At 69.5% G+C, this 54,071-nt stretch carries 45 protein-coding genes; 27 read left to right on the top strand and 18 right to left on the bottom strand.

Going from position 1 to position 54,071, the window contains the following annotated elements:
• Positions 1–225: 225 nt before the first annotated feature.
• Positions 226–1,752, bottom strand: a complete 1,527-nt coding sequence (locus ACZ4WS_RS28110) for a S8 family serine peptidase (protein ID WP_467984605.1) — start codon at positions 1,750–1,752, stop codon at positions 226–228.
• Positions 1,753–2,134: 382 nt separating this feature from the next.
• Here ACZ4WS_RS28110 and ACZ4WS_RS28105 point away from each other — a divergent pair, with 382 nt between their 5' ends.
• The 3 genes from ACZ4WS_RS28105 (at position 2,135) to moaA (ending at position 5,266) form a co-directional block, all read left to right on the top strand.
• The gene (locus tag ACZ4WS_RS28105; protein WP_467984603.1) at positions 2,135–2,491 is read left to right on the top strand and encodes a DUF485 domain-containing protein; all 357 of its coding nucleotides are present in this window, start codon (positions 2,135–2,137) and stop codon (positions 2,489–2,491) included.
• Entirely contained in the window at positions 2,488–4,107 is a 1,620-nt protein-coding gene (locus tag ACZ4WS_RS28100; RefSeq protein WP_467984601.1) for a solute symporter family protein, read from the top strand. The genes ACZ4WS_RS28105 and ACZ4WS_RS28100 overlap by 4 nt, the downstream gene beginning before the upstream one ends.
• Positions 4,108–4,276: 169 nt before the next feature.
• Positions 4,277–5,266 carry a GTP 3',8-cyclase MoaA gene (gene moaA, locus ACZ4WS_RS28095; RefSeq protein ID WP_467984599.1) on the top strand — a complete coding sequence of 330 codons (990 nt, stop codon included), beginning with the start codon at positions 4,277–4,279 and terminating at the stop codon, positions 5,264–5,266.
• A 38-nt stretch (positions 5,267–5,304) separates the two neighbouring features.
• On the opposite strand, the gene ACZ4WS_RS28090 is transcribed toward moaA, so the two are convergent.
• Positions 5,305–5,532 carry a hypothetical protein gene (locus tag ACZ4WS_RS28090; RefSeq protein ID WP_467984989.1) on the bottom strand — a complete coding sequence of 76 codons (228 nt, stop codon included), beginning with the start codon at positions 5,530–5,532 and terminating at the stop codon, positions 5,305–5,307.
• A gap of 232 nt (positions 5,533–5,764) precedes the next feature.
• Positions 5,765–6,163: a DUF3099 domain-containing protein gene (locus ACZ4WS_RS28085; RefSeq protein WP_467984597.1), complete on the bottom strand. Its 399-nt coding sequence runs from the start codon at positions 6,161–6,163 to the stop codon at positions 5,765–5,767.
• Between the two features lie 245 nt (positions 6,164–6,408).
• On the opposite strand from ACZ4WS_RS28085, the gene ACZ4WS_RS28080 reads away from it, so the two are divergent.
• Entirely contained in the window at positions 6,409–6,684 is a 276-nt protein-coding gene (locus tag ACZ4WS_RS28080; protein WP_467984596.1) for a GlsB/YeaQ/YmgE family stress response membrane protein, read from the top strand.
• Positions 6,685–6,794: 110 nt separating this feature from the next.
• On the opposite strand, the gene tyrS is transcribed toward ACZ4WS_RS28080, so the two are convergent.
• The 3 genes from tyrS to ACZ4WS_RS28065 are packed head-to-tail and all read right to left on the bottom strand — an operon-like array spanning position 6,795 to position 11,022.
• The gene (tyrS, locus tag ACZ4WS_RS28075; protein ID WP_467984594.1) at positions 6,795–8,063 is read right to left on the bottom strand and encodes a tyrosine--tRNA ligase; all 1,269 of its coding nucleotides are present in this window, start codon (positions 8,061–8,063) and stop codon (positions 6,795–6,797) included.
• 44 nt (positions 8,064–8,107) lie between these two features.
• Positions 8,108–9,502 carry a metallopeptidase TldD-related protein gene (locus tag ACZ4WS_RS28070; protein WP_467984592.1) on the bottom strand — a complete coding sequence of 465 codons (1,395 nt, stop codon included), beginning with the start codon at positions 9,500–9,502 and terminating at the stop codon, positions 8,108–8,110.
• Positions 9,499–11,022, bottom strand: a complete 1,524-nt coding sequence (locus ACZ4WS_RS28065; RefSeq protein ID WP_467984590.1) for a TldD/PmbA family protein — start codon at positions 11,020–11,022, stop codon at positions 9,499–9,501. The genes ACZ4WS_RS28070 and ACZ4WS_RS28065 overlap by 4 nt, the downstream gene beginning before the upstream one ends.
• A gap of 426 nt (positions 11,023–11,448) precedes the next feature.
• Between ACZ4WS_RS28065 and ACZ4WS_RS28060 the strand changes: the two genes are divergently transcribed.
• From ACZ4WS_RS28060 to ACZ4WS_RS28050, 3 genes are read left to right on the top strand one after another with little or no spacing between them, the layout of a single operon-like run.
• Positions 11,449–16,488 (top strand): DEAD/DEAH box helicase, encoded by a 5,040-nt coding sequence (locus ACZ4WS_RS28060; protein WP_467984588.1) that lies wholly within the window; start codon positions 11,449–11,451, stop codon positions 16,486–16,488.
• Positions 16,485–19,493 (top strand): helicase-related protein, encoded by a 3,009-nt coding sequence (locus tag ACZ4WS_RS28055; RefSeq protein ID WP_467984587.1) that lies wholly within the window; start codon positions 16,485–16,487, stop codon positions 19,491–19,493. The genes ACZ4WS_RS28060 and ACZ4WS_RS28055 overlap by 4 nt, the downstream gene beginning before the upstream one ends.
• Positions 19,490–24,013 (top strand): Eco57I restriction-modification methylase domain-containing protein, encoded by a 4,524-nt coding sequence (locus tag ACZ4WS_RS28050; protein ID WP_467984586.1) that lies wholly within the window; start codon positions 19,490–19,492, stop codon positions 24,011–24,013. Before ACZ4WS_RS28055 ends, ACZ4WS_RS28050 begins: the two co-directional genes overlap by 4 nt.
• Positions 24,014–24,096: 83 nt before the next feature.
• Here ACZ4WS_RS28050 and ACZ4WS_RS28045 read toward each other — a convergent pair whose 3' ends face one another.
• Both ACZ4WS_RS28045 and ACZ4WS_RS28040 read right to left on the bottom strand, forming a co-directional pair.
• On the bottom strand, positions 24,097–24,318 hold the full coding sequence (locus tag ACZ4WS_RS28045; RefSeq protein ID WP_467984585.1) for a DUF397 domain-containing protein: 222 nt from the start codon (positions 24,316–24,318) through the stop codon (positions 24,097–24,099).
• Complete coding sequence (locus ACZ4WS_RS28040) at positions 24,315–25,181, bottom strand: helix-turn-helix domain-containing protein (protein WP_467984584.1); 867 nt, start codon at positions 25,179–25,181, stop codon at positions 24,315–24,317. Before ACZ4WS_RS28040 ends, ACZ4WS_RS28045 begins: the two co-directional genes overlap by 4 nt.
• Positions 25,182–25,334: 153 nt before the next feature.
• Between ACZ4WS_RS28040 and ACZ4WS_RS28035 the strand changes: the two genes are divergently transcribed.
• From ACZ4WS_RS28035 to ACZ4WS_RS28000, 8 genes are all read left to right on the top strand, one after another.
• On the top strand, positions 25,335–25,820 hold the full coding sequence (locus tag ACZ4WS_RS28035) for an ATP-binding protein (RefSeq protein WP_467984583.1): 486 nt from the start codon (positions 25,335–25,337) through the stop codon (positions 25,818–25,820).
• Between the two features lie 118 nt (positions 25,821–25,938).
• Complete coding sequence (locus ACZ4WS_RS28030; RefSeq protein ID WP_467984582.1) at positions 25,939–28,143, top strand: AAA family ATPase; 2,205 nt, start codon at positions 25,939–25,941, stop codon at positions 28,141–28,143.
• Positions 28,140–29,348, top strand: a complete 1,209-nt coding sequence (locus ACZ4WS_RS28025; protein ID WP_467984581.1) for an McrC family protein — start codon at positions 28,140–28,142, stop codon at positions 29,346–29,348. Before ACZ4WS_RS28030 ends, ACZ4WS_RS28025 begins: the two co-directional genes overlap by 4 nt.
• Positions 29,349–29,435: 87 nt before the next feature.
• The gene (locus tag ACZ4WS_RS28020) at positions 29,436–29,720 is read left to right on the top strand and encodes a type II toxin-antitoxin system Phd/YefM family antitoxin (protein WP_467984580.1); all 285 of its coding nucleotides are present in this window, start codon (positions 29,436–29,438) and stop codon (positions 29,718–29,720) included.
• Positions 29,717–30,112, top strand: a complete 396-nt coding sequence (locus ACZ4WS_RS28015) for a type II toxin-antitoxin system VapC family toxin (RefSeq protein WP_467984579.1) — start codon at positions 29,717–29,719, stop codon at positions 30,110–30,112. Before ACZ4WS_RS28020 ends, ACZ4WS_RS28015 begins: the two co-directional genes overlap by 4 nt.
• A 161-nt stretch (positions 30,113–30,273) precedes the next feature.
• Positions 30,274–30,993, top strand: a complete 720-nt coding sequence (fabG, locus tag ACZ4WS_RS28010; protein ID WP_467984578.1) for a 3-oxoacyl-[acyl-carrier-protein] reductase — start codon at positions 30,274–30,276, stop codon at positions 30,991–30,993.
• 5 nt (positions 30,994–30,998) lie between these two features.
• Positions 30,999–31,766, top strand: coding sequence for an enoyl-ACP reductase FabI (gene fabI / locus ACZ4WS_RS28005; protein WP_467984577.1), 768 nt, complete (start codon positions 30,999–31,001; stop codon positions 31,764–31,766).
• A gap of 159 nt (positions 31,767–31,925) precedes the next feature.
• On the top strand, positions 31,926–32,270 hold the full coding sequence (locus ACZ4WS_RS28000; protein ID WP_467984576.1) for a hypothetical protein: 345 nt from the start codon (positions 31,926–31,928) through the stop codon (positions 32,268–32,270).
• Between the two features lie 12 nt (positions 32,271–32,282).
• On the opposite strand, the gene ACZ4WS_RS27995 is transcribed toward ACZ4WS_RS28000, so the two are convergent.
• Positions 32,283–32,978, bottom strand: coding sequence for a FadR/GntR family transcriptional regulator (locus ACZ4WS_RS27995; protein WP_467984575.1), 696 nt, complete (start codon positions 32,976–32,978; stop codon positions 32,283–32,285).
• 99 nt (positions 32,979–33,077) lie between these two features.
• Between ACZ4WS_RS27995 and ACZ4WS_RS27990 the strand changes: the two genes are divergently transcribed.
• From ACZ4WS_RS27990 to ACZ4WS_RS27975, 4 genes are all read left to right on the top strand, one after another.
• A complete protein-coding gene (locus tag ACZ4WS_RS27990; RefSeq protein WP_467984573.1) occupies positions 33,078–34,493 on the top strand; it encodes a CynX/NimT family MFS transporter in 1,416 nt (471 codons plus the stop codon).
• 65 nt (positions 34,494–34,558) lie between these two features.
• Positions 34,559–34,675, top strand: coding sequence for an SGM_5486 family transporter-associated protein (locus tag ACZ4WS_RS27985; protein ID WP_467984572.1), 117 nt, complete (start codon positions 34,559–34,561; stop codon positions 34,673–34,675).
• Positions 34,676–34,859: 184 nt separating this feature from the next.
• Positions 34,860–35,075, top strand: a complete 216-nt coding sequence (locus ACZ4WS_RS27980) for a hypothetical protein (protein ID WP_467984570.1) — start codon at positions 34,860–34,862, stop codon at positions 35,073–35,075.
• Between the two features lie 99 nt (positions 35,076–35,174).
• Positions 35,175–35,693, top strand: coding sequence for a SixA phosphatase family protein (locus ACZ4WS_RS27975; protein WP_467984568.1), 519 nt, complete (start codon positions 35,175–35,177; stop codon positions 35,691–35,693).
• A 66-nt stretch (positions 35,694–35,759) separates the two neighbouring features.
• On the opposite strand, the gene serB is transcribed toward ACZ4WS_RS27975, so the two are convergent.
• On the bottom strand, positions 35,760–36,971 hold the full coding sequence (serB, locus tag ACZ4WS_RS27970) for a phosphoserine phosphatase SerB (RefSeq protein ID WP_467984566.1): 1,212 nt from the start codon (positions 36,969–36,971) through the stop codon (positions 35,760–35,762).
• Positions 36,972–37,323: 352 nt separating this feature from the next.
• Positions 37,324–39,078, bottom strand: a complete 1,755-nt coding sequence (locus tag ACZ4WS_RS27965) for a streptophobe family protein (RefSeq protein WP_467984565.1) — start codon at positions 39,076–39,078, stop codon at positions 37,324–37,326.
• Between the two features lie 241 nt (positions 39,079–39,319).
• Here ACZ4WS_RS27965 and ACZ4WS_RS27960 point away from each other — a divergent pair, with 241 nt between their 5' ends.
• The gene (locus ACZ4WS_RS27960) at positions 39,320–41,833 is read left to right on the top strand and encodes an ABC transporter ATP-binding protein/permease (protein WP_467984563.1); all 2,514 of its coding nucleotides are present in this window, start codon (positions 39,320–39,322) and stop codon (positions 41,831–41,833) included.
• A gap of 77 nt (positions 41,834–41,910) precedes the next feature.
• On the opposite strand, the gene ACZ4WS_RS27955 is transcribed toward ACZ4WS_RS27960, so the two are convergent.
• The 3 genes from ACZ4WS_RS27955 to ACZ4WS_RS27945 all read right to left on the bottom strand — a co-directional run bounded on the left by ACZ4WS_RS27955 (position 41,911) and on the right by ACZ4WS_RS27945 (position 44,777).
• The gene (locus tag ACZ4WS_RS27955; RefSeq protein ID WP_467984561.1) at positions 41,911–42,651 is read right to left on the bottom strand and encodes a transglycosylase SLT domain-containing protein; all 741 of its coding nucleotides are present in this window, start codon (positions 42,649–42,651) and stop codon (positions 41,911–41,913) included.
• A gap of 297 nt (positions 42,652–42,948) precedes the next feature.
• Positions 42,949–44,085 carry an S-adenosylmethionine:tRNA ribosyltransferase-isomerase gene (locus tag ACZ4WS_RS27950; RefSeq protein ID WP_467984559.1) on the bottom strand — a complete coding sequence of 379 codons (1,137 nt, stop codon included), beginning with the start codon at positions 44,083–44,085 and terminating at the stop codon, positions 42,949–42,951.
• Entirely contained in the window at positions 44,082–44,777 is a 696-nt protein-coding gene (locus tag ACZ4WS_RS27945) for an SDR family NAD(P)-dependent oxidoreductase (protein WP_467984558.1), read from the bottom strand. The genes ACZ4WS_RS27950 and ACZ4WS_RS27945 overlap by 4 nt, the downstream gene beginning before the upstream one ends.
• 188 nt (positions 44,778–44,965) lie before the next feature.
• Here ACZ4WS_RS27945 and ACZ4WS_RS27940 point away from each other — a divergent pair, with 188 nt between their 5' ends.
• From ACZ4WS_RS27940 to ACZ4WS_RS27930, 3 genes are all read left to right on the top strand, one after another.
• Positions 44,966–46,111 (top strand): GAF domain-containing sensor histidine kinase, encoded by a 1,146-nt coding sequence (locus ACZ4WS_RS27940; RefSeq protein WP_467984557.1) that lies wholly within the window; start codon positions 44,966–44,968, stop codon positions 46,109–46,111.
• Positions 46,104–46,745: a response regulator gene (locus ACZ4WS_RS27935; RefSeq protein WP_467984555.1), complete on the top strand. Its 642-nt coding sequence runs from the start codon at positions 46,104–46,106 to the stop codon at positions 46,743–46,745. Before ACZ4WS_RS27940 ends, ACZ4WS_RS27935 begins: the two co-directional genes overlap by 8 nt.
• Before the next feature lie 204 nt (positions 46,746–46,949).
• Complete coding sequence (locus ACZ4WS_RS27930) at positions 46,950–47,195, top strand: chaplin (protein ID WP_467984553.1); 246 nt, start codon at positions 46,950–46,952, stop codon at positions 47,193–47,195.
• Positions 47,196–47,446: 251 nt separating this feature from the next.
• Here the strand turns inward: ACZ4WS_RS27930 and ACZ4WS_RS27925 are convergent, their stop codons facing one another.
• Positions 47,447–48,235 carry a hypothetical protein gene (locus ACZ4WS_RS27925; RefSeq protein WP_467984551.1) on the bottom strand — a complete coding sequence of 263 codons (789 nt, stop codon included), beginning with the start codon at positions 48,233–48,235 and terminating at the stop codon, positions 47,447–47,449.
• A gap of 120 nt (positions 48,236–48,355) precedes the next feature.
• Here ACZ4WS_RS27925 and ACZ4WS_RS27920 point away from each other — a divergent pair, with 120 nt between their 5' ends.
• The 3 genes from ACZ4WS_RS27920 to ACZ4WS_RS27910 all read left to right on the top strand — a co-directional run bounded on the left by ACZ4WS_RS27920 (position 48,356) and on the right by ACZ4WS_RS27910 (position 50,738).
• Positions 48,356–49,147 carry an ABC transporter ATP-binding protein gene (locus ACZ4WS_RS27920; protein WP_467984550.1) on the top strand — a complete coding sequence of 264 codons (792 nt, stop codon included), beginning with the start codon at positions 48,356–48,358 and terminating at the stop codon, positions 49,145–49,147.
• A gap of 86 nt (positions 49,148–49,233) precedes the next feature.
• The gene (locus tag ACZ4WS_RS27915) at positions 49,234–49,668 is read left to right on the top strand and encodes an NfeD family protein (protein ID WP_467984548.1); all 435 of its coding nucleotides are present in this window, start codon (positions 49,234–49,236) and stop codon (positions 49,666–49,668) included.
• 131 nt (positions 49,669–49,799) lie between these two features.
• Positions 49,800–50,738: an SPFH domain-containing protein gene (locus ACZ4WS_RS27910; protein ID WP_467984546.1), complete on the top strand. Its 939-nt coding sequence runs from the start codon at positions 49,800–49,802 to the stop codon at positions 50,736–50,738.
• 58 nt (positions 50,739–50,796) lie between these two features.
• On the opposite strand, the gene ACZ4WS_RS27905 is transcribed toward ACZ4WS_RS27910, so the two are convergent.
• The 3 genes from ACZ4WS_RS27905 to ACZ4WS_RS27895 all read right to left on the bottom strand — a co-directional run bounded on the left by ACZ4WS_RS27905 (position 50,797) and on the right by ACZ4WS_RS27895 (position 52,814).
• Positions 50,797–51,303: an HNH endonuclease gene (locus ACZ4WS_RS27905; RefSeq protein ID WP_467984544.1), complete on the bottom strand. Its 507-nt coding sequence runs from the start codon at positions 51,301–51,303 to the stop codon at positions 50,797–50,799.
• Between the two features lie 150 nt (positions 51,304–51,453).
• Positions 51,454–51,987, bottom strand: a complete 534-nt coding sequence (locus ACZ4WS_RS27900; protein WP_467984542.1) for a YbhB/YbcL family Raf kinase inhibitor-like protein — start codon at positions 51,985–51,987, stop codon at positions 51,454–51,456.
• A gap of 41 nt (positions 51,988–52,028) precedes the next feature.
• The gene (locus ACZ4WS_RS27895) at positions 52,029–52,814 is read right to left on the bottom strand and encodes a sporulation protein (protein WP_467984540.1); all 786 of its coding nucleotides are present in this window, start codon (positions 52,812–52,814) and stop codon (positions 52,029–52,031) included.
• A gap of 167 nt (positions 52,815–52,981) precedes the next feature.
• Here ACZ4WS_RS27895 and ACZ4WS_RS27890 point away from each other — a divergent pair, with 167 nt between their 5' ends.
• Complete coding sequence (locus tag ACZ4WS_RS27890) at positions 52,982–53,623, top strand: DNA-3-methyladenine glycosylase (RefSeq protein ID WP_467984539.1); 642 nt, start codon at positions 52,982–52,984, stop codon at positions 53,621–53,623.
• Positions 53,624–54,071: the final 448 nt, after the last annotated feature.

Raw genomic sequence — 54,071 nt, 5'->3', positions numbered from 1 at the left:
CCTCCCCCCCCCCTCCCCCCTCCCTCCCCCCTCCCCCCCCCCCCCCCCCCCCCACCCCCCCCCCCCCCTCCCCCCCCCCCCCCCCCCCCCCCCCCCCCCCCCCCCCCCCCCCCCCCCCCCCCCCCCCCCCCCCCGGTAGCGCGGGTGAGGCGCTGTCACGTCGCTTGTGGTTCTGGTTCGTTCGCCACACGACTGGGCCGTGCGGGAAATATCAGGTCTCTCCCGTTACTTGACCGCCCGCAGCGCGTTGACGATCCCGGATCCGTAGAAGCCGTTCACGTGCTTGCCGCCCACACAGGTGGCGTCCACGACTCCGTCGCCGTTCCCGTCGTACGGGTCGGTCGGGCAACCGGGGTTGTCCGCCTCGGCCTTGAGCAGCGCCTGGAGCTGAGCCGGGCCGGCCCAGGGGTACTTGGACTTCAGCAGCGCCGCGACAGCGGCGACGTGCGGGGTCGCCATCGAGGTGCCCTGCAGGAAGCCGTACTGGTTGTTCGGCAGGGTGGAGAGGATCCGGCCGTTCTGCGACGGCGTGTCCGGTATCTGGTACTTGTCGCCGCCGGGGGCCGCGACGTCGATCACGCCGTCCCCGTAGCTGGAGAAGTACGACTTGGCGCCCTTGACGCCGGTCGAGCTGACCGTGACGACGCCCGGCAGCTGGGTCGGCACGTCGAAACACGTGTGGGGATCGACCGTGCGGGTGACCGCGGTCGAGTCGTCGGGGCTGGAGGCGTCGACGATCGCGTCCGCGTCGAGGTCGTCGTTCGAGTTGCCCGCCGCCGCGACGTTGAGGGTGCCCTTCTTCTGGGCGTACAGCTGGGCCCGGTTGACGGCGTCGACGATGGCCCGCTGGTCGGGGTCGTCCAGGCAGTTGTACAGCCACGGGTCCACGTAGTAGCTGTTGTTGGTGATCTCGACGCCGTGGTCGGCGGCGAACACGAAGGCGCAGACGACGCTCTCCGGGTAGAACAGCTGGGTGGAGTCCGGCTCGGCCACCGTGATGCCGGCGACCTTCACACCGGGCGCCACGCCCGCGACGCCGACGCCGTTGCGGGCCGCGGCGATCTCCCCCGCGACATGCGTGCCGTGGTAGTGGGCAGCGTCCACGGGACGCCAGGCGCCGTACGTGGTGTCCGGCTTGCCGCCCACACAGTTCGCGGACCGCGAGGCGGAGAAGTTCGGGGCGATGTCCGGGTGGGTGTCGTCGACGCCGACGTCGATCACGGCGACCGTCACGTTCTTGCTGCCCGGGTTGACCTTCGCGGCCTTGTCGGCGCCTATCGCGCGCAGATCCCACTGGTCGGCCTCGAGGGGCTCCTCGCCCGAGGCGGCGCTCTGCGAGACCTTGGCGGCCTCGGCGGCCGACAGCACCTGCGCCGCGCCCTCGTCCGTCGTCCCCGCGGGCGTCAGCGGCGCAGTCCGGGTGGCGCCCGCCGACTGCACACCGCGGACGGCGCGGATCTGCTTGCCGAAGTCCGGGTTGGCGGAATGGACGACGATCACACCGATCTTCTCGTACGCGATGACGACGCTGCCGCCCGCCGCGGTGATCGCCTTCTTCACCGACTCGATCGTGTGATGGTCCGTCTTGGTGTTGACCACATACGCCAGGTTCGGGCCGTCCGCGGTCGTCGCGGCGGACGCGGTGAGTGGTGCGGCGGACGCGGCACCCGGCAGGAAGCCGAGCGAGGCGGTGAGCGAGAGGACGACCGGCACCGCGAGGACGAGCCGGCGTCTGGAACGCAGATGAGCCATGGGATCTCCATATCATCCGGAAAACCGAGCTGCCCGAACACAGGTGGTGCTCGGGCAGGTACATGACGCAGTGGTGCAGGCCGAAGCTATCCCTCGCCCGACCTGGCCAGCAATGACTTCCGGCGATGACTTCCGAAAGAAGTGCGGGGCGTTGAACCGGTCCACGCGTGGCGCCGTGACCTTGAGCAGGGAGCACGAGGACGATCGAGCCCCCTGTTGGATCACGCCCGGGGGCCCTACCATCGCTCCTCGGCTCATGTGATCCACGTCACTGTGAGGTCAAAGAGTCATGTCCGTGCCCAACCCGTCCCCGTCCGCTTCCGCGAGCACCCACTCGCCCCCGTCCACCGTCGCAACCGCACCCGCAACGCGAGGAGACACCGTGGCCACCGACGCACCACCACCCTCGAAGGCGGATCCCCGACTCCCGTCGACCGAGGCGTTCGTCGAGATGCAGGAGAGCGCGGAGTTCGGTGAACTGCGCCGCGCTCACCGCTCCTTCGCCTTCCCGCTGACCGTCGGCTTCATCGCCTGGTACCTGCTCTACGTCCTGCTCTCGAACTACGCGGGCGACTTCATGGGCACCAAGTTGTTCGGCAACATCAATGTCGCCCTGGTGCTCGGTCTCGCGCAGTTCCTCACCACGTTCCTCATCGCCTGGTGGTACGCGCGGCACGCCGCCGCCCAGCTCGACCCCAAGGCCGAGGCGATCAAGTCCCGGATGGAGGGCGGCGCATGAGCCCCGCGATCACCCTGGCCGCCGGTGAGGCCAGCCAGCACCGGCCGCTGATCATCTCCCTCTTCGCGGTGTTCGTCGCCGCGACCCTCGTCATCACCGTCTGGGCGGGCCGCCAGACCAAGAGCGCCGCCGACTTCTACGCCGGCGGCCGCCAGTTCACCGCCTTCCAGAACGGCCTGGCCGTCTCCGGCGACTACATGTCCGCCGCGTCCTTCCTCGGCATCGCGGGCGCGATCGCCCTCTTCGGGTACGACGGATTCCTGTACTCCATCGGCTTCCTCGTCGCCTGGCTGGTCGCCCTGCTGCTCGTCGCCGAACCGCTGCGCAACTCCGGCCGGTACACGATGGGCGACGTCCTCGCGTACCGCCTGCGCCAGCGTCCGGTCCGTACGGCCGCGGGCACCTCCACGATCGTCGTGTCGATCTTCTATCTGCTCGCCCAGATGGCCGGCGCCGGCGTCCTGGTCTCGCTGCTGCTCGGCATCACCAGCGACGGCGGCAAGATCGGCATCGTCGCGCTCGTCGGCGTCCTGATGATCGTGTACGTCACCATCGGCGGCATGAAGGGGACCACCTGGGTACAGATGGTGAAGGCGGTGCTGCTGATCATCGGCGCCCTGCTGCTCACCTTCCTGGTGCTGCTGAAGTTCAACTTCAACATCTCCGACCTGCTCGGCAAGGCGGCCGACAACAGCGGCAAGGGCGCGCCCTTCCTGGAGCCGGGCCTCAAGTACGGCGCCACCTCCACGACCAAGCTCGACTTCATCTCGCTGGGCATCGCCCTGGTCCTGGGCACCGCGGGGCTGCCGCACATCCTGATCCGCTTCTACACCGTGCCCACGGCCAAGACCGCGCGGAAGTCCGTGAACTGGGCGATCGGTCTCATCGGCGCGTTCTACCTGATGACCCTCGCCCTCGGCTTCGGCGCCGCCGCGCTGATCAAACCGGACGAGATCATCGCCTCCAACAAGGCGGGCAACACGGCGGCACCCCTCCTGGCGCTCCATCTGGGAGGCGTCGACTCCGACTGGGGCGCCATCCTGCTCGCCTCCATCTCCGCCGTCGCCTTCGCCACGATCCTCGCGGTCGTCGCCGGTCTGACGCTGGCCTCGTCCTCCTCGTTCGCGCACGACATCTACGCGAACGTCATCAAGAGGGGACAGGCCACGGAGAAACAGGAGGTCAGCGCCGCCCGCTACGCGACGGTGGGCATCGGCGCCGTGTCCATCGTGCTGGGCGCCCTCGCCCGTGACCTGAACGTCGCCGGTCTGGTCGCGCTCGCCTTCGCGGTCGCCGCGTCCGCCAACCTGCCGACGATCCTCTACAGCCTCTTCTGGAAGAGGTTCACCACGCAGGGCGCGCTGTGGTCGATCTATGGCGGTCTGGTCACCGCGGTCGGCCTGGTGCTGTTCTCGCCGGTGGTCTCGGGCAAACCCACGTCGATGTTCCCGGACGTCGACTTCCACTGGTTCGCGCTGGAGAACCCGGGCATCATCTCCATCCCGGTCGGCTTCCTGCTGGGCTGGCTGGGCACGATCCTGTCCAAGGAGGAGCCGGACACCGGCAAGTACGCCGAACTGGAGGTCCGCTCCCTCACGGGCACCGGAGCGCACTGAGCCGGTACGGGAGCGTTCGAAAGACGGCACCGCTCACGGCCGCGTCGTAGATCCCTACGACGCGGCCGCGCCGTACCTCGTGGGATCCGGCCGCTGTCGATGCCAGTCCCGTCCCGTAGGCTCGCTTGTGTCTGGTTATTTGTGATCCGCATCGAGGGAGGGGGCCCACGTGCTCATCGACACCTATGGCCGAGTGGCCACCGACCTGCGCGTCTCGCTGACGGACAGGTGCAATCTCCGGTGTACGTACTGCATGCCCGAAGAGGGCCTGCAGTGGCTGGCCAAGCCCGATCTGCTCACGGACGACGAGATCGTCCGCCTCATCGAGATCGCGGTCACCAGCCTCGGCATCACCGAGGTCCGCTTCACCGGCGGCGAGCCCCTGCTGCGCCCCGGCCTCGTCGGCATCGTCGAGCGGGTCGCCGCCCTTGAGCCGCGCCCCCAGATGTCCCTGACGACCAACGGCATCGGGCTCAAGCGCACCGCCACCGCCCTGAAGGCGGCAGGCCTGGACCGGGTGAACGTCTCGCTGGACACCCTGCGCCCCGAGGCCTTCAAGACCCTCACCCGCCGTGACCGCCACAAGGACGTCATCGCGGGCCTCGAAGCCGCCCGCGACGCGGGCCTGACACCGGTCAAGGTCAATTCGGTCCTGATGCCGGGGCTGAACGAGGACGAGGCCCCGGACCTGCTGGCCTGGGCCGTGGAGCACGACTACGAGCTGCGCTTCATCGAGCAGATGCCCCTGGACGCCCAGCATGGCTGGAAGCGCGAGGGCATGGTCACCGCCGGTGACATCCTCGCCTCACTGCGCACGCGTTTCGAGCTCACCGAAGAGGGCGCCGACGAGCGGGGCTCCGCCCCCGCCGAGCGCTGGCTCGTCGACGGCGGCCCGCACCGCGTCGGCGTGATCGCCTCGGTCACCCGCCCCTTCTGCTCGGCCTGCGACCGTACGCGCCTCACGGCCGACGGTCAGGTCCGCACCTGCCTGTTCGCCACCGAGGAGACCGACCTGCGCGCCGCGCTGCGCTCGGACGCTTCCGACGAGGAGATCGCCCGCATATGGCGGCTCGCGATGTGGGGCAAGAAGGCGGGCTCCGGCCTGGACGACCCGTCGTTCCTCCAGCCGGACCGGCCGATGTCGGCCATCGGCGGCTGACCCAGCCCTAGCGGGACCGCGGCGGCCGACCGCCCAGGTCAGCCCTGCCCTTGCGGGGCCTCCCACTCGTCGAGCTTCACGACGTCCTTGAGGAAGCCGCGTACACCGAGGAACTGGGACAGATGCTCCCGATGCTCCTCGCACGCGAGCCATGTCTTGCGGCGCTCCGGCGTGTGCAGCTTCGGGTTGTTCCAGGCGAGCACCCACATGGCGTCGGCGCGGCAGCCCTTGGCGGAGCACTGCGGAGTGGTGAGTGCGGGGGACATGTCGGGGAGCGGGAAGTTCACGCCTCAACCCTAGACGGCTCCGAAAAGGCGACGCCGAGCAGCCACGGGGGGAGCTGCCCGGCGTCGGTCCGTCGCTCCGACGGGGGATGCGGAGCGCGTACGAAGTATGTCACGGAGGACCCGCTGCCCGGCACTGGAACTACATGATTGATCTGAGCTTTTCTTGAGCTTGGTGCACCGTTGGATTCCGGTTTCCACGGATTCTCCGTGGTCAGGTCGGGGTCACGTCAGGTCGTGCGGCTCGCCCCGCAGGCGCGTCCCGGGGGTCGGCCGCGACGTCTTCCGGGACGGATTCCGTGGAGTCGTCCTGCCGAGGCGGCGCGATCATCGGGCGGGTGGGCGCGGCGACGAAGGTCGAGGGAAGCGACGGCGCGTTCTCGCGGCCCGCGTTGGCGATCACCACGGCGATATAGGGGAGGAGTATTCCGAGGACCAGCGCGACGAGCGCGACGTGCCGCTCCACATTCCACAGTGTGGCGGCGAGGATCACGGCGACCGTGCGGACGGACATCGAGATGACATAGCGGCGCTGCCTGCCGCGTACGTCCTCGTCGAGCCCCTGCCTGGCCCCGGTGATCCGGAAGACCTGGACGTTGCTCTGCTTCCGCATCACGTTCCACCACCCACTTGTGTCGGACGCTCCCCGGTCCGTACCCGGTCCGAACCCCGTCAAGGAAGCAAGCCCGAACAGCCTCCACGTTACGCCGCAGCTGCGTCGCCTTCGAGACCGGGGCATGTCCTGCCCGGCCGGACAATATGCGTCGTACCGCGTATGGCTCCGCCCGACATGCGCCGTATGACGGACAGGCCGAAACTGGGCGTACTGCTCACGTAGAGCCGTACTAGGAGGCAGACATGGGCTGGTTGTGGGCGATCATCGTCGGGTTCGTGCTGGGCCTGCTGGCCAAGGCGATCATTCCGGGCAAGCAGCACAGTCCCCTCTGGCTGACCACCATCTTCGGCATTCTCGGAGCCATCGTCGGCAACGCGATCGCCCGCGGTATCGGTATCGCTGAGACCAGGGGCATCGACTGGGGCCGGCACGCGCTGCAGCTCGTGGCCGCGATCGTCATCGTCTTTTTCGGCGACATGCTCTACATGGCGGTGCGGGGTAACAAGGTGAAGGCCTGACGGCACGGCCGGAAGGCTTGGCGGTACGACGAAGGGGGCGGCCCGTGACGGGCCGCCCCCTCTGTATGTCCAGCTCAAGAACCGCACGGCCCGCTCAGGGCCCATCCGGCTCAGGCGGGCGTGACCTCCACCGCCGCCAGGTTCTTCTTGCCCCGGCGCAGTACCAGCCAGTGCCCGTGCAGCAGATCCTCCTTGACGGGGACCGCGTCCTCGGCGGCGACCTTCACGTTGTTCACGTACGCGCCGCCCTCCTTGACCGTGCGGCGCGCGGCCGACTTGCTGGCCACCAGGCCGACCTCGGCGAAGAGGTCCACCACGGGGCCGAGCTCGGCGACCTGGATGTGCGGCACCTCGGAGAGGGCCGCGGCCAGCGTCTTCTCGTCCAGCTCAGCCAGCTCGCCCTGGCCGAAGAGGGCCTTGGACGCGGCGATCACGGCGGCCGTCTGGTCGGCGCCGTGCACCAGCGTCGTCAGCTCCTCCGCGAGCGCGCGCTGCGCGGCACGGGCCTGGGGGCGCTCCTCGGTCTGCTTCTCCAGCTCTTCGAGTTCCTCGCGGGACTTGAAGGACAGGATCCGCATGTAGGTCGAGATGTCCCGGTCGTCCACGTTCAGCCAGAACTGGTAGAACGCGTACGGCGTGGTCATCTCCGGGTCGAGCCAGATGGCGCCGCCCTCGGTCTTGCCGAACTTGGTGCCGTCCGCCTTGACCATCAGCGGCGTCGCCAAGCAGTGCACCGAGGCGTCCGGCTCCAGGCGGTGGATCAGGTCCAGGCCCGCCGTGAGGTTGCCCCACTGGTCGCTGCCGCCCTGCTGGAGCGTGCAGCCGTACCGGCGGTACAGTTCCAGGAAGTCCATGCCCTGGAGCAGCTGGTAGCTGAACTCCGTGTAGCTGATGCCCTCCTGGGACTCCAGGCGCCGGGCCACGGAGTCCTTCGTCAGCATCTTGTTGACGCGGAAGTGCTTGCCGATGTCCCGCAGGAACTCGATGGCCGACATCCCGGCCGTCCAGTCCAGGTTGTTCACCATCACCGCGGCGTTCTCGCCGTCGAAGGACAGGAACGGCTCGATCTGGGCGCGCAGCCGGGTGACCCAGTTCGCGACCGTCTCCGGGTCGTTCAGCGTGCGCTCCGCCGTCGGGCGCGGGTCGCCGATCTGGCCCGTCGCCCCGCCGACCAGGGCCAGCGGGCGCAGGCCCGCCTGCTGGAGCCGGCGCATGGTGAGCACCTGCACCAGGTGGCCGACGTGCAGGCTGGCCGCGGTCGGGTCGAAGCCGCAATAGAACGTGACGGGACCGTCCGCGAGCGCCTTGCGCAAAGCATCTTCGTCGGTGGACAGGGCGAACAGCCCCCGCCACTTCAGCTCGTCGACGATGTCCGTCACGGTTCTCGTATCTCCTTGGGTGGTCTCGTGAATCAGGTACGAGGTTATACGCCCTGACTGACAGAGCTCATATTGAAGTCCGGCACCCGCAGGGCCGGCATCGCAGCCCTAGTGAACCAGTCGCTCCACTCCCGGGGCAGCGTCTTTTCCGTCCGCCCCGCCTCCGCCGCCCGCCCCAGCAGGTCCACCGGCGACTCGTTGAACCGGAAGTTGTTCACCTCGCCGACGACCTGGCCGTTCTCGACGAGGTAGACGCCGTCCCGGGTCAGTCCGGTCAGCAGCAGCGTCGCCGGGTCGACCTCGCGGATGTACCAGAGGCAGGTCAGCAGCAGACCGCGCTCGGTGGCGGCGACCATCTCCTCCAGGGAGCGGTCCTCGCCGCCGTCCAGGATGAGGTTGCCGATCGTGGGCGCCACCGGAAGCCCGGTCAGGCCCGCGCTGTGCCGGGTGGTCGACAGGTGCTTCAGCTCACCCTCGCGGATCCACTCGGTCGCCTTGAGGGGCAGCCCGTTGTCGAACACGGACGCGTCGTCGCCGGAGGAGTGCGCGAGCACGAAGGGCGCGGACTCCAGCCCCGGCTCGTTCGGGTCGCTGCGCAGCGTCAGCGGCAGCTCGGTGAGCTTCTCGCCGACGCGGGTGCCGCCACCGGGCTTGCTGAAGACCGTCCGGCCCTCGGCCGCGTCCCGGGCGGCCGCCGACCACATCTGGTAGATCAGCAGGTCCGCGACGGCGGTCGGCGGCAGCAGCGTCTCGTAGCGTCCCGCGGGCAGGTCGATGCGCCGCTCGGCCCAGCCGAGCCGTACGGCCAGCTCGGCGTCCAGCGCCGCCGGGTCGACGTCCTTGAAGTCCCTCGTCGAATGCCCCGCCCACGCCGACCGCGTACGGTCCGGCGACTTGGCGTTGAGCTCCAGCGTCCCGTTCGGCTGGTCGTGGCGCAGGCGCAGCCCCGTCGACGTACCGACATAGCTGGAGACGAGCTCGTGGTTGGCGAACCCGTACAGCTCGCGGCCGCCCTTCCGCGCGCGGGCGAACGATTCACCGAGCGCCGGCGCGAAGTCGCCGAAGACGGCGGACGAGGTCTCGGCAGGCGCGTCCGTGAAGTCGGGCGACTCCGGCACGCCCGTGACCAGCGGCTGGGCGTCCTCGGCCGGACCCGCGCCGCGCGCCGCCGCCTCCGCGGCCCGTACCAGCGGCTCCAGCTCGTCGGCGGTCACGGCCGCGCGCGAGACGACGCCGGACGCCGTGCCCTCGCGGCCGTCGACGGTGGCGATCACGGTCAGCGTGCGCCCGCGCGTGACCCCGTTCGTGGTCAGCGCGTTGCCCGCCCAGCGCAGGTTCGCGGTCGAGTGCTCGTCGGCGATCACCACGCAGCCGTCGGCGCGGGAGAGTGCGAGGGCGCGCTCGACGACCTCGTGCGGCTTGTTCGTACGAGAGGTCATCGGCCCGCCTCCTGCGTGGTGTTCAGAATGTTGACGCCCTTGAAGAGGGCGGACGGGCAGCCGTGCGAGACGGCCGCGACCTGGCCCGGCTGGGCCTTGCCGCAGTTGAAGGCACCGCCCAGGACATACGTCTGCGGGCCGCCCACCGCGGCCATCGAACCCCAGAAGTCGGTGGTCGTCGCCTGGTACGCGACATCGCGCAGCTGGCCGGTGACGCGACCGTTCTCGATGCGGAAGAAGCGCTGACCGGTGAACTGGAAGTTGTACCGCTGCATATCAATGGACCAGGAGCGGTCGCCGACGACGTAGATGCCCCGATCCACACTCCCGATCAGATCCTCGGTCGAGAGACCGGCGGGATCCGGCTGGAGCGACACGTTCGCCATGCGCTGCACGGGCACATGCCCGGGGGAGTCGGCGTACGCACACCCGTTGGACCGCTCGAACCCGGTCAGCTTCGCGATGCGCCGGTCCAGCTGATAGCCGACGAGCGTCCCGTCCTTCACCAGGTCCCAGGACTGCCCTGCCACACCCTCGTCGTCGTACCCGATGGTCGCGAGGCCGTGTTCGGCGGTGCGGTCACCGGTGACGTTCATCAGCTCGGAGCCGTACCTCAGCTTGCCCAGCTGGTCGAAGGTGGCGAAGGAGGTCCCGGCGTACGCGGCCTCGTAGCCCAGCGCACGGTCCAGCTCGGTGGCGTGCCCGATGGACTCGTGGATGGTCAGCCACAGGTTGGAGGGGTCGACGACGAGGTCGTACACCCCCGCCTCGACGCTGGGCGCCCGCATCTTCTCGGCGAGCAGCTCCGGGATCTGCGCCAGCTCGGACTCCCAGTCCCAGCCGGTGCCCATCAGGTATTCCCAGCCGCGCCCGACCGGCGGCGCGATGGTCCGCATCGAGTCGAACTCGCCGCTGGACTCGTCGACGGCGACGGCGGTGAGCTGCGGGTGCAGCCGCACACGCTGCTGCGTGGTCACGGTCCCGGAGGTGTCGGCGTAGAACTTGTTCTCGTGCACGGTCAGCAGTGAGGCGTCGACATGGTTGACGCCGTCGGCCGCCAGCAGCCGCGCACTCCAGTCCGCGAGCAGCCCCGCCTTCTCCTCATCGGGGACGGAGAAGGGATCGATGTCGTACGAGGAGACCCACGTCTTCTCGGCGTGCACCGGCTCGTCCGCCAGCTCCACGCGCTCCTCGGACCCGGCCGCCTTGATCACCTGGGCCGACAGCTTCGCCATCGCCACGGCCTGCGACGCGACCTTCGCGGCGGCGTCCATCGTCAGATCCACGCCCGACGCGAACCCCCAGGTCCCACCGTGCACCACCCGTACCGCGTACCCCAGGTCCGTGGTGTCCGACGATCCGGCGGGCTTGGCGTCCCGCAGCCGCCAGGACGCGCTGCGCACCCGCTCGAACCGGAAGTCCGCGTGCTCGGCGCCCAGTGCCCGCGCCCGCGCGAGGGCGGCGTCGGCGAGAGCCCTGAGGGGCAGGGTCAGAAAAGTCTCGTCGATTTGATGGGCCATGAAGCTCTCCCCGTCTGCTCTGCGGATGTCCGCAGTGAACCATGCCGTGCGGCACCTGCGGATGGCCACCAGTTTCATGGGTTCCCGGAGTGTGCGTGGCAGTAGGCTGATGAATCGTCGGCGACCAGGGGGCGTTGTCCGGGCAACGGCGCCGGCAGAGCCGTTACAGCAGCAAGGGGAGTACAGGCCACGATGGACGTCTTCGGGGTCCACCAGAATCTGATCGATGATTATGATGCCTTCACGAATTCACTGGTATCCGTCCGTGACAGGGATATCCAGCGGCATCTTGATGCGGAGCGTGCGCGTAAGGCCCGCTGGCCTGACCCCCGTATCTCGCTCAATCCGAATTTCCGTAGTGGCGGAACCGTCGCTGAACTGGTCGATGCCGGCGTTCTGCACACGATGTGCCGCGACTATTTCCGTGTGAAGGAACACGAGCACGACCCGGGATCCCGGACCCTGACGCTCCACCGTCACCAGCGGGAGGCGATCGATGCGGCGGCCCGCCAGGATTCGTATGTGCTCACCACGGGCACCGGCTCCGGCAAGAGCCTCGCCTACATCGTTCCCATCGTCAACGAGGTGCTGCGCCACCCGAATCCCGACGGCATTTCGGCGATCGTCGTCTACCCCATGAATGCTCTCGCGAACAGCCAGGAGTACGAACTGGCCCGCTATCTGAAATGGGGGATTCCCGAGGCGAACCGTCGAGTGACCTTCGCCCGGTACACAGGTCAGGAGAACGCAGAGGGCAAGGCTGCCGTGCTGCGATCCAAGCCGGACATTCTGCTGACGAACTACGTGATGCTGGAGTATCTCCTCACGCGTCCCCACGAGCGGGAGGAACTCATCGGGGCAGCCCAGGGCCTCAGATTTCTGGCACTCGACGAGCTTCACACCTATCGCGGCAGGCAGGGGGCGGATGTCGCCTTCCTGGTGCGCAGGCTCCGCGACGCCTGCGCCGCTCCCGGTCTTCAGTGCATTGGTACGTCCGCCACCATGGCCAGCGCCGCCACGTTCGAGGATGCCCAGGAGAAGGTCGCCGACGTCGCCACCCGGCTGTTCGGTACGCCGGTGCGGCCCAAGCGGGTTATTGGCGAGACGCTGGAGCGGTCCACCGACCCGGGGGCCTGCCTTGCGCTGCCCGCCGCCGAACGCAGAGCGGCGCTGGCCGCAGCCGTCCGCCGGGCCGAGCAGGAACCGCACGCGCTGTCACAGGACTACTTGGTGTTGAGGGCCGATCCCCTTGCTGTCTGGGTGGAGGACTCCTTCGGCCTGGTCGAGGACAAGAAGACCGACGGGCGGCTGGTGCGCAGGACGCCGGTCACGGTTCCCGCCGCGGCAGCGGTGCTCAGCGGGGACTGCGGCGAGAGTCAAGAGGTGTGCCGCACAGCGATTGAGGCCATTCTCAGAGCCGGTGCGAAGGCGCTGCACCCGCAGCACAGACGCCCGCTGTTCGCCTTCAGGCTGCACCAGTTCCTCTCCAAGGGCGACACCGTCTACACCAGTCTCGAACCGGCAGGGCAACGCCATCTGACCAGCCAGTACCAGGTCAGTGTGCCCGCGCAGCGGGACAAGCCGCTGATCCCGCTGGCGTTCTGCCGGGACTGCGGACACGAGTATCTGGTGGTGACCCGCGAGGACGGCGCCGCCGGGCCGCGCTTCGTCGCGCGCAGGGACCCCGAGGCCCCCGCCGAGGGCGGCGACGGCTACCTCTACGTTAGCGAGGAGCGGCCCTGGCCGACGGCGACCGACGACATCCTGGGAAGACTTCCCGACAGCTGGGTCGAGACCACCGACGACGGGGCCCGCGCCATCGTGCAGGCCCGAGGCGGTGACGCCCCGCGCGAAGTATGGATCGCCCCGGACGGAACGGCCCTTGCAGGGGAAGGGGCCGAGGAAGGGCTGCGCGCCTGGTGGATCGCCGCCCCCTTCCGTTTCTGCCTGCGCTGTCGCGTCAGCCACGAACAGCTGCGCGCCCGCGATTTTGCCAAGCTCGCCACCTTCGCGGCCGAGGGCCGCAGCTCGGCGGTCTCCCTCATCAGCTCCAGCGTGGTGCGCTCCCTGAGAGGCCAGCAGGACATCGACGAGCGGGCACGCAAACTCCTCACCTTCGTGGACAACCGCCAGGACGCCAGTCTCCAGGCCGGGCACTTCAACGACTTCGCCCAGGTCACTCAGATCCGTGGCGCCCTCTATCGGGCACTCGCCGCCGCAGGTCCGACGGGGCTGCGCCACGACGCGCTGCCGCAGGCCGTAGAGGAAGCACTCGGCCTGCCCATGGAGGGCTTCGCCCGCAACCCCGGAGCCAAGTACAGCCAGCGGGAGTCCGCCCGCTCGGCCCTGCGCGCGGTCCTCGCCTACCGGGTCAACGCCGACCTCGAACGCGGCTGGCGCATCACCATGCCCAACCTCACCCAGACCGGACTGCTGCGCTTCGAGTACACGGACCTGCGGGAGATCGCAGCCGACCAGGAGTGCTGGCAGGGCACACCCGCGGCGCTCGCCGGTGACTCTCCCGAACACCGTGAGTACCTCGCCCAGGTCCTCCTGGACGAGCTCCGCCGCTCCCTTGCGGTCGATGAGCCGCTGCTGACACAGGAAGGGTTTGACCAGCTCCAGCGCCAGTCCGAAGCGCACCTCCTCGGCGTCTGGGCCCTCCCCCCGAAGGAGCCTCGCGTCCCCTCGCGGGTCGCCTTCCCCGGCTCGGGCCCCAAGGGCGCTCCGTCCGGCGAGGCCGTCTACCTCAGCGGCCTCGGCGCGTACGGACGCTTCCTGCGCCGCCCCGACCAGTTCCACCGGATTCCCGGGCTGGCCGGGAAGCGGATGTCCGTCGCGGACGCGGACGCGGTGATACGCGGACTGCTGCGCGTCCTGGAGATCCACGGGCTGGTTGCGATCGTCCGCGAGGAGCGCGACGGTTCGCTCGGCCACCAGGTCCGAGCTGCCGCCCTGCGCTGGCTGCCGGGCGACGGGATCGCCCCCGAGCCCGACCCGCTGCGCAAGGTCAGCGACCCGGGCGCCGAGCCGCACGTCAACACCTACTTCAGAGACCTCTACCGGGACACCGCGTCGCAGCTGGTAGGCCTCGAAGCCAGGGAGCACACCGCGCAGGTTCCCTCCGACCTGAGGGAGAAGCGTGAGAAGGCGTTCCGTGACGGCGACCTCAGCCTGCTGTACTGCTCGCCGACCATGGAACTGGGCGTTGACATCGCCACCCTGAACGCGGTGGCCATGCGAAACGCCCCGCCCACCCCGGCCAACTACGCCCAGCGCTCGGGTCGGGCCGGCCGCTCGGGGCAGCCCGCGCTGGTCACCACGTACTGCTCGACGGGCAGCGCCCATGACCAGTACTACTTCCGGCGCCCCGAACTGATGGTCGCGGGCAGTGTCATGCCGCCCCGCCTCGACCTGGCCAACGAGGAGCTGCTGCGCAGCCATGTCCACGCGATCTGGCTGGCCGAGACGGGAGCCGCCCTCGGCCGGCGCATGACCGACTTCATCGACGCGGAAGCCGTCGCGCAGGCTTTCGGCGAACCGGTGCCGCTGCGGCTCACCGAGGCCATGCGCACCCAGCTCGACAGCGAGGCGGCCCGCCGCCGGGCCATCGATCGCGCCACCGAGGTGCTCGGACCTCTGCTGGACGACCTCCGGGCACGCACCACCTGGTGGTACGACGGCTGGATCGAGGATGTCGTGCGCACCGCACTGCGCCGCTTCGACGACGACTGCGAACGCTGGCGCCGCCTGTACCGCGCGGCGCTCGCCGAGCGCGAGGAGCAGCACCGCATCGCGGGCGACCTCTCCGTCGACCCCAGACACCGTCGCATCGCCCAGGCCCGCCGGGCCGAGGCCGAGAACCAGCTGAAGCTGCTGCGCAACGAGGACAGCGAGGAGTCCTTCAGCGACTTCTACACCTACCGTTACTTCGCCTCAGAAGGGTTCCTCCCCGGATACTCCTTCCCCCGGCTTCCGCTCGCCGCCTACATCCCCGGGCAGCGCGGCGAAGGACGGCTCGGGCAGAAGAACGGGGCGTACATCCAGCGCCCCCGTTTCATCGCGATCTCCGAGTTCGGGCCCGGCGCGCTGATCTACCACGAGGGGCAGCGGTACGCCGTCGACCGGGTGCAGGTCCCCATGGGCGCCACCCCTGGTCAGGTCGCCACCAGCGATGTCCGGATCTGCGCCAGCTGCGGTACCTGGTACGACCGTTCGGAAGGGGCCGATCGATGTGACGACTGTGAGGTGCCGCTCTCCCTCACGCTGAGCCGGACCATGGTCCTGTCCACGGTCCACGCGTCACCGGTGCGCCGGATCTCCTCCGACGAGGAAGAACGCCTCAGGTCCGGCTTCGAACTGCTGACGGGCTATCAGTTCTCGCAGGGCAATGGACGGTTGGACGCGATAGCCGCGGATGACGACGGCCCGGTGCTGACCGTGACCTACGGCGACACCGCACGAGTCCGTGTCTTCAACATCGGCCGCCGCAAGCGCAAGCAGCCCGCGGACCGCGGCTTCTGGCTCGACCCGATCCAGGGCCGGTGGCTCAGCGCCAAGAAGGCGGGCGAGATCCAGGAGGCATCGGCCGAGGACGAGGCCCTGAGCCCGTTCGCATCCGCCGATCGCACCCTCCAGGTCATTCCGTACGTCGAGGACCGCAAGAACATCGCCGTGCTGCGCCTTGCCGAGCCGGTCGAGAACGAAACCGTCGCCGTCACTCTCCGTTATGCCCTGGAACGCGGCATAGAGGCCCGCTACCAGCTGGAGGACGCGGAGCTGGACAGCCAGGACCTCCCGGACGGCGAACGGCGTGGCCGGATGCTCTTCATCGAGGGCGCGGAGGGCGGGGCAGGGGTCCTCAGGCTCCTCCACGACGACCCCGACGCCCTCGCCGAAGTCGCCCGCGCCGCTCTGCGGATCATCCACGTCGACCCGGACGACGGCCGCGACCTGGGCCAGGCCCCAGGTGCCGTGGAGCGCTGCGAGCGAGGCTGCTACGACTGCCTGCTCTCGTACGGTAACCAGCGCTTCCACACCCGCATCGACCGGCTCGTTGTGGTCCCCCTCCTGATGCGGCTGGCCGCCTCGACGACCCGGGGCGAGCGGCAGGCGACCCCCGCCGCGCAGCGGGCCCAGGCGCTCGCCCTGGCCACGGAGCGCGCGCAGGGACCGGTCGCCGACTTTGTAGAGTGGCTGGGCCGCTCGGGCCACCGCCTCCCCGACGAGACCCACCCCGATCGGTCCGACGCCCAGGACCGTCCCGATGTCGTCTACCGCCTTCCAGGCGCGGACGTCGCCGTCTACGTGGACGAACCGGGCGGCTGGCATCTTGACCGACAGGTCGAGTTCCGGCTGATCGACGACGGCTGGCTCGTCATCCGGGCCGGCGCGGACACCAAGGAGTGGGAGAACGCAGTGCGTGCACACCCGGACGTCTTCGGCCCCGGACGGAGCATCCGATGACGTTCCTCCGCACCTCGGCGCAGTCTTCGACGCCTCGCGCCCCCGGCGATCTGATCTCCGCCCGCGGCCGCGACTGGGTGGTGCAGCCAGGCGGGCCCGGCGGCTTGGTGATCGCCCAGCCCCTCGACGGAGACCGCGAGTACGTCACCGCGCTCTTCCCGCACGAGATCGAGGAACCCGGCTTCGGCAGGCCCCGAGCCGTACCCGGAGAGGTCGGCGACTTCGCCTCCGCCGGACTACTGCGCACCGCCCTGCGGATCGCGGCGAGCCACGGAGCGGGCCCCTTCCGCTCGCTGGCGTCCATCTCGGTGCAGCCCCGCCAGTACCAGCTGGTGCCGCTGATGATGGCGCTGCGCATGGACACCGTACGGCTCCTCATCGGCGACGACGTCGGAATCGGCAAGACCGTCGAAGCCGCCCTCATCGGCAAGGAGCTCATCGAGCAGGGCTCGGCCACCGGCATGGTGGTGCTCTGCTCGCCGTCCCTTGCTGAGCAGTGGCAGAGCGAACTGCGCGAGAAGTTCGGCATGGAGGCGGAGCTGGTGCTGCCCTCCACCGCGGCCAGGCTGCAGAAGGGGGTGGAGCAGGGGCAGACGCTTTTCCAGCGCTACCCCTACACCGTGGTGTCCACCGACTTCATCAAACAGTCCGACCGCCGTGAGCAGTTCCGCCGCACCTGCCCCGACCTGCTGATCGTCGACGAGGCCCACACCTGTGTCGGCGCGGGCACCGGACACCAGCAGCGCTACGAACTGCTCAGCGCCCTCGCCCGGGACAAGGACCGTCATCTGATCCTCGTGACCGCGACTCCGCACAGCGGCGACGCCCACGCCTTCGCCAAGCTCACCGGACTGCTCGACCCCGACCTGAAGGGCCTCGACCCCTCGCTACCCGCGCACCGCGACCGCCTCGCCCGCCACTTCGTGCAGCGCCGCCGCCGCGACATCAGGCGCTACCTCGACCAGGACACGCCTTTCCCCAGCGACCGCATGCTGCGCCCGCTGCCCTATCAACTGGGTCCGGAATACGCCCAGTTCGTCAGGGACGTCATCACATACGCCCGCGAGCAGGTCCGTCGCCCCGATGGCTCCTTCAAGCAGCGTCTCACCTGGTGGTCCGTACTGACCCTGCTGCGCTGCGTCCTGTCCTCGCCCGCCGCCGCGGCCGAGACCCTCACCGTCCGGGCCGCGATCGCCGCCGCCCGCAGTGAGGAGGAGGCCGAACGGATCGGCCGCGCCGCGGCCCTGGAACTCATCGACGACGAGACCACCGAAGGAATGGACTCGGTCCCCGGCTCCATCCTCGACACGGACGACATCGGCGACAGCGCCCGGGGCAGCCGCAAGCTGAAGGCGTTCGCCGACCGGGCCGCGGCCCTTGAGGGCCCGGACGCCGACAGTAAACTGCGCACCCTTATCGACGAGGTGAAGGGCCTCCTCGTCGACGGCTACGACCCGATCGTCTTCTGCCGCTTCATCCCCACGGCCGAGTACGTGGCCAAGCATCTGGCCGCCGCCCTCGGGCGCAGCGCCCACGTCGACGCCGTCACCGGCAAGCTGCACCCGGACGCCCGCCAGGCCCGCATCGACGAACTCACCGCCAGGCGGGGCCGGCACGTCCTGGTCGCCACCGACTGCCTCTCCGAGGGCGTCAACCTCCAGGACGACTTCGGCGCGGTCGTGCACTACGACCTGTCCTGGAACCCGACCCGACACGAGCAGCGCGAGGGCCGCGTCGACCGCTTCGGGCAGTCCCGTGACAAGGTCCGGGCCGTCACCCTGTACGACACCGACACCGGCATCGACGGCCTCGTCCTGAACGTCCTCATCCGCAAGCACCGGGACATCGCCGAACAGATCGGCGTCATCGTCCCCGTCCCCGACGGCGGCGAGGGTGTGCTGCGCGCGCTGGCCAACAGTCTCCTCGTACGCGGACAGGGAGTCGAGGAGCAGCTCACCCTCGACTTCGGTACCGACGAACTGTTCAGCCAGGCCCGGGAGCAACTCCACAAGGAGTGGGAGAGCGCCGCCGACCGCGAGTCGAAGATCCTCACCAAATTCGCCCACAGCGGCCTGCGGCCCGACGAGGTCCAGGCCGAACTGGAAGCTCTGCGTCAGGCGTTGGGCGAGCCCGCCGACATCGCTGACTTCACCCGGGAGACGCTGAAGGCGCTGGGCTCCTCCGTACGCCCCGACACACGCTCCACCGGATTCACCGCCCCGGTGGGCCCGCTGCCGCGCGGCCTGCGCCACGGGCTCGGCATCTACGAGGACCCGGACCAGGCCGAAGGACCCGGGGCCACGCAAGCTCCGGCACGCACAGCCGCAAAGGGCAGGGCCCGCATCGCGGCGACCGCACCCGAGCTCGTGTTCCGGCAGGACCTGCCGGTCGCGGCGGGGCAGCACGCCCTCTTCCGCGGCGACCCGGCCGTACGGGCGGTGGCCCGCTACGTCCTGGACTCCGCCCTCGACCCGGCGCTGACCGAGCACGACCGCCCCGCCCGGCGGCTCGGCGTCATCCGCACCACCGCCGTCGAAGCGCGCACCGTGCTGCTCCTGGCCCGCTACCGGTTCCGTCTGACCCTGCCCCCCCGCCGCACTGGCCCAGGCAAGGGCCAACCCCATGAACTGGTCGCCGAAGATGCCCAGTTGCTGGCCTGGCGCGCCGCCGCCGACGGCACCCGCGCATGGCTCACCGACGACGAGATCGCGGACCTGCTGCGCGCCGCCCCCGACCGCAACACGATCCCGTCCATGCGTGAGCAGCAGATCGGCCGCGCCCTCGACGAACTCGACGAGATTGAGGTGGAGGAGCGCCTCGAAGCCCACGGCCGCGACGTGGCCCACCGCCTCGAAGCCGCCCACCAGCGGGTACGCGAGGCCGCCGGTGAACGCGGCCGGGCACGCGGCGCCGCCGCCGCCCGCCGCATCACCGCCGACCCGGCAGGCGCCCCCGACCTGCTCGGCGTGTACGTGTACGTCAAGCGCCCCGGAGGCTCCAGGTGACCACTCTCGCCCCCGACCACCTCCCGCCGAGCACGGCCGTACGCGTCGAAGGAGCCCTGCTCTCCGCCGACCTGATCAACAAGATCCGCTTCGGCGACAGGGAACTCCCCGGCGCGGCCCCCGCCGACTACGGCCTGCCGCGCGGCGTGCGCGTGGAGGACGCCGCCAGCCGCAAATGGGAGTACCTCAAGGCCACGTACGCGTCCTTCCGCGAGCAGCTCGAAGCGCTCGGCCCCGAGGCCGACGCGGCGACGCTGACGAAACTGACGTACAGGGAATGGCTGAGCGTCCTCCTCGACGAGCTGGGCTACGCGGGCCGCACCGCCGTGCCCAAACGGCCCGGCATCCTCGTCCCCGGCCGCGATCCGGGCTCGTACCGCGTCAGCCACCTCTGGCAGTCCCACCTGCCCGTCCACCTCCTGCGCTGGGACACCGGCCTCGACCGGGGCATCGGCAGCGACCGAGCCCCCCAGTCGATGCTCCAGGAACTCCTCAACGTCTCCTCCGAGCACCTGTGGGCCCTGCTCTCCAACGGCCGGGTACTGCGCGTCCTGCGCGACTCCACCGCGCTCGTCGGCTCCGCGTACGTCGAGTTCGACCTCGATGCGATCTTCGACGGCGACCAGTTCGCGGACTTTCAGCTTCTGTACGCGATGCTCCACGCCTCCCGCTTCGAGCTCACCGCCAAGCCGGAGAAGAAGCGCCGCGCGGCGGCCGCCGCCGACGAGCCGGAGGACGAGTCCGAGGCCGAGGAGGGCACGCTCGACGAGGCGGCGACCGCCGCGGACGACATCGCCGAGCTGACCCCCGCCGACTGCCGTATCGAATGGTGGCGCGCCTTCGCCATCGAGACCGGCATCCGCTCCCGCGACCGCCTGCGCAACCAGGTCAAGGCGGCCCTCGGCATCCTCGGCAGCGGCTTCCTTGAGGCCAACCCCCGCCTCGGCAAAGCCCTTACCCGCGGCGGCAAGGCCGCCCTGGACGACTTCCACCACGAACTCCTGCGCCTGGCATACCAGTTGGTCTTCCTCTTCGTGGCGGAGGACCGCGACGCCCTCCTGCTGCGCCCCGAGGTCGACACCTCCCCCGAGGAGGCGGAAGCCCTGGAGAAGGCCCGCGGCCTCTACGCCCGCTACTTCTCCACGGCCCGCCTGCGCCGCATCGCCTCCCGCAGACCGGGTGACCGCAACACCGACCTGTGGGCCGGCCTGCGCATCGTCCTCAACGCGCTCGGAGAGGAAGGCGGCCTCGAAGCGCTCGCCCTCCCCGAACTCGGCGGCCTGTACTTCCGCTTCGAGGAAGGCGAACAGGAGTGGTCGGCGCTGCTTCCCGGCAGCCCCGAGCCACTACGTGCGGCCGTCCTGCCGAACGAGAACCTCCTCGCCGCCATCAAACTGCTCTCCCGCGTGTACGACCGCCAGGGCCGCCCCAGCCGGGTCGACTACCGCCACCTGGGCGCCGACGAACTCGGCAGCGTCTACGAATCCCTCCTGGAACTCATCCCGCGCCACAACCCGGCAAAGGATGAGTTCTGGCTACAGGACCTGGTGGCGGGCAACAAGCGCAAGACCACCGGCTCGTACTACACGCCGTCCGTCCTGATCGAGAAGCTCCTCGACAACGCCCTCGACCCGGTCATCGAGAAGCACGCGGCATCCGGCATCCCCGACCGCCTGCTCGACATCCGCTTCGTCGACCCGTCCTGTGGATCGGGCCACGTCCTGGTCGCCGCGGCCCGCCGCATCGCCCTGCGCTACGCCCAGATGTACGACGGCGAACTGGAACCCGCGCCGGAGCGGATCCGCGAGGCGATGTCCAAGGTCGTACGCGACTGCGTCCACGGCGTCGACATCAACCCCCTGGCGGCGGAGATCGCCAAGGTGTCGCTGTGGCTGGAATCCCTCACTCCGGGCGAGCCGCTGGCCTACCTCGACGACCGCATCAAGGTCGGCAACGGGCTCCTCGGTACGACACCGCTGCTCCTGGAATCCGGAATCCCCGAGACCGCGTTCAAGAAACTGGAGGGCGACGAGGCCAAGGCGATCACCGAGGCCCGCGACCGCAACCGCAAGGAACTCAAGGGCGTCGAGGTCTGGGTCCAGACCCAGCTGGGCGAGCCCGCGACCCACACCGGCACGGCGAAGGTACGGGTGGCCGCCGAGGAAGCCGCGAAGCGACCGGCCGGCAAGGGCCTCGCTGCCATTCGCGAACTGGCCAAGCGGCACCGGGAGTTCGAGCGCGACCCGGACCTCAGGCGGCTCAAGCGGGTCGCCGACGCGTGGTGTGCGGCGTTCATCTGGCCCAAGCGCACGGACGCGCCCGCTCCGATCACGACGGGGACGCTGGCCAAGCTGGAACAGGGCGAGGTACTCGAGGGCATCGCGAAGCCCGAGCCGAAGATGGGGGAGGAGCCCGTCGAGGAGACGGACGAGGAGGTGGAGTGGCGGGAGCGCGCGGGGGAGCGTGAACTGCGCGACATCGTCTCCCGTAACCGGTTCTTCCACTGGCACCTGGAATTCCCGCGCGTCTTCCGGGTGGAGGACGGAGAGGCGGAGGACGCGAACCCGGCGACGGGGTGGCAGGGGGGCTTCGACGCGGTGCTGGGGAATCCGCCGTGGGAACGGGTGAAGATCCAGAAGAAGGAGTGGTTCGCCGCCCAGAACCCGTACGTCGCCGACGCGGCCACGGCGAACGAGCGCGAGGCGCGCATCGGCGAGCTGCTTCGCACCGTCGACGAACACGGCCAGGTCATCGAGGCCGACCGCAAGCTCCACCGCGAGTACCTCACCGCCCAGCGCGAGTCCAAGGGCACGACCAACATGCTCCGGGACTCTGGCATCTTCCCGCTGACGGGCAAGGGCGACGTCAACACGTACGCCGTCTTCGCGGAGAAGTCCCGGATGCTGCTCGCCCCGGAGGGGATGGCTGGCCTGGTCCTGCCGACGGGGATCGCCACGGACAAGACGACGTCGGTGTTCTTCGCGGACCTGGTGGAGCGGCGGCAGCTGGCGACGGTGCTTGACCTGGAGAACGAGGAGAAGCTGTTCGCGGACGTGCACAACCAGTACCGCTTCTGTTTGTTCACGTACGGCGGTCCTGCGCGGGAGTACGGGCATGTACGGCTGGCGTTTCGGGCGCGGCGGCCGGATCAGCTGGACGCGCGGGAGTTCACGCTGGACGCGGAGGGGTTCAGACGAATCAACCCGAATAGTCGGACGGCTCCGGTATGTGAAAGCCCGGAGCACTTGAGGGTCTTGGAATATGTGCACCGGCGGGTGCCGGTGCTTTGGAACAAGGTTGACAGCGCGGGACCCGCCGCCAACCCGTGGGCGTTGCGGTTCCAGGTGATGTTTCACATGTCAGGGGACTCGGATCGTTTCCTGGGAGCAGCGTTGTTGGCGGCTGGGGGTTGGAGACAAAACGGAACGGTGTTCCTCAAGGAGGGGCAGCGCTGTCTGCCGCTCTACGAGGGCAAGTTCGCCCATCACTTCGACAGTCGTTTCGCGACATTTGAGAATGCCACTCAGGCGCAGATCAACAAGGGTACGTTGCCACGCCTGGACGATGGTGCACATCGTGACCCCCAAGCCGTGCCGCTGCCGCGCCATTGGATTTCTGAAGCAGAGGTGGAGGAACGGCTGGCTGCCGAACCGGGGAAGCCTGAGACGGAGTGGCCGCACGACTGGTTGCTCGGGTGGCGTGATGTGTGCCGTGCGTCGGATGAGCGGACGGTAATCGCTTCTGCGCTTCCCCGGACCGCCGTGGGGCACACGGAGCCTCTGTTCATGCCGACCAGCCTGTCTGTGCCTATGGACGCGTTCCTCGCGAACCTGTCTTCCTTCATACTGGACTTCGCGACGAGGCAGAAGATCCAGGGCGCCCACCTCACCTACACCTACCTCGAGCAACTCCCTGTCCTCGCCCCCGACGAGTACTCCAGGCCCGTCCGCTGGCTAGGCAACCAGCCCCCCAAATCCTGGATCCGCTCCCGCGTCCTAGAACTCACCTACACCTCCTACGAGATGGCCCCCTGGGCCAAGCACCTCGGCGACGAGGCCGCCCCCTTCATCTGGGACGAGGAACGTCGTTTCCTCATGCGAGCCGAGCTCGACGCCGCGTACTTCCACCTGTACGGCATCGAGCGCCAGGACGTAGACCTGGTGATGGACAGCTTCCGTGCCTTCCGGAACAGGAAGCCGGAGCTGTTCGAGCGCACGAAGAAGGAAATCGTCCGCGTTTACGAGGAGATGGCGTCCGGCACCCCCTACGTCACGCCCCTCGACCCGCCCCCGGGCAAGGGACCCCGCCACGACCCCGGCACCAGCCCTCTGACCCGAGTGGCCCCGCCGTCGCCGCCCGCCCCGACGGCTGCTCGGCCGACTCAGCCGAAGAAGGCGGCCCCGGTCAAGAGAGCCAAGAGAGTATCCGAGGCTGACCAGTTGGGCGGAGGCCTGTTCGGTCTGGAAGAGATAGACGGAGCCGACATACAGCTCGACATCTTCTCCTCCGGCGACGAGTAACCCGCCCACGCAGGCAGGCTTGCATGCAGATGGCCGTCACCCGAACCCTCCGGGCGGCGGCCATCTGCCTACTGCCCCACCGATCAGAGCTCGCCGGCGAACACACCCGCCCGGAACGCCGCCCATTCCGAGGCGGTGAACCGCAGGGGCTCCCGCTCCGGGTTCTTCGAGTCCCGTACGGCACGTCCGCCGCCGGGCAGTTCGGCTATTTCGACGCAGTCGTTCTCAGCGCCGCTCGCGGACGCCTTGCGCCAAGCAGCGTCAGCGAGGTCCAAGGCGTACAGGTCGGTCTTGCGGTCGGTCACTGTCTCAGGCCTTCTTCCAGTTCGGCGATGCGGACGAGCGAGTCCTCCACGGAGAGCGCCGTAGCCCGGATACGCTCGTACGCCCTCTCGAAGGGCGCCGCTTCTTCACCCTCAACGTATGTCGCGCTCCCGGCGTTCTCCAAGAGCACGACGTCCGGCAGCGGGGGCCTGAACTTGGTGAGGCTGAACCCCCCTTCCAGCCCTGGATGGGCGGTGGAGTCCAGGGGCATGACCTGGACGGTCACATTCGGCAGTTCGGAGGCGTCCAGCAGTTTGCGCAACTGCTCGCGCATGGTGGCCGGGCGCGCTGCGAACCGCTGGTGCAACGCGGCCTCGTGGACGATGGCCCACAGCTCCAACGGAGCCCCTGGCCGGGTTAGTACGGACTGCCGCGCCATGCGGACCTCCGCGAGCGCGGCGACCTCCTCTGGCGTACGGGTCGTCGTGATACCGGTGATCGTCTCGCGGGCGTAGGCGGCGGTCTGGAGCAGCCCCGGGACCAGCAGCGGGGTCCAGACGCAGACCTGCTCGGCGTCCGACTCCAGGGAGATGTAGTCGGCGTACGCAGGCTGCACGATCCCTGAATAGGCCTGCCACCAGCCCTTCTTCGCGGTGTCACGACGCAGTGCCTCCAGCACGGAGCAGACGTCCGGGTCTGTCACCCCGTACACCTTGAGCAGTTCGGTCAGGTCGCCGGGTTTGATGCCCTGAAACGCGTTCTCGATCTTCGACATCTTCGGGCCGTTCCACCGCATCGCCTCAGCGGCCTGGTCGAGGCTGAGGCCCGCTTCGTTGCGGAACCTGCGCAGGGTTGCTCCGAGGCGACGCCGTCGGACTGTCGGAACCATGGGGGAGTTGGGCATATGGGAAGCCTGCACCTACCTTGCCGTCTACGGCACCGGTCGGTGAAATCGTCACTCAATCGGGTAGAAAGGTTGCGATTTATCGAGGACTGAGTCCACTCTCAACTTGGCCGCAATCACGCCGTGTTGGCGAGCGAACTGCAAGGAACCCACATGCCTCTCACCCCCCACCCCCTCCTACAACCCCTCACCCCCACCGCCGCCCTGGGCCACTACCTCACCCCCACCCCCACCGGCTTCACCCTCCACATGTCAGCCTCCCCGAGAAACCTCCGCGCCGCCCGTGGCCTGACCGCCCACGCCCTGCTCGGCACCGGTGTCGGACCCGACCTGATCGACGCCGCGCAACTGGTCCTCTCCGAGCTGTACGGGAACGCGGTGCGCGCCTGCGGCGACTACGTGCCGCTCGTCGCCGAGGTGGAGGCGGCGCAGGCCGGTGTCTGGGTGCGCCTGCACGACCCGGACCGCCACCGTCATCCGCACCGAACGCCCGGGGCCCGACTCGACGACGCTCAGGCGGAGTCGGGGCGGGGACTGCCCCTCATGGACCTGCTCGCGCCTGGCTGGGAGGTGGTGACCACGCCCGTCGGGAAGCAAGTTCGCTGCCTGCTGTCGCGGGACCTCGACGGGGTCAACTGACCGCACGGGCAAGCAGTTACCGGCAGGCGTGACAGGCGGCGCACGGGCGATTGTCAGTGCTCGGAGTTAGTCTCTCCGGTGGGTGGAGTTGAAGGTCAACTCCGGACGGGGGGAACCCATGACCACGCCTTTCGAGGTCAGCGCCAGGGCGGTCCACCAGGCGGCGACGATCCTTGTCGACCACACCCAGGACGGCCTACCGTTCCGGCGACTGTGGCCGCTCGTCCAGACGGCCGACCCCGACCTGGAAGCCGACTTCACGGCTGTCGCGCCGGGCGTCACAAAGGGCGTCGACACCAACCTCAGCTACACCGCCACCAGCCTGGTCAAGGCCGGTTGGCTGTGCCGCAAGCGTCCGGTGTGGCGGCTGACCGGGCTCGGCGTCGAGGCCCTCGCCCAGTATCCCGAGCCGGTCGACTTCCTCAGCGAGGCGGGCGATCGCTACATGGACTGGCGCAGGAACCGCGACGCGTTCGACGCGGCCGCAGCACTGCTCCAGCTCCTCCCCGACCGCCGCTGGCTGGACATCGAGGACCTCGCCGCCGAGTACGAGGTCGACGCGTACACGCTCGCCTCGGTCTTCCAGGGCACCCGCCCCGACGGCTGGCACCTCGCGCTCGACGCCGAAGGCACGACCGTCGGCATGGGCATCACGCTGCTGACGAACGAGATCGAAACTTGGCGGAACCTGCTCAGCGAGGACGATCTCCTCGACGAGCAGTACTCAAGCCAGGACGTCGTACGTGCCCTTCCCGGAAGGAGGCTGACCCGCGAGGAGATCACCAACCTCGTGCTGGGTGAAACGGCCGACGACCCGGCCCTCGTCCTGCCGGAGCGGCCCCGCAGGGTCTGGGTGCTGCGCGGCACCGACGAGGGCGGCGCGAGCCTCATCCGCACCCTCTGGCGCGACGAGTCCGTGGTCACCCTCGACGCGGGGCGCATGTCACCACTGCCCTCGGGAGCGGGCCCGCAGCGGGTGCGCAAGGCCGTCGACGACGCGTACGAGTCCTCGTCGGTCGGCCGCAGGGAGGAATTGGCCAAAGAGGTGCACACCTTCGTCGCCCGGATACAGGACGGCGACATCGTGGTGTGCACCGACGGCGCCAAGGGATACCTCGGCGTGGTGGGCGGGCCGGCCGTGTATGTGCCGGGCACCACGGGCGCATACAGGCGCAAGGTCGACTGGCGCAACCTCGACGAGCCGCTCGACATCGCCAAGGACCTCGGCGACGCACTGCTCGGCCGGCTCGGGGACGCCGACGCCCGGATCGTCGACATCAGCGAGTTCGCGCCCCGCCTCGAAGCGCTCATCGGGCCGGACCCCGTGCAGGAGGCGCCGCCCGCCGACATCGAGCCCCACCTGCCCGACGTCACCGAGGCCCTGGTCACCGAACTCACCCAGGACAAGGCGGTCTGGCTCCAGGAGTGCGTGGAACTGCTGCGTGCGAAGCCCCAGTTGGTCTTCCACGGCCCGCCCGGCACCGGCAAGACCTTCACCGCCCTCGCGCTCGCCCGCCACCTGACGGGCGGAAACCCCGGCAACGTACGGCTCGTGCAGTTCCACCCGGCCTACTCCTACGAGGACTTCTTCGAGGGCATCCGGCCCAAACTCGCCAAGCAGGGCGCCGACACCGGCCCGGACGGCGGCTCGGGCGTGGTCTTCCACCTGGCGAAAGGCCCGCTGCGCAGACTTGCCGACGCGGCCGAACTCAGGCCCGCCGAGATCTTCGTCCTGGTCATCGACGAGATGACGCGCGGCAATCTCGCCAAGGTCTTCGGCGAGCTGTACTTCCTGCTCGAATACCGCAAGCAGTACATCCACCTCCAGTACGGCTCGGACGACGGCAACGGCTTCAGGCTGCCGCCCAACCTGTTCATCCTCGGCACCATGAACACCACCGACCGCAGCGTCTCGCTCATGGACTCGGCGATGCGGCGGCGCTTCTCCTTCATGGAACTGCACCCTGAAGTCGAGCCGCTGGAGGGCATGCTGGAGCGCTGGCTCGACGACCAGGGCCGGTCCCAGGACGCGGCGAAGCTCCTCGCCGAACTCAACAGGCGCATCGGCGAAAGCCCCTCGGGCGACCAGGGATTCCGTATCGGCCCGTCGTACTTCATGCAGCCGCTGGCCCACGGCGGGCACGCCGCGCTCGACCGGCTGTGGCGGACCCAGATCATCCCGCTACTCACCGAGTTCCACTGGGGGGACGACACCGACGTCGCGGCCGAGTACGCGCTCGACGTGCTGCTGCGCGACCTCGGGATCGCCGAGGAAGGCGCGGAGGATGCCGAGACGGCCGACGGCGGCGGTGGCGCCCCGTGAGGGAGGCGCCGCCCGTTCCGTTGAAGGAAGCCGGCGGATGGAGCGCATGGCAACTCACCCCGGAACAGATCGTCACCCTCGACGACTGTGAATACGTCCAGGTGCGGCCCTCCCGCCGAGCCGGCTGGTGCCACCTTGAGGCCCGCGAGTGGGTCGGTGCCGCCCGGCTCGGCCACGGCCTGGCGCAGGTCCGGCTCTCTGTCGCTCCCAAGGTGCCCGTGGACCGGCTCCTCTACCTCCTCGGTTACGCCGACGAAGAGCGGCTGCGCGACGGCGGCCCGGTCGACGCCGCGACCCGAACCGATCTCCTGCCGGTTGTCGCCCGCGCCTACACGCGAGCCGCACAGAGGGCGCTGCGGCAAGGAGTGCTCCTCGGCTACCGGGAGACGGAGGCCTCCCAGCCCGTCCTGCGCGGCAGGCTCCGGGCGGCGGCACAGATGAGCCGCCGCCCCGGACTCGTACTGCCGCTGGAAGTCGCCTACGACGAGCACACCGTCGACATAGCGGAGAACCAGCTGCTGCTCGGCGCCGCACGGCGGCTGCTGCGCGTCCCGGGCGTCGACGGGGCACAGCGCACGGCACTCCACGCACTGGCCGCACGCCTGGACGGGGTGACACCACCGATACCCGGTGCCCCACTCCCACACTGGCGTCGAGACCGGCTGAACGCCCGCTACCACCGGCCCCTCGCTCTCGCCGAACTCATCATCGGCGGGGCATCCTACGAACTCGAGGACGGGCGAGCCGTCACTGTGGATGGCGTGATGTTCCAGATGTGGCGGGTGTACGAGGCGTTCCTCACCCGCGCGCTGGGGGAGGCGCTGACCCGCAAGGCAGGCGGCAGATACAAGACGCGGGACCGCGACCACTACCTCGCGACGACCCGCAAGCATGTCCTCAGACCCGACCTGGTCCACTACCTTCCCGCGCCCTCCGGCGGACGCCGGGCCGCTGCGGTCGTCGACGCCAAGTACAAGCGCGGCTTCCATCGCGACGACCTCTACCAAATGCTCGCGTACTGCGTACGCCTCGGTCTCACGGACGGTCACCTGGTGTACGCGTCCGGCCGCGCCGATGTCGTACACGTGCCAGTGGCCGACGGCGAGGTCAGGCTGCATCGCCATGTGCTGGACCTGAGCAAGCCGCAGCGGCAATTGGAACAGAGCATCGAAGATCTCGCCCAGGCCGTCCTGAGCCGGACATAGGTGCCGTACTCAGACCGGCGGCGAGAGATGTGGGTACCATCGAAGAAATGTAGGTACACATCGTGGGCCCTGCCGAAGGGAGACCCCATGAGCACCATCTCCGTCCGCGAGTTCTCGTACAACCCCAGCGCCGTCTTCGCCCGCGTCGAGCAGGGCGAAGCGGTCCAGGTCACCCGGCATGGCAACGTGATCGCCATACTGCTGCCCGGTTCCGGGCCGGTAGCCAGGTACGCGGATCTGGTTGCCCAGGGAAAGATCCGGCTCAAGGCCGCGACGAGTGGCGACAGATCGCGGCTGCCGCACTACGAGGTCCCCGCCGACGTATCGCCGCTCGACCTGCTGCTCGCCGAGCGAGAGGAGGACGACCGTTGATCTATCTGGACTCCTCTGCACTCATCACCTGGCTGACCAGGCGAAACTACTACCCGCAACTGGACGCCTTCCTCGATGAGCGCCCAGCGGCCCCCCTTGCCACCAGCACGATCGGTTTCGTGGAGACGGTGCGGACTCTCGACCTCATGGGGGACTTCCCCACCGCGATGAGCGACCTCCAGCGGGACATCACGGAGATCCTCGTGACGGAGGACGTCCGGGACCAGGCGGCAGGTATCCCCGGCCGGCTGCGCACTCTGGATGCCCTGCACGTGGCCAGTGCCCTGACGCTCGGTGACTCCCTGCAATGCCTTGTCACTTATGACAAGCAGATGTTGGAGGCGGCGAGGGCGGCGGCTCTGCCCGCGTATGCACCCGGTATGGCGGACTGACCGGGGCGCCTCCAGGCCCGCGCCGACTGTAGAGACCCGACAGACGGCGGCGTGCGCCACTGTCGGTGCCCGATTCTCCGCAAGGCGGACGAGACCGATAGGTTTTCGAGGAAGGCGCCTGTCTTGCAGGGGTTTCAGTCCGCTATCGAAAGGGTGATCCGTTGAGCCGCTCGGTTCTCGTCACCGGAGGCAACCGGGGCATCGGCCTCGCCATCGCCCGCGCGTTCGCCGACGCCGGCGACAAGGTCGCGATCACATACCGTTCGGGTGAGCCGCCGGCCGCCCTCACTGAATTGGGCTGCCTCGCCGTCAAGTGCGACATCACCGACGCCGAGCAGGTGGAGCAGGCCTACAAGGAGATCGAGGCCGAGCACGGCCCGGTCGAGGTTCTGGTCGCCAACGCCGGCGTCACCAAGGACCAGCTCCTGATGCGGATGTCCGAGGAGGACTTCACCTCGGTCATCGACACCAACCTCACCGGCACCTTCCGCGTCGTCAAGCGCGCCAACCGCGGCATGCTGCGGGCCAAGAAGGGGCGCGTCGTCCTGATTTCGTCGGTCGTCGGGCTGCTCGGCTCGGCGGGGCAGGCGAACTACGCCGCCTCCAAGGCGGCGCTGGTCGGCTTCGCGCGCTCGCTGGCCCGCGAGCTCGGCTCGCGCAACATCACCTTCAACGTCGTCGCGCCCGGTTTCGTCGACACCGACATGACCAAGGCGCTCACCGACGAGCAGCGCGAGGGCATCGTGAAGCAGGTGCCGCTGGGCCGCTACGCGCAGCCCGAGGAGATCGCCGCGACGGTGCGGTTCCTCGCCTCGGACGACGCCTCGTACATCACTGGAGCCGTCATTCCGGTTGACGGCGGACTGGGAATGGGTCACTGATCACCATGAGCGGAATTCTCGAGGGCAAGCGCGTCCTGATCACCGGTGTGCTGATGGAGTCCTCCATCGCCTTCCACACCGCCAAGCTGGCCCAGGAGCAGGGTGCCGAGATCATCCTGACCGCGTTCCCGCGGCCCACGCTGACCGAGCGCATCGCCAGGAAGCTCCCGAAGCCCACCAAGGTCATCGAGCTCGACGTCACCAACGACGAGCACCTCGCCCGCCTCGCCGACGTGGTCGGCGAGGAGCTGGGCGGCCTGGACGGCGTCGTGCACTCCATCGGCTTCGCGCCGCAGGACGCCCTCGGCGGCAACTTCCTGAACACGCCGTTCGAGTCCGTGGCCACCGCCATGCACGTCTCGGCGTTCTCCCTGAAGTCGCTGACCATGGCCTGCCTGCCGCTGATGCAGAACGGCGGCTCGGTCGTCGGCCTCACCTTCGACGCGCAGTACGCCTGGCCGCAGTACGACTGGATGGGCCCGGCCAAGGCCGCCCTGGAGGCCGTCAACCGCTACCTCGCCCGCGACCTGGGCAAGCAGAACGTGCGCTCCAACCTCATCTCGGCGGGCCCGATCGGCTCGATGGCCGCCAAGTCCATCCCGGGCTTCAGCGAGCTCGCCGCCGTGTGGGACACCCGCGCGCCCCTGGAGTGGGACCTCAAGGACCCGGAGCCGGCCGGGCGTGGTGTCGTCGCCCTGCTGAGCGACTGGTTCCCGAAGACCACCGGCGAGATCATCCACGTGGACGGCGGTCTGCACGCGATCGGTGCCTGACCCTTCGCGGCTCTACGTTTCTGACGCCCCGTTTCCCGCAGCGCGCGGGGAGCGGGGCGTCGCCCGTTTGGCCCACCCGGCCGGGCGGCCCGGGCGGCGTACCGCGCACGCTGGGAGTACGCACCGCCCCGCAGCCGTACGGCCGAGGAGGTCCCCCTTGTGCTCCTGTCACGCCGTTTTGCCCCGGTGTTCGCCGCTTTTGCCCTCATGATGGCTCTGCCGTACGACGCGGTGCCCCACGCGCGCGTGGGGCACGGAAAACCCGCTGTGTCACAGCCGTTCGGTGCCGAGTGCCGCACCACGGTCACCGGCTCCCACGCCGTCGCGTACTGCCACAACCCCTATGTGGCCGCCGATCGCGTAAGCCTGCACATCGAGTGCGACCGTTGGTGGGACATCGACAGCGACAGCGCCCCGGTCGAGGCGGGACCCGCGATGACGGTGCGACTGACCGGTCGGTGCTGGGAGGAGATCCGGTCGGCCTGGGTCAGTCACCAGAAGTGACCGCTTTCCTCGTCAGCTGTCGGGGGCGGAGGGCTTGAGCCGCCCCGGACGGCACAGGAACGGATAACCCGCGGCCTCCGTGGCCGCCACCTCGGCGTCGCCCACGCGGATCGCGTCGACGAGCCGGGCGTGGTCCATGTACGTCTCCGGCGTCAGCTCCTCGCCGACGTCCTCGCGCAGCCAGTCGCGCAGCACCTCGCCGAGGTCCGCGTACATCGCCGTCATGACGTCGTTGTGGGACGCCGCCACCACGGCCAGATGGAAGGTCGCGTCGGCGGTCACGAAGGCCTCCGCGTCCCCCGAATGCCAGGCCTCCTCGCGGCGTACGAGGAGGGCGTCGAGTTGCTTGAGATCGCGTTCGGTGCGTCGCTCGGCGGCCAGCTTGGCGGCGCTCGACTCCAGCGTGGAGCGCAGCTCGGCGATGTGCCGGGGATCGGCGTCCGCGAAGCGCCGGTGCATCACGCCCGCCAGCTCGCTGGTCGCCACGACATAGGTGCCCGAACCCTGGCGGATGTCGAGCAGACCGTTGTGCGCGAGCGCGCGGACGGCCTCGCGGACCGTGTTGCGGGCGACGCCCAGCTGCTCGACCAGCTCCGGCTCGGTGGGGATACGGGAGCCCACCGGCCACTCGCCCGAAGTGATCTGGTTCCGCAGCTCGGCGATGACCTGCTCGGACAGTGCCGAACGGCGTGGGTGGCTCAGCGGCATGACGGTCCTTCGAACGGGCCCGGTGCGGTTCTTCGCGCGGGGCCGGAGGCTCCGGAGGTTAACGCAAGGGGATTGGACAGCCAATCATCCCATGATTCTATGATGGGTGGCATGGCAAGCGAGGAGACCCGGACGATGACGTCCACACCGATACGCAGCTCCGCGGGAACGGAGTCCGAGGGCGAAACGCCCGCCACGCGCGCGTGGATGACGCGTTTGGTGGTCGCCGGCATCGTCCTCACGGCCCTCAACCTGCGCCCCGCGATCACCAGCCTCGGCGCCCTCCTCGAAGAGGTGCGCGGCGGGCTCGGCATGAGCGGCGGCGTCGCCGGACTGCTCACCTCCGTCCCGCCGCTCTGCTTCGCCGTCTTCGGCGTCATGGCACCGCGCCTCGCCCGCCGCTTCGGGCCCGGCGCGGTCGTCTGCGCGGGCATGGTCGCCATCACGGCGGGCCTGGCGATCCGGCCGTACGCGGGGGGCACGGCCGGTTTCCTGGCCGCCAGCGCGCTCGCGCTCATGGGCATCGCCGTCAGCAACGTCCTGATGCCGGTGATCGTCAAGCGCTGGTTCCCGGACCGGGTCGGCTCCATGACCGGCCTGTACTCGATGGCCCTCGCGCTCGGCACCTCGGCCGCGGCCGCGGTGACCGTGCCCATGACCGACGCCCTCGGCGGCAGTTGGCGGTCCGGGCTCGCGGTGTGGGCGGGGCTCGCGGCGGCGGCCGTACTGCCGTGGATCGCGCTCGTACGCGCGCGGGGTGCCGAATCCGGGAGCGGTGCCCCCGGCCGGCGTACCGCCACCACTGCCGTTGCCCTCGGCCGCCGTACCGATTCCACGTCCGGTGACGGTGACCGGGGGCCTTCCACGTCCGGTGACGGTGACCAAGGGCCCTCCGCGGCCGGTGCCGCCGCCCGGCACGAGGCCGACGGACTGCGGATCACCCGGAGCCGCACCGCCTGGGCACTCGCCGTCTTCTTCGGACTTCAGGCCACCGCCGCGTACATCACGATGGGCTGGATGGCGCAGATCTTCCGAGACGCGGGAGTCGCCGCCGGCACCGCGGGACTGCTCCTGGCCGTCACGATGGTGATGGGCGTGCCGCTGGCCTTCGTCATCCCGCGCCTCGCTACCCGCCTGCCCCACCAGGGGCCGATCGTGGTGGTACTCGGCGCCTGCGGACTCGCCGGATACGCGGGCCTCTACTTCGCCCCGGCCGGCGGCGCCTGGGCCTGGGCCCTGCTGCTCGGCGTCTCCAACTGCGCCTTCCCGCTGGCCCTCACCATGGTCGGCATGCGGGCCAGGACCGGCGCGGGCGTCGCCAAGCTCTCGGCCTTCGCGCAGAGCGCCGGCTATCTGCTCTCGATCCCGGGACCGCTGCTGGTGGGTGTGCTCTACCAGCACAGCGGGGGCTGGGGCCTGCCGCTCGCGCTCATGGCGGGGCTGATGGTCCCGCAGATGGCGGTGGGCATCCTGGCGGGCCGCAACCGTACGGTGGAGGACGAGGCGGCCCGCTGATCCCGGCGCACGAAAGGCCCGACCCCACCCGTGAGGGTGGGGACGAAGGGTGCGAGACTGACCGCATGCCAGTGCTCGACCCGAACCCCCAGAACGGCCAGAAGAAGATGCTGCTCGTCTTCGGTACGTTCCTCGCCATCACCGTGATCATCGCCATCATCGCGACGATCGCCTCGCCGTAACCACCGCTCCGCTCGCGACCCCCTGGGACGTCGATGGTGGGGCTAACCCCCCATCCCCTAGGGGGCGAGTGTCAGGGTCAAGTGGGTGGATCACCGGATGGGTTGAGGGCTCCGGATTCCGTAACTTCGAGATGTGGCCGCGAGGACGCGGACCACAGAGCACTCGAAGCCCCACGGAGGCGGCATGTCGGCCCGTACGCATACCCGGCCCCACCCGGCGACCACGGGCCGCGTCGACATCCGGCTGCCCTGGTGGGCCCTCGCCCTGCCGGCGCTCGCCTTCGTCACCCTGCTGCTCCTGATACTCAACCCGGTGGACGCGCACGCAGCGGGCGGCGACCCCGCGATCACCGATGTAGTCCAGCGCATCCAGCAGTCGGTGCTGCACCAGGCTCCCTGAGTCCCCCCTCAGGCCGTGCCGGACAGCCCCGTAACCCCTCCCGGAGCAGCGCGCCAACTCCTTGCGCCCCATGGCGTGTTTCATGCGAAGCTGGGACGCATGAGCGTCGCAGAACCCCGCAGGATTGTCCTCTTCCGGCATGCGAAAGCCGACTGGCCACAGGTGTCCGACCACGAGCGGCCGCTCGCTGACCGGGGCCGCAAGGACGCAGCCGTCGCCGGACGCAGGCTGGCCGACACCGGCATCCCCTTCGATCTGGCCCTCTGCTCCACCGCGGCCCGGACTCGCGAGACCTGGAAGCTCGCCGTCCATGAGCTCCCGCACCGGCCGAAAACGGTCTATGAGGAGCGGCTCTACGAAGCCTCGCCCGGCGAGCTGATCGCCGTGCTCAACGAAACCCCCGACGACGCGCAGAACGTGGTCCTGATCGGCCACAACCCGGGCGTGCACGGCCTCGCCGAGATCCTGGCGGGCAAGGCCGAGGGCGACACCCGCGACCGGATGAACAGCCGCGACTTCCCCGCCGCCGCCTTCGCGGTGCTCTCCTTCGAAGGCTCCTGGAAAACCCTGGAGCCCGGAGTCGCCACGCTGCTCGACTACTGGGCGCCGACCGAGTAACCCACCGCTACGAGGAGGGGGCCCGGCACCAAGACAGGTGCCGGGCCCCCTTCCGTGAGCGTGCGCTCAGTGGTCGTCCAGGTGCATGTCCGCCGCCTCGACCTCTTCGCGGGTGACCCCCAGCAGATACAGGACCGTGTCCAGGAAGGGGAAATTCACCGCGGTGTGCGCGGCCTCGCGCACAACCGGCTTGGCGTTGAACGCGACCCCGAGGCCGGCCGCATTCAGCATGTCGAGGTCATTGGCACCGTCGCCGACCGCCACGGTCTGGGCGAGCGGCACACCGGCCTCGGCGGCGAACCGGCGCAGCAGCCGCGCCTTGCCCGCCCGGTCCACGATCTCCCCGGTGACCCGTCCCGTCAGCTTCCCGTCGACGATCTCCAGCGTATTGGCCTGGGCGAAGTCGAGCCCGAGCTTCTCCTTGAGGTCATCAGTGACCTGAGTGAACCCACCCGAGACGACACCGACTTGGAAGCCCAGCCGCTTCAGCGTACGGATCAGCGTGCGCGCCCCAGGCGTCAGCCGCACCTCTTCGCGCACCTTGTTCACCACCGAGGCGTCCAGCCCCTTCAGGAGCGCCACGCGCGCGTGCAGCGACTGCTCGAAGTCCAGCTCCCCGCGCATCGCGGCCGCCGTCACCTCGGCGACCTGCTCCTCGCACCCGGCGTGCGCGGCGAAGAGCTCGATCACCTCGTCCTGGATGAGCGTCGAGTCGACGTCCATGACGACCAGCCGCTGGGCCCGCCGGTGCAGCCCGGCCGCGACCACCGCGACATCGACGCCGAGCGCCGCGGCCTCGGTGACCAGCGCGGTGCGCAGCGTCTCGGTCTCCGTACCGGACACGGCGAACTCGACCGCCGTCACCGGGTACTTGGCGAGCCGGAAGATACGGTCGATGTTGCCGCCGCTCTTCGTGATCCGCGCGGTGATCGCGGCCGTCGACTCCGCGGTGAGCGGGTGCCCGAGCACCGTGACGAGCGAACGTCCGACCCCGCGCGGCCGGTTGTCGCCGTGACCCGAGATGATCTCCGCCTGCATCTTCATCGACTCCGCCCAGCTGTGGACGGTGGCCCGCAGATCACCCTCCATCCCGGCGGGCGGCTCGGTCACGAGCGCGCACAGCACCATCCGGCCACGGGTGACGACCTGCTCGATGTCGACCACGTCGACGGAGTAGGCGGCGAGGGTGTCGAAGAGTCCGGCCGTGATCCCCGGCCGGTCCTTGCCGAAGATCTTGACGAGGAGAGTCGGGATGTCAGAGGTCTGCGAAGCGCTCATGGTGTTCCCACCGTATCCGGCACCCAGTGCCTTCCGCCCCTGAGGTCCGCCTGGCGGACAGGGAACACTGAATGTCGCCGGAGTGGAGCAGCCATGACCCACAGGCAACGGCCCCGCTCCAGACCCCGCCCCCAGGCACCCGTGCCCAGCCCCAAGCGGTTTTCGCCCCCGCCGCCCCTACCCTTCCCGTACCTGGGGGCTCCGCCCCAAGCCCCCGTATCGGCCTGAACGGCCTCGTCCTCAAACGCCGGACGGGCTGAAAGATTGCCGCCCACGCACGGAAGGGGGTGTGCCGGTACATCGGATGCGGGCGGATGTACCGGCGCGCCCCCGACCCACGGCGAACCGCGCCTCACCCCCGAGACCTCGGCGGCGGAGGCGGCCCCTCGCCCGGCGGAGGCGGCGGAGGCGGCCCCTCCTGCGACTGCGACCGCTGCCTCCGCTTGGGCGGCGGCCCAATCGGCCCGGCCACCGTCGGCGCGCCATACAAGCCACCGGGCGGCCGCACACCCCCTGGCTCCCGCAACTCGTCGGGCAACCGCAGATACGGATTGGTTTCGGGGTTCGGCGCCCGATACGAGGCCTGAGGGCTGTACGGCCCGGACTCCTCGGCCGGCACCGGGTACTCAGCAGACGCGCCCGCGCCCCCCACGTCACCCGGTGCCATGCCCACCCCCAACACAACAGCCCGCCGCCCCGCAGCCCCACTCGCACACGCCAGCAGCGCACCCACCGCCCCCGCCCCCGCCCCCCACACGGCGCCGAGCACCAGCGCCATGCCCAGATGCCCGTGCAACTCGATCCCGGCCCCGAACGCGTCGAACCCGAGCACCGACAGCGAGGCGTCCGCGGACACCTCCGTCAGCCACGCGAGCAGCGGCAGTGCCAGCGCCGTCACGACCCCGAGCCGAAGAGCGCAGTGCCCCGCGAAGCCGAGGGCACTCTGCCCCCGTACATCTGTGGCACCCGGCGCTCCGGCGACGGCGGCACCCTGGTGCCGTACAAATGGCGTACGCGCGGCCGTCAGCACGCCCGCGAACAGCATCATGAGCGCGGCGGCGACCCCCAACAGCCAGACGCGTCCGTCCAGTTCGGCGAGTCGGCCCAGCGTGACGGGCTGGTCGGAGTTGACGCTCAGCAGGTCGTCCAGGGGATGGGGCAGCAGTTTGGCGAGTTCGCCCGTGGCCTGGCCGTCCCAGGGCACGAAGAGGCCGATGGGAATGCCGAGCCACACCCCGTTGGGCGCGCCGAGCAGGGCCGCGCCCGCGATGCGCTTCGGATGGGCGTCGCCGATCGCCGCGTACGCCGCCGCCGAGAGCCCGGCCGCGACCGCGACGAGCATGACCGTGACGAGCGCGGAGGCGGCCGGCCGCACCACCCGGTGCACGGCCTCCCAGCCGCGCGGCAGCGGCGTACGCCGGGAGGCCAGCAGGGCGATCACCAGGATCCCGGCCGCCCAGGCGGCGCCGCCGAGCAGCGTGGGCACGGTGTCGACGGTGAAGCCCACGGCGGCCTTCGCGTTCACGAGGTTGCCGATCTTGTCGGGCAGCAGCCCCCCGAGGTCTCCCAAACCACCGGGAAGTTTGTCCGTGATGCCACCGAGCCCGCCGCCGCCCCCGACCTTGTCGAGCCCGAGCTTGCTCCCGTCGATCGTGATGATGTCGTGACCGGCCCAGGCGAGCCCGCCCAGCGTCGCCACGAAGAGAGTGACCACCGCGCCGGCGCGCGCGAGGAGTTCGGACGGCGCGATCACAACTCCCGCCCCGCGCAAGGAGCGTAAGAAGAACCACGACATCAGCAGCGCGCCGACCAGCCCCACACCAAGTGGCGTGATCTGAATGGCCGTGTGCGCCTCCGCTCCTTTCAGGCCGAAGGCCGACACATCGCCGGACGGCTTGACCGCACCGTTCGCCCCAAGTGCCACTACCGCCGCGGTCATCGGCCCGAGCGAGCCCGCCGCGTCCGCGCCGAGCAGATGCAGGCCCAGTGCGGCCGTGCCCGCCATCCCGATCAACGCCCAGCTCACAGAAGCGATCGCGGAGAGCAGTACGTCCCCCCACGGCACACTCCTGGCACTCCCGCCGTGGTCCGCGGTCTCGATACTCATCGTCAGACCCCCCGATCCGCGCCGCGGCGATCCACCGCGGATGTCCCCCTCGCGTGGGATTACCACTCTCCGGGGCGGTTTCAACCCCGTCAACGGAAACGGGCAACCCGCCCGTACGCATCCTTCACAAGGCCCGACTTTCGGTCAGGCAGCTCCTACTGAAATAGTTCCCCACGATGTTCGACATCCCTAGACTCCCTGTGATGGGGGTAACTCGGGGGACAACTCAGTGGGGCATGGAGTGCCGGAACTCGTACTGGAATTGAATGGACGGACCTGGACGCTCGATGCGTCCAGGCCATACACCCTCGGACGTGATCCGCAGGGGGACATCGTGCTCGACGACGCCAGGGTGTCCTGGCGTCACGCCACGATCAGCTGGGGCGGCCGGAGTTGGGTCATCGAAGACCACGGCAGCACCAACGGCACGTTCGTGCAGGGGCAGCGGATCCATCAGATGGAGATCGGCCCCGGCTCGGCCGTGCACCTCGGCAACGCGACCGACGGACCGCGCCTGAGCCTGTCCGGCGCCGCGGCCGCCGTCGCCTCGCCGCAGGCGCAGCCCCAGCAGCAGCCGTACGCCGCTCAGGGCGCGGGTAGCCCCGGTTGGGCCCAGCAGGCGCCGCCGCAGCAACAGACGCCGGAGCAGCAGCGCTACCAGCCGCCGCAGCAGGCCGCGCACATCCCGCCGCAACAGGGGCCCGGTGGAGGCGCGGGGGCGCCGCCGGTCTACGGCGACCGCAGTCCGACGACCTTCCACCAGCTGGCCCTCGGCCGGGTGATGCGCATCGGTCGTGCGCTGGAGAACGAGCTGGTCGTCTCCGACCTCCAGGTCTCCCGCCACCACGCCGAGTTTCACGCGACGCCGGACGGCCGCTTCGAGATCCGCGACCTCGGCTCGCACAACGGCACGTACGTCAACGGTATGCCGATCGCCAAGGGCGGCTCCGCGCTGCTCGGCCCGAACGACATCGTCGGCGTCGGCCACTCGACGTTCCGCCTCGTCGGTGACCGCCTCGAGGAGTTCGTCGACACCGGTGAGGTCTCCTTCTCGGCCCGCCACCTGACGGTCACGGTCGACGGCGGCAAGCAGATCCTCAAGGACGTCTCCTTCGGCGTACCCGAGAAGTCGCTCATCGCGGTCATCGGCCCCTCGGGCTCCGGCAAGTCGACGCTCCTGAAGGCGCTCACGGGCTACCGCCCCGCCAACCAGGGTGACGTCCTCTACGACAACCGGAACCTGTACAAGCAGTTCGCCGAACTGCGCCAGCGCATCGGTCTGGTCCCGCAGGACGACATCCTGCACAAGGAACTGACCGTCAAGAAGGCCCTCAAGTACGCGGCCAAGCTGCGTTTCCCCGCGGACACCACGACGCAGGAGCGCGAGGCCCGCATAGGCGAGGTGCTGCGCGAGCTGAAGCTGGACATCCACAAGGAGAAGAAGGTCACCTCCCTCTCCGGCGGCCAGCGCAAGCGCGTCTCGGTGGCCCTGGAGCTGCTCACCAAGCCTTCGCTGATCTTCCTGGACGAGCCGACCTCGGGCCTCGACCCGGGCATGGACCGCGATGTCATGCAGCTGCTGCGCGGCCTCGCCGACGACGGCCGTACGGTCCTCGTCGTCACGCACTCCGTGGCCGAGCTGGCGATCTGCGACAAGCTCCTGGTGATGGCGCCCGGCGGCTCGGTCGCCTACTTCGGTCCGCCGGAGGAGGCGCTGAACTTCTTCGGCTACGAGACCTGGGCCGACGTCTTCTCCGCCTTCGAGAACTACCGCGACTACGACTGGGCGGGCCGCTGGAAGGGCTCGCAGCACTACCAGATGTACGCCGCGGACATCGACGCGGTCGCTCCTCAGTCGACGCAGATGCCGCCGGCGCAGGCGATCAGGCCGCCCAAGCCCCAGGGCTGGGGATCGCAGCTGGTCACGCTGATCCGCCGCTATACGTCGGTGATCGTCTCCGACCGGGGCTTCCTCGGCCTGATGGTGATCCTGCCCGCCGTCCTCGGCATAGTGAGCGTCCTGATCCCCGCGGACTACGGCCTCGCTCTCGGCCCGCCGAACGGCAAGCCGCCGTTCTCGAACCGGGACGGCAGCACGATCCTCCTGATCCTCGCGGTGGGCGCCTGCTTCGCCGGCGCCGCCAACTCCGTCCGCGAGCTGATCAAGGAACGAGTGATCTACGAACGGGAGCGGGCGACCGGCCTGTCCCGCTCGGCGTACCTCATGTCCAAGGTCATCGTGCTCGGCGTCATCACCGCCCTGCAGGGTCTGATCATCGGCGCCATCGGCCTGTTCTCGCGCGGCGACAAGCTGCCTGAAGAAGGCCTGCTGCTGAAGAACGCCCCCGCTCTCGAGCTCACCCTGCCGATCATGGCGCTCGGCTTCACCTCGATGATGTTCGGCCTGATCATCTCGTCGCTCGTGAAGACGGCCGAGAAGACCATGCCGCTGCTGGTGATGTTCGCGATCGTCCAGGTCGTCTTCACCGGCTGCCTCTTCCAGCTGTACGACAAGGTCGGCGTCGAGCAGCTGGCATGGCTGATGCCCGCGCGCTGGGCGGTCTCCGCGGCCGGTACGACGGCGCAGCTGAACGTCCTGCTGCCCTGGGTGCCCGGCAAATCCGACCCGCTGTGGGACCACCAGCTGAGCCAGTGGTTCATCGACATGGGTGTGCTCGTCGCGATCGGTGTGATCTGCGGCTTCGTGGTCGCGCGTCTGCTGCGCCGCCACGAGCCCGAGGTCATGCGCAAGTAATCGCTCAGGCATGACGAAGGGCGGCACCCCGGTCGGGGTGCCGCCCTTCGGCGTACGTGAGAGCTCCGCGCCAGGGCTCAGTACGCGCTGTTGACGTTGTCCATCGAGCCGTACTTGTCGGCCGCGTAGTTGGCGGCGGCCGTGATGTTGGCGACCGGGTTGTAGATGTTCCACGAGGTGCCGGCCACGTGGTACGCGTTGAAGGTCGGCTGGATGACCTGGAGCAGGCCCTTCGACGGGATGCCGTTGATGGCGTTGATGTCCCAGCCGTTGATGGCGTTCGGGTTGCCCGAGGACTCGCGCATGATGTTGCGGTACAGCCCGTTGTACGTACCCGGGATGCCGTGCTTCGCCATGATGTCGAGGGACTGGCGGATCCAGCCGTCGAGGTTGTTGGCGTACGTCTTCGCGGCGACCGTCTGGACGGTGATGCGCTGCGCGGAGCGGCTCGCGGCCTGCTCCTTGGCACGCGCCTCAGCGGCCTTCTTCTTCGCGGCGGCGGCCGCGTCGGCAGCCTTCTTCTTGGCTGCGGCGGCGGCCTCGTCGGCGGCCTTCTTCTTCGCCGCGATGGCCTGGGCCTTCAGGTCGGCGCCGGCCAGCTGGTCGGTGATGCTGGCCTTCACGTCCTGGATCTGCTGCTCGCTGTAGGCGACCGGAGCCGAGGAGACGGCAGCGTCGGTCGTGGTGGTCCCGGTGTTGGCCGGCACCACGGAGAACGCGAGGGCGGCCGCACCGAGGGCCGCGACACCGGCGAGCGAAAGCTTGTGGGTCTTGGTCAGCTTGGGACTATGACCAGGAGTGTTGATGTTCTTGGACATGACTGATGGACCTCTTCGAATAGCGCGGAGGTCGCTCTCGGTCCGGTGGGGGACAAAGTGTTTCCGGACAAACGCCGCCGGGTGAAACCCGCGGCGTTGAGCGACGGAGGCCATTCTTAGCGGCCGCAAAATGTGGTGGCAAAGGTGTGACGTACGAAGCCGGATAGTGGACCCAGGAAGGGCAAAACGGGACAGACTGTCACGCCTGCCCCGCTCACGACGTCCGCTTTATCTCCTATGCACCTTCGTACGTGATGTGCGTCCTATGTGCGGGCTCACATGGGTTGCATCCCGGTCTCACCGGCAGTTGCTGGAGCAATGCTCAGAGTGAGGGTCCTGGTCCGGAAGTATGAGGTGCGCGTCCCCGAACTCGTGCCACAGGTAGAGCCCGCTCAGTGCCTCGCCGTAGCTGCGGTCGATCGCCGCCCCTCCCGCGATCGCCTCCAGCATCAGCAGATGCGACGCCTCCGGTTCGTGCAGCCCGGTCAGCAGCCCGTCGATCACCCGTACCCCGCGCTCCGGAGTCACCACGAGATCGGTCCAGCCCTTCGCCGCCCGGACCACCCCATCGGCGCCCGCCGCGGACTCGGCGGCCCGCACGGCCGTCGTACCGACCGCGACGATCCGCCCGCCCGCCCGTCTCCCACCGTCACGCTTCCAACGAAGCGCTTCGCGCCTTGTTTGATTCCCCTTGACCGCGTTGATCAGCCGCGCCGACGCCTCCGGTACCTCGAATCGCTCCGGATACGGGGGCTCGTGCGCCTCCGCCGACGCGACCCCCGTGTGCAGCGTGACCGGCGCGAACTGCACACCCCGGCTCACCAGCTGCGCCACCAGGCGCGGAGTGAAGGGGCGCGCCGCACTCGGCATCTCCGCGCTGCCCGCGCCGTCCGCGGACGGCAACGCGAACACCGTCTGATACACGGACAGCGGCTGGTCCCTCTCTGTATAGGAGTAACGAATAGGACGCCCGTACCGCCGCAGCAGCCCCAGGACGTCCGGATCCGACACCCGCCCCCACCACAGCCGCGGACTCCGTGACGTCAGCGGCTCCTCCAGGACGAGTCGTACGTCCCCGGGGAGGCGCACCTCTGTCCCCGCGGGCCCGCCCGCCCGCGCACGCGTGGTACCCCTGCCATCGGGATCCCGCAGCTCGACCGCCCACCGCCCGTCATCGCCCCGGGTCGAGAAATGCACCACCACGCGCGCGTGCCCGACGATTCCGTCGACGGCGGCGGCCAGTGTGGGGGAGGTGTTGACGATGAGAAGGTCCCCCGCCTTCAGCTGCCGGGGCAGCTCCGCGAACTCGTGATGCGAGACCTCTGTACCGCGCGAGACGAGCAGCCGTACGGAGTCCCGGTCCCGCCCGGGCCCGCGCTGCTCGGCCGGCACCCGCGCCGACAGCTCCTCCGGAACGCGCACGGCGGTCGTCATCGCACCTCCAACAGGGCCGGCGCCGCGTACCGACCACTGGCAGGCCGCTCGTCGAGCAGCCGCAGAAAGGCCGGAACCACGCTGTCCGGTGCGGGCCGCGGATCGTCGTCGTCCGGTACGGCCGCCGCATACAGGTCCGTGCCCATGTCGCCGGGGTCGACGGCCCAGGCCCGCAGTCCGGGCTCCTCCTTGCCGAGCACCGCCGAGAGGTGGTCGAGCGCCGCTTTCGACGCCCCGTAGCCGCCCCACGTCTCGTACGCCTCGGCGGCCGCGTCCGAGCTGATGTCGATGACCGTGCCCGCCTCGGCGGCCCGCAGCAGCGGCAGCGCCTCCTGGATCAGACCCAGCGCGGCGACCACGTTGACCTCGAGGGCCCCCCGCAGCCCGTCCAGAGTGAGGTCCGCCAGCCGTACGAGCGGTTCGGCGCCCAGCGCGCTCGCGTTGTTCACCAGAAGATCGACGCCGCCGAGCTTCCGGGCCGCCGCCACCAGGTCGGCGCGGTGCCCGGCGTCCGTGACGTCCCCCGGCAGGGCCTCCACGCGCGTCCCGTACGCCGACAGCGCCGCCGCCGTCCCCTCCAGCACCCCCGCGGTCCTGGCGTCCACCACCAGATCCCAGCCGCGCTCCGCCAGCGCCGCGCCGAGCGCCCGCCCCAGCCCCTTCGAAGCCCCCGTGATGATCGCTACCGGCATGACGTCCATCCCCTCGTCCCATGACCGCCGAACCCGGCGGGTGTCTTCAACGTAGGAACCGGACCGCCCCCGCCGCCTCGTACGCGGGCCGCAATGATCCGGGGCCCTTTGCCCTAGGCCCACCGGCCTAGGCAGCGGCCACCACGGGTCGGATACGCACTGTCACACCTCGCCGGTACTTTGGGGTCATGAGTCAAGGCCCCCGGTCCGGCCTGTACGCGGTGAGCTCCGCGCTGCTGGCCATGAGCAGGCACCTCGAGGTGCGCGACGTCCTCAAGACGATCGTCGCCTCGGCCCGCGAGCTGCTCGACGCGCAGTACGCGGCGCTCGGCGTCCCTGACGACCACGGCGGCTTCGCCCAGTTCGTCGTCGACGGCGTCAGCGACGCGCAGTGGAAGGCCATCGGCCCGCTCCCGCGCCAGCACGGCATCCTCGCCGCCATGCTGCACGAGGCCCGCCCCGAGCGCCTCGCCGACGTACGCAAGGACCCCCGCTTCGAGGGCTGGCCCGCCGCCCACCCCGACATGTCCGACTTCCTGGGCCTGCCGATCCGCGATGGCGACGAGGTGATCGGCGCGCTGTTCCTGGCGAACAAGAACTGTACGAAGCCGGAAGGCGGTTGCGGCTTCACCGAGGACGACGAGGAGCTCCTCACGATCCTCGCCCAGCACGCGGCGATCGCCCTGACCAACGCCCGCCTCTACGAGCGCAGCCGCGAGCTGACCATCGCCGAGGAGCGCTCCCGGCTCGCCCATGAACTCCACGACGCGGTCAGCCAGAAGCTGTTCTCCCTGCGCCTCACCGTGCAGGCCGCCGCCGCCCTCGTCGACCGCGACCCCTCGCGCGCCAAGGGCGAACTCCATCAGGTGGCCGCGCTCGCCGCGGAGGCCACCGACGAACTGCGCGCCGCCGTCATCGAGTTGCGCCCCGCCGCCCTCGACGAGGACGGCCTGGTCGCCACCCTGCGCACCCAGATCCAGGTCCTCGACCGCGCCCACTCCGCGCGCGTCACCTTCACCAGCCGCGGTGTGCGGGCGCTGCCCGCCGCCCAGGAGGAGGCCATGCTGCGCGTCGCCCAGGAGGCCTTGCACAACGCGCTGCGCCACTCCGGAGCGGCCCGGGTCGACGTCACCCTGGAGAAGCACGGACCGGGCGCCGTCCTGCGGGTCACCGACGACGGCAGCGGCTTCGAGCCCACCGCGATACGCAGCGCCGGACGCCACCTCGGCCTGGTGTCCATGCGTGACCGGGCGAGCGGGGTCGGCGGCACACTCACGGTGGAATCGGCGCCCGGAAAGGGCACCACGATCGAGATGGAGGTCCCTGGTGGCTGACGCAATCAAGGTGCTGCTGGTCGACGACCACCAAGTGGTCCGCCGGGGCCTGCGCACCTTCCTCGAAGTACAGGACGACATCGAGGTCGTGGGAGAGGCGTCCGACGGCGCCGAAGGGGTCGCCCGCGCCGAGGAGTTGAAGCCCGACGTCGTCCTCATGGACGTCAAGATGCCGGGCATGGACGGCATCGACGCGTTGCGCAAGCTCCGCGAACTCGCCAACCCCGCACGCGTGTTGATCGTCACCAGCTTCACCGAGCAGCGCACGGTCGTCCCGGCCCTGCGCGCGGGCGCCGCCGGCTATGTGTACAAGGACGTGGACCCCGACGCGCTCGCGGGCGCCATCCGCTCCGTGTACGCCGGGCACATCCTGCTGCAGCCCGAGGTCGCGGGCGTCCTGCTGTCCCAGGAGGAGGTCAACTCGGGTCAGGGGAGGGGTAGTTCGCTCACCGAGCGGGAGCGGGAGGTGCTCGGCCTGATCGCGGACGGCCGCTCCAACCGCGAGATCGCCCGCGCCCTGGTCCTCTCCGAAAAGACCGTCAAGACGCATGTTTCGAACATTCTGATGAAGCTCGACCTCGCCGACCGGACCCAGGCCGCGCTCTGGGCCGTACGGCATGGGATGGCGGGCTGATCACCAGCGGTTCCGTGGTCCGGCGCACTCCTCGGACGCGGTCGAGGGCGTCCGACCGGGCGGCAATTCGGAGGGTTCCCCTCCGGGATGAGATTCATACCGTCGTGTGTATGTCCCCCGGATGGCGCATCCTCCGTGGATCCCGGCCGTTCTCCAGTGCGTGCTGCGGCGATTGCCGCAGTGATCGCTAGGAGGGGTTTAGAAGTGAAGAACCTGAAGAAGGCCACTGCTGTCGCGATGGTGGCCGGTGGCCTGGTTGCCGCCGGTGCCGGTATGGCTTCCGCCACCGACGGCGCCTGCGCGGGCGGCCAGGCCGAGGGCTCCCCGGGCGTCGTCTCGGGCAACCTCATCCAGGCCCCGGTTCACGTCCCGGTGAACGCGGTCGGCAACAGCGTGAACGTCATCGGCGTTCTGAACCCGGCCTTCGGCAACCTCGGCATCAACCACTGAGGTCCGTACCGGATTCATCATGACCACCGGCCTCCCAGGTGCCCCTGGGGGGCCGGTCAGGTTGTCGAGCCCTTACCCGGAGATCTTTTAGCCCGTCCGGCGTTTGAGGACGAGCGCGTCAGCGCGATACGGAGGGTCTGGGGGCGGAGCCCCCGGGGACGGAAGGGTAGGGGCGGCGGGGGCGAAGAACCCTACTGCCAATGCCCCCGCTCCGAGCCCCGCACCGACCCCGGGCGACAGAACACCGCCGCTCAGCCAACCCCCCGCTCCCGCTCCTCCACAAACGCGTTGTACGCGGCGACCTGGGCCCGCCGAGCCGTCCGTTCCACCGGCCGCAGCGCATGCGACCTCGCGGCGATTTCCGAGGCGCTCACGGCCCCGCCGTGCCCGTTCTCGTACGCCACGGAGACCAGCAGCCCCACCCGCTGGGCAAGCTCCAGCACGCGCACGGCACGCGGCGGATACCCGGGAGCGAGCACCTCCCGCCCCCGCTCGGCCCGAGCCCGGTACGCGTCGATCGCGGCCTCGGCGACCGGCCCCGACCCGGCCACATCGAGCCGTGACAACACCTCCGTCGCGTCGCGCAGCGCCTCCGCCAGCTCCCGCTCGGCCTCGCCGAGGGACGGCACATCGGCGGGCGGCGCCTCCCGTACGGCGAGGCAGTGCCAGACGACCTCGACGTGCATGTCGCCGTCGGGCCCGGCCTCGTACACCTCGGGGACGAGCCCGAGCGCCGCGCCATGGCAGACGACGGCCTCCTCCGCGTCGAGGGCGCGCGCGTTGAAGTCCGGCGGCCCGCTCAGCCCGAGCGGATGCCCCGGCGCGGGCAGCGCCACCCGCAGCCCGGTCACCCCGAGCGCGCGCAGCCGGCCGAGGGCGAGCGTGAGCCCGACGGGCCCCGATTCGCCCGGCAGCCCCTCGACCCGGTGCACCGCGTCCTCACCGACTATGGCGAGCACCGCGTCATCCGGCGAAACAAGTCCGGCCAAAAGGGCGTTTCCCCATGCGGCCAACCGTCCTGAGCGTGGTTCCGAGAGCATGCCCCCACCCTAAGGACCGGCCGATGGAATGGAGCGACCGACCGGTGGCGTAGGTTTGCCTGGGGGCTGCGTCCACAGACGCAAGCGACAGCCGAGACTGCAATGGGAGACAGCGCGCTCATGAGCGATGTACTGGAGCTGGAGGACGTATCCGTGGTCCGCGAGGGCCGGGCTCTGGTGGACCAGGTCTCCTGGTCGGTCAAGGAGGGGGAGCGCTGGGTCATCCTCGGCCCCAACGGCGCCGGAAAAACGACCCTTCTGAACGTCGCCTCCAGCTACCTCTACCCCAGCCAGGGCACCGCCACCATCCTCGGCGAGACCCTCGGCAAGGTCGACGTCTTCGAGCTGCGCCCGCGCATCGGCATGGCCGGCATCGCCATGGCCGAGAAGCTCCCCAAGCGCCAGACCGTCCTGCAGACCGTGCTGACCGCCGCCTACGGCATGACCGCCGGCTGGCACGAGGACTACGAGGACATCGACGAGAAGCGCGCCCGCGCCTTCCTCGACCGCCTCGGCATGAGCGACTACCTGGACCGCAAGTTCGGCACACTCTCCGAGGGCGAGCGCAAGCGCACCCTGATCGCCCGCGCCCTGATGACCGACCCCGAGCTGCTCCTGCTCGACGAGCCCGCCGCGGGCCTCGACCTCGGCGGCCGCGAGGACCTCGTACGCCGCCTCGGCCGCCTCGCCCGCGACCCGATCGCCCCCTCCATGATCATGGTCACCCACCACGTCGAGGAGATCGCCCCCGGCTTCACCCACGTCCTGATGATCCGTCAGGGCAAGGTGCTCGCCGCGGGCCCGCTGGAGCTCGAACTCACCTCGCGCAACCTCTCCCTCTGCTTCGGCCTCCCGCTCGTCGTCGAGCAGGTCGGCGAGCGCTGGACCGCCCAGGGCCTGCCGCTGTCCTGACCGCTGCGAAGCACCCGGTAAGAAGCCTGTTCCAAACCCGATCTGCGCCCTGTCCGAGGCAGGACCCGCGGACCTACCATGACCATGTGAACGACATCAACGCGTGGGTGTGGTGGCTCGTCGGCGCGGTCGGGCTCGGCATCCCGCTCGTGGTGACCGCGATGCCGGAGTTCGGAATGCTCGCCGTGGGCGCGGTCGCCGCCGCGGTCGTCGCGGGAATCGGCGGCGATGTCGTACTCCAGGTTCTCGTCTTCGCCGTCGTCTCCGTCGCACTCATCGCCGTCGTACGCCCCATCGCGGCCAGGCACCGCGCCCAGCGGCCCCAACTAGCCACCGGCATCGAGGCATTGAAGGGGAAACAGGCCGTCGTCCTGGAGCGGGTCGACGGTTCGGCCGGTGGCCGGATCAAGCTCGGAGGAGAGATCTGGTCGGCGCGCGCCCTCGACGCCGGACAGGCCTACGAGGTAGGCCAGGAAGTGGACGTCGTGGATATCGACGGAGCCACGGCGATCGTCATGTGACCTCGCACGACGCAAGTGAACCGAACGCCCCACGCGGCAGGCGACGGTCTGTCAGACTCGTCCAGCAAGATCTTCAACAACCATAAGATCTTCTCGAAACACCGAGGCGGAGAAGGGTACGGGGAGCAACGATGGGACCCATCATCATCGTCCTGGTCATTCTGGTGGTGTTGGTCTTCATCGCCCTGATCAAGACCATCCAGGTCATTCCACAGGCCAGCGCCGCCATCGTCGAGCGGTTCGGCCGCTACACACGAACCCTGAACGCCGGACTGAACATCGTCGTCCCGTTCATCGACTCGATCCGCAACCGCATCGACCTGCGCGAACAGGTCGTCCCGTTCCCGCCGCAGCCGGTGATCACCCAGGACAACCTGGTGGTCAACATCGACACGGTCATCTACTACCAGGTGACCGACGCCCGCGCGGCGACGTACGAGGTCGCGAGCTACATCCAGGCGATCGAGCAGCTCACCGTCACCACGCTCCGCAACATCATCGGTGGCATGGACCTGGAGCGGACCCTCACCTCCCGCGAGGAGATCAACGCGGCCCTGCGCGGCGTCCTCGACGAGGCCACCGGCAAGTGGGGCATCCGCGTCAACCGCGTCGAGCTCAAGGCGATCGAGCCGCCCACCTCCATCCAGGACTCGATGGAGAAGCAGATGCGCGCCGACCGTGACAAGCGCGCCGCGATCCTCACGGCCGAAGGTATCCGCCAGTCGCAGATCCTCACCGCCGAAGGTGAGAAGCAGTCCGCGATCCTGCGCGCCGAAGGTGAGGCCAAGGCCGCCGCCCTGCGCGCCGAGGGCGAGGCCCAGGCCATCCGTACGGTCTTCGAGTCCATCCACGCCGGCGACGCGGACCAGAAGCTGCTCGCCTACCAGTACCTCCAGATGCTCCCCAAGATCGCTGAGGGCGACGCCAACAAGCTCTGGATCGTGCCCAGCGAGATCGGCGACGCCCTCAAGGGCCTGAGCGGCGCCATGGGCAACTTCGGCCCGATGGGCGGCGGTTCGGGCAACGGTGGTGGCGCGGAGCGCCGCGAGAAGCCGTCCGTCACCGACTGACGCCGTACGACGATGGGGCCCACCTTCCGGCAGAAGGTGGGCCCCATCGTCGTACGGACTAGGCCGCGGGCTGCGCCAGCCACTCCGGCAGCGCGTCGAGGTCGTCCCGGCCGAGCGTCAGCAGCATCGCGTCCGCGGGCGTCGGCTCGAACGGCTGCCGCAGCAGCGGCATACCCGCCTGCTCCGGCGTACGGGCCGCCTTGCGGTGGTTGTCCTCCGCACAGGACGCGACCGTGTTCAGCCAGGAGTCCTGGCCGCCCTGCGCGCGCGGCACCACGTGGTCGACGGTCGTCGCCCGCCTTCCGCAGTACGCGCACCTGTGCCGGTCCCGAACCAGGACACCGCGCCTCGACCACGGTGCTTGTCTTCGGAAAGGCACCCGTACATACCTGCACAGCCTGATCACCCGGGGCACGGGTATGTCCAGCGCGGCTCCGCGCATACGGAGTTCGGGGTGGGCCTGCTCGACGACGGCCTTGTCCTGCAGCACCAGAACGACGGCTCGGTTCAACGTCACCGTCGACAGCGGCTCAAAGCTCGCGTTCAGTACCAGCGTGTCCCGCATCCAGCCCACCTCCTCCGTGCACCGGCCCACCCCCTGGCGGGCTTGGATCAACTCTGGCCGGGCGCGCCGAGATGGACAACGCAATAAAAAATGCCCGCCCCTGATCACTTCCAAGACCAGAGGCGGGCAAACGTTCAGTGAACGTCAGTCTTACGCGGGAGCCGCGTACTCACCGATCAGCTGGGCGCGCGCCAGCGTGTGGAACCGCAGATTGAAGCCCACCACGGCGGGCGACACGTCCGCGTCGGGACCGAGCTTCTCCTGATCCACGGCGTACACCGTGAACACATACCGGTGGGCCGGATCTCCCGGCGGCGGCGCGGCGCCACCGAAGTCCTTGGACCCGTAGTCGTTGCGCACCTGCACCGCGCCCTCGGGCAGCCCCTCGAACTTCCCGGTGCCCGCACCCGTTGGCAGCTCGGTGACCGAGACCGGGATGTCGAACACGACCCAGTGCCAGAATCCGCTCCCCGTAGGGGCGTCCGGATCGAAGCACGTCACGGCGAAACTCTTGGTCTCCGGCGGGAAGCCCTCCCAGCGCAGCTGCGGCGAGATGTTCCCGGCCGCGTAGACCTGAGCGTCCTTCAGCGTCGCACCCGGCTCGACGTCCTCGCTCGTGACCGTGAAGGACGGCACGGGCGGATGGAAGTCGTGGGGGAGCGGCGGCCGCTTGAGCTCGGTCACCTCGGTACCTCCTGATCGGTGGTGACGATTCCAGGTCGAGCCTAGAACCAGCTGCGCTTGCTGCCGACCTCCGACAGCCACTGGTTCAGGTACGCGGCCCAGTCCGTGCCCTGGTAGTCGTGCAGACCCACCTGGAAGGACCGGTACGAGTCGCTGCCCTCGGTGAAGAGGCCCGGCTTCTTGTCCATCTCCAGGATGACGTCCATCTCGCGGTCGTCCGCGACGAAGCTCAGCTCCACCTGGTTGAGCCCGCGGTACTGCGACGGCGGGAAGAACTCGATCTCCTGGTAGAACGGCAGCTTCTGCCGCGTACCCCGGATGTGGCCGCGCTCCATGTCCGCGTTCTTGAAGCGGAAGCCCAGCTGGATGAAGGCGTTCAGGATCGCCTGCTGCGCCGGCAGCGGGTGCACGTTGATCGGGTCCAGGTCACCGGAGTCCACGGCGCGCGCGATCTCCAGCTCCGTGGTCACACCGATGTGCATCCCGCGCAGGCTCTGCCCGTCGATCGTGGTGATCGGCGTCTCCCAGGGGATCTCCAGACCGAACGGCACCGCGTGCACCGCGCCCGCCTGCAGTTCGAAGGCCCCGCCGAGCCGCAGCTTCGTGAACTCGATGTCCTGCTTGTACTCCTGGTCGTCGTGGCCCTCGACCTCGACCTTGGCCTGCAGACCGACCGACAGACCCTCGATCGCCTGGGCCACGGACCCGCCCTGGATCCGCACCTCACCCTGGACGACGCCGCCCGGAACGGTGTTGACCTCCGTCAGTACCGTCTCGACCGAAGCCCCACCGGCCCCCAGGCTCGCAAGCAGCCGCTTGAACCCCATGTCACTTCCTCCCCAGGCAACGCCTGTTCCGTCCTGTGTCTGTCTGGATTCCTTGATCCCTACAAACGCGATCCGACCGCCGCCGGTTCCGCGCCCTCACCCTTCCAAGGAGGACGCCCCCTGACCACCCCGTGCGCACGCACCCATCTGGACTAGGCTCGTACGTCATGATCGCGGCCCCTGACCGTACGCCCCTCAGTCGGGACTTCTTTGACCGCCCCGTACTGGAGGTAGCCCCGGATCTCCTGGGGCGCATCCTCGTACGCACCACCCCGGACGGTCCGATCGAGCTCCGCCTCACGGAGGTCGAGGCATACGACGGCCCGAACGACCCCGGCTCCCACGCCTATCGCGGCCGCACGGCCCGCAACGACGTGATGTTCGGTCCGCCCGGCCACGTGTACGTCTACTTCACCTACGGCATGTGGCACTGCATGAACCTGGTGTGCGGTCCGGAGGGCAAGGCCAGCGCGGTCCTGCTGCGGGCCGGCGAGGTCACCGAGGGCGCCGAACTCGCGCGCAAACGTCGAATCTCGGCCCGGAACGACAAGGAACTGGCCAAAGGGCCTGCACGCCTCGCCACGGCCCTGGGCGTGGACCGGTCCCTCGACGGCACCGACACCTGTGCCCCGGAGGGCGCCCCGCTGTCCCTCCTTACGGGTACCCCCGTCCGCTCCGACCAGGTACGCAGCGGTCCCCGCACCGGAGTGTCCGGCGACGGGGGCGTCCACCCGTGGCGCTTCTGGATCGCCAACGACCCGACGGTGAGCCCTTATCGGGCCCATACGCCACGCCGTCGCTCAACTTGACGCGTCCTTGGGGGGTCCGTAATGTAGCCCGAGCCGCTTGAACCGGGTACGGCGTTCAGCCAGCAGCCGGAAGTGGCCAACCCACTACCTACGACTTCCCCTCGGCGGGGGCGATTTTGGCGTGCCTGCATGCCTGAATTCGAACTCCGGAACTCGATTATGAGTCCCGGAGGGAATCGACTAACGTAGTGAACGTCGAAAGGCCGCGAGACGAAAAGCGCTCAAGGCCAGAAGACGAATCCCGCCGACACGGGAATCAGACACGAAAGAGTCTGATAGAGTCGGAATCGCCGGAAAGGGAAATGCGAAAGCGGAAACCTGGAAAGCACCGAGGAAAATCGGACCGGAAACGATCTGATAGAGTCGGAAACGCAAGAACGAAGCAAAACAAAGCAAGACCGAAGGGAAGCGCCCGGAGGAAAGCCCGAGAGGGTGAGTACAAAGGAAG

The sequence above is a fragment of the Streptomyces sp. NPDC029292 genome (assembly GCF_055569295.1).
The sequence above is the reverse complement of the archived record's forward strand: the minus strand, read 5'-3'. Positions and strand labels throughout refer to the sequence as shown.

Coding starts and splice junctions, on each gene's coding strand:
- fabI (WP_467984577.1), top strand. CDS start 30,999: ATGAGCGGAATTCTCGAGGGCAAGCGCGTCCTGATCACCGGTGTGCTG.
- ACZ4WS_RS28040 (WP_467984584.1), bottom strand. CDS start 25,181: ATGCCCAACTCCCCCATGGTTCCGACAGTCCGACGGCGTCGCCTCGGA.
- ACZ4WS_RS27945 (WP_467984558.1), bottom strand. CDS start 44,777: ATGCCGGTAGCGATCATCACGGGGGCTTCGAAGGGGCTGGGGCGGGCG.
- ACZ4WS_RS28070 (WP_467984592.1), bottom strand. CDS start 9,502: ATGACCTCTCGTACGAACAAGCCGCACGAGGTCGTCGAGCGCGCCCTC.
- ACZ4WS_RS27985 (WP_467984572.1), top strand. CDS start 34,559: ATGCCAGTGCTCGACCCGAACCCCCAGAACGGCCAGAAGAAGATGCTG.
- ACZ4WS_RS27995 (WP_467984575.1), bottom strand. CDS start 32,978: ATGCCGCTGAGCCACCCACGCCGTTCGGCACTGTCCGAGCAGGTCATC.
- ACZ4WS_RS28110 (WP_467984605.1), bottom strand. CDS start 1,752: ATGGCTCATCTGCGTTCCAGACGCCGGCTCGTCCTCGCGGTGCCGGTC.
- ACZ4WS_RS27950 (WP_467984559.1), bottom strand. CDS start 44,085: ATGACGACCGCCGTGCGCGTTCCGGAGGAGCTGTCGGCGCGGGTGCCG.
- ACZ4WS_RS27955 (WP_467984561.1), bottom strand. CDS start 42,651: ATGTCCAAGAACATCAACACTCCTGGTCATAGTCCCAAGCTGACCAAG.
- ACZ4WS_RS27990 (WP_467984573.1), top strand. CDS start 33,078: ATGATGGGTGGCATGGCAAGCGAGGAGACCCGGACGATGACGTCCACA.
- ACZ4WS_RS28055 (WP_467984587.1), top strand. CDS start 16,485: ATGACGTTCCTCCGCACCTCGGCGCAGTCTTCGACGCCTCGCGCCCCC.
- ACZ4WS_RS27980 (WP_467984570.1), top strand. CDS start 34,860: ATGTCGGCCCGTACGCATACCCGGCCCCACCCGGCGACCACGGGCCGC.
- ACZ4WS_RS27890 (WP_467984539.1), top strand. CDS start 52,982: ATGATCGCGGCCCCTGACCGTACGCCCCTCAGTCGGGACTTCTTTGAC.
- ACZ4WS_RS27910 (WP_467984546.1), top strand. CDS start 49,800: ATGGGACCCATCATCATCGTCCTGGTCATTCTGGTGGTGTTGGTCTTC.
- ACZ4WS_RS28030 (WP_467984582.1), top strand. CDS start 25,939: ATGACCACGCCTTTCGAGGTCAGCGCCAGGGCGGTCCACCAGGCGGCG.
- ACZ4WS_RS28035 (WP_467984583.1), top strand. CDS start 25,335: ATGCCTCTCACCCCCCACCCCCTCCTACAACCCCTCACCCCCACCGCC.
- ACZ4WS_RS27965 (WP_467984565.1), bottom strand. CDS start 39,078: ATGAGTATCGAGACCGCGGACCACGGCGGGAGTGCCAGGAGTGTGCCG.
- ACZ4WS_RS27920 (WP_467984550.1), top strand. CDS start 48,356: ATGAGCGATGTACTGGAGCTGGAGGACGTATCCGTGGTCCGCGAGGGC.
- ACZ4WS_RS28090 (WP_467984989.1), bottom strand. CDS start 5,532: ATGTCCCCCGCACTCACCACTCCGCAGTGCTCCGCCAAGGGCTGCCGC.
- ACZ4WS_RS27925 (WP_467984551.1), bottom strand. CDS start 48,235: ATGCTCTCGGAACCACGCTCAGGACGGTTGGCCGCATGGGGAAACGCC.
- ACZ4WS_RS28020 (WP_467984580.1), top strand. CDS start 29,436: ATGAGCACCATCTCCGTCCGCGAGTTCTCGTACAACCCCAGCGCCGTC.
- ACZ4WS_RS28065 (WP_467984590.1), bottom strand. CDS start 11,022: ATGGCCCATCAAATCGACGAGACTTTTCTGACCCTGCCCCTCAGGGCT.
- serB (WP_467984566.1), bottom strand. CDS start 36,971: ATGAGCGCTTCGCAGACCTCTGACATCCCGACTCTCCTCGTCAAGATC.
- ACZ4WS_RS27895 (WP_467984540.1), bottom strand. CDS start 52,814: ATGGGGTTCAAGCGGCTGCTTGCGAGCCTGGGGGCCGGTGGGGCTTCG.
- ACZ4WS_RS28080 (WP_467984596.1), top strand. CDS start 6,409: ATGGGCTGGTTGTGGGCGATCATCGTCGGGTTCGTGCTGGGCCTGCTG.
- ACZ4WS_RS28100 (WP_467984601.1), top strand. CDS start 2,488: ATGAGCCCCGCGATCACCCTGGCCGCCGGTGAGGCCAGCCAGCACCGG.
- ACZ4WS_RS27975 (WP_467984568.1), top strand. CDS start 35,175: ATGAGCGTCGCAGAACCCCGCAGGATTGTCCTCTTCCGGCATGCGAAA.
- ACZ4WS_RS27905 (WP_467984544.1), bottom strand. CDS start 51,303: ATGCGGGACACGCTGGTACTGAACGCGAGCTTTGAGCCGCTGTCGACG.
- ACZ4WS_RS27940 (WP_467984557.1), top strand. CDS start 44,966: ATGAGTCAAGGCCCCCGGTCCGGCCTGTACGCGGTGAGCTCCGCGCTG.
- ACZ4WS_RS28085 (WP_467984597.1), bottom strand. CDS start 6,163: ATGCGGAAGCAGAGCAACGTCCAGGTCTTCCGGATCACCGGGGCCAGG.